We start from the raw sequence: 45,857 nt of genomic DNA, 5'->3' as shown, positions 1-45,857 counted from the left end.
AGGAGCCCGTCGACGGCCTCCTTGTCACCGTGCAACACGTTGAACACGCCATCCGGCAGACCCGCCTCCTTGAACAGGGCGGCGAGCCAGTTCGCTGCCGACGGGTCTTTCTCGCTCGGCTTCAGCACCACCGTGTTCCCCGCTGCGATCGCGATCGGGAAGAACCACATCGGCACCATGGCCGGGAAGTTGAACGGGCTGATGATGCCCACCACACCCAACGGCTGCTTCGTCGAGTACACGTCCACCCCGGTCGACACGTTCTCCGAATACTCACCCTTCAACAGGTGCGGGAACCCCGTCGCCAACTCCACCACTTCCAGGCCACGCGTGATCTCGCCCGCCGCATCCGACAGCACCTTGCCGTGCTCGCTCGTCAGAATCTCCGCGAGCTCGCCCTTGCGCGCGTTCAACAACTCCCGGAACGCGAAGATGATCTGCTGCCGCCGGGCGATGGAGGTGTCACGCCAGGCCGGGAACGCGGCCTTGGCCGCCGCGACCGCCGCATCGATCTCGGCGCCGTTGGCGAGCGCGACGTTCTTCGTCTGGACTCCGCGGGCGGGGTCGTAGACCGGCGCCGTGCGGCCGCTCGTGCTCACGAACGCCTGGCCGCCGATCCAGTGGTTCACCACGGGCAGGGCGTCGGACTCAGTCGGGACGTCGATGACAGGAAGTGCTTCAGACATGGTTCCTACTTCTCTCCTACGAGCTGTTGCAGGCAAGCCTAGATGGTGGCTCTGACGGTTACCACCGTGGCGTGGACGCCGGTGTCGGTGGCCGGTGTCAGACTGTCCGCATGGACGCACTCGCCCCCCTTGTCATCGGTCTCCTGGTCGGAATCGCCCTCGGCGCCGCCACCGTGTGGCTGGTGCTGCGCGCCCGATCCGCCGTGCCCGCGGTCGATGCGGAGATCCAGGCCCGTCTCGAGGCCCAGGTGCTGCAGGCAGACGAGCGGATGCGCGAACTCGCCGAAGAACGCGCCTCGCTGCAGAGCCGGCTGGCCGCATCCGATGCCACCACCACCGCCTTGCGCGAGCAGGGAGTGCTGGCGCGCGAGCAGTTCGACGCGCAGCTCGTCTTCTTCCGTGAGCAGGCGCAGGAGCGTCTGGCCCAGCAGGAGACGCAGTACAAAGACCAGATCGCCACGCAGGAGCATCGGCTCGCCGACTTTCAGGAGCGGCTGCGGGCCATCCAGGCGGCTGAAGCTGCTCGGGTCGAAGAAGACGGCAAGGTGCTCGTGGCCCTCAGCCCCGTGCAGGAGAGCCTGAAGGCGGTGCAGGCGAAGGTCGTCGAGCTCGAGACGCAGCGCCAGCAGCAGTACGGCGAGCTCTCGCAGCAGCTGAAGTCGGCGACCGAGTCAGAAGAGCGTCTGCGGTCGACGGCGGAGTCGTTGGCCTCGGCCCTGCGCTCCAACAGCACCCGCGGCGTCTGGGGCGAGACCCAGCTGCGCAGCGTGGTCGAGGCCGCGGGGCTCATCGAGCGCGTCGACTTCGACGTGCAGACGAGCATCCTGAGCGACTCGGGGGCGGGCCGACCTGACATGGTGGTGCACCTCCCCGGCGGCAAGAACATCGCGGTCGACGCGAAGGTGCCGTTCGACGCCTACCTCGAGGCGAGTGCCATCTCGTCATCGGCGACAGGCCTCGAGGGTGAGCACCGCACGCAGCTGATGAAGAAGCACGTGAAGGCCCTGCGCGACCACATCTCGGCGCTCGGCACGAAGGGCTACTGGAACGGGCTGGAAGCCTCCCCCGACCTCGTCATCGCCTTCATCCCGAGCGAGTCGCTGGTGTCCAGCGCTCTCGAGGCCGACCCCTCGATCATGGAGTTCGCCTTCGGCAAGAAGGTCGCGCTGGCGTCGCCGGTGACCCTGTGGTCGGTGCTCAAGACGGTGGCGTTCAGCTGGCAGCAGGAGGTGCTCACCGAAGACGCCCGCAAGCTCTTCGACCTGAGCAAGGAGCTCTACACGCGCCTCGGCAAGACGGCGCAGCACATCGAGAAGCTTGGCAACACGATCGAGCGTTCCGTGAAGGACTACAACGCCTTCATCGGCTCGCTCGAGCGCCAGGTGTACCCCACCGCCCGCAAGCTGGCGGCTCTCAACAGCGAGAACCTCTTTCCCGAGCGCCCCGCGATCGAGGAGGCGCCGCGCGAGATCACGGGCCGCGAACTCCTGGCCGAACTCGAGTCCCCCACCCCCGCGATCGTGCTCTCGTCCGACGCAGCCGTCGCCGATGCTCCCGACATGAGCGCGCAGCCCGCCGCCGATCGCGAGGCCGACCAGGGTGGCACGGATGCCCGCACCGCCGCCCCCGCGTCCGCCCACGACGCCGAGGCGGCCGATGGCACTGCCGGGACACCCGGTGACACTGCCGAGGCCCCCGATGGCGAAGCCGAGGAGTCCGACGAGGAGCGAGTCGCCGAGGTCGAACGCACCGTGGCCGAACTCGACGCCCTGGGCAGCGGTGCGGCCCTCCGCGACGCCCTCTTCCTCGAGGGCGAACACGACCGAGTCATCGAAGTCGAGTTCGACCTCGACGACAAGTCCGGCACCACCGACCGCTAGCCCCCGGTCGCCGACGACCCCACGCCCACCGACTGCCGCCACCACCCGGCTGGACGGCCACCGTCGGGCCCCCGACAGCAATCCACGATTCCCGTCACCGTCAACACCGGCCCACCGACCGCGATCCACCACCCGCGTCATCAACGACTTAGGCCCACAGACCGCAATCCACCACCCCAAGCACCGACGACCCGGGCCCGCAGACCGCAAACACCCACCCCAAGCACCGACGATCCAGGTCCGCAGACCCCTATCACCCACCCCAGTTATCAACGTCTCGGGACACAGACCGCAATCACCCACCGACGTCGGCAACAAAGGTCAGACCGCCAGCCTGACACAGAGGCGAGGCGACCTCGATGATGCCTGCCCCATCCCCGCGCGGCGACGCGACGTAGAACACGAGCCGGCGGGGCGGCGGGTTTTGCCTCCCGCCGCCTTTGAGCTCCGCTCAACCCCTAGGCGGGAGGTGAAACCCGCCGCCCCGCCGGCGCCAGCGAGAAACTACGCCCGCGCCACCGAGAAGACGCGAACTACAACCACTTGGACACGAGGTGGTCGGCCTCGATGCGCCGAATCGTTCCCGAGTGCGACCGCAACACGATCGACTCCGTGCGGATGATCGGGCCGAGGCGCTTGACCCCGGCCACCAGGCCGCCGTCGGTCACGCCCGTCGCCACGAAGAAGGTGTTGTCGCCCGCAACCAGGTCGTCGGCCTCGAAGAGCTTGTCGATGTCGAGCCCGGCGTCGATGCCCTTCTGTCGCTCGTCGTCGTCCTTCGGCGCGAGCCTGGTCTGGATGAAGCCGCCGAGCGCCTTGATGGCGCACGCGGTCGCAACGCCCTCCGGGCTGCCGCCGATCCCGACGCACATGTCGATGCGGGTTCCGTAGCGAGCCGCGTTGATGCCGCCGGCGACGTCACCGTCGAGCATGAGTCGGGTGCCGGCGCCGGCGGCCCGGATGTCCTCGATCAACTGCTGGTGCCGCGGACGGTCGAGCACGGCGACGCGGATGTCACCGACATCCTTCCCCTTCGCCTTCGCCAGCGCGCGGATGTTGTCGCCGATGGGCCGGTCGATGTCGATGACGCCGATGCCGTCGGCATCCGTCACGATCTTGTTCATGTAGAACACCGAGGAGGCGTCGAGCATGGTGCCGCGGTCGGAGGCGGCCAGCATCGAGATGGCGTTCTGGCGGCCGGCGGCGGTGAGCGAGGTGCCGTCGATCGGGTCGACCGCGATGTCGCAGGCGGGGCCGCGGCCGGTGCCGACGTGCTCGCCGTTGAAGAGCATCGGCGCCTTGTCCTTCTCACCCTCGCCGATGACGATCACGCCGTCGAAGTCGACCGTGCCGAGGAATTTGCGCATGGCGTCGACCGCTGCGCCGTCGGCTGCGTTCTTGTCGCCCTTGCCGATGAACGGCTGCGCTCGGATCGCCGCGGCTTCGGTGGCCCGCACCAGCTCCAGCGCGAGGTTGCGATCCGGGTGTTCGTAGAGGTGTCCGCTGTCCGTCATTGGCCCGTCCTTTCGAGGGATTCCAGCCTATCGGCCCCGTTCCGCCCTCGCGGGCCTCGCTAGACTCGGAGGGACACGGCACCGGCCGGCGCGCAGCTGAACGCGCCCACCAAAGGAGATGACATGCCCATTGCAACCCCCGACCAGTATGCAGAGATGCTCGACAAGGCGAAGTCCAAAGGCTTCGCCTACCCCGCGGTCAACGTCTCCTCGTCGCAGACGCTGAACGCGGTTCTGCAGGGACTGGCCGAGGCGGAGTCGGACGGCATCATCCAGGTCACCACCGGCGGCGCCGACTACTTCGCCGGCCAGACCGTCAAGGCCCGCGCCACCGGCGCCCTCGCTTTCGCCGCGTTCGCCCACCAGGTGGCGAAGAACTATCCGATCACGGTCGCACTGCACACCGACCACTGCCCGCAGCCGGCACTCGCCGACTTCGTGCTGCCGCTCATCGCCGCCTCCGAAGAAGAGGTGAAGGCCGGTCGCAACCCCATCTTCCAGTCGCACATGTGGGATGGCTCGGCCATTCCGCTCGACGAGAACCTGAAGATCGCCGAAGACATGCTGAAGCGCACCAAGGCGATCAACGCCATCCTCGAGGTCGAGATCGGCGTCGTCGGCGGCGAAGAAGACGGCGTCAGCCACGACATCAACGAGCACCTCTACACGACGCTCGACGACGCGATCAAGACCGTCGACGCCCTCGGCCTCGGCGAGCAGGGGCGCTACATGGCAGCCCTCACCTTCGGCAACGTGCACGGCGTCTACAAGCCCGGCAATGTCAAGCTCAAGCCGGAGCTGCTCAAGGAGATCCAGGACGGCCTGCAGGCCAAGTTCGGCACCGGCCCGAAGCCGCTCGACCTCGTGTTCCACGGCGGTTCCGGCTCGTCCGACGCCGAGATCGCCGAGGCCGTGGCCAACGGCGTCATCAAGATGAACATCGACACCGACACCCAGTACGCCTTCACCCGCTCAATCGCCGGCACGATGTTCACCAACTACGACGGTGTTCTGAAGGTCGACGGCGAGGTCGGCAACAAGAAGGTCTACGACCCGCGCGCCTGGGGCAAGATCGCGGAGACGGCCATGGCCGCCCGCGTCGTCGAAGCCACCCAGCAGCTCGGCTCCGCCGGGCACTCGGGGAAGTAAGCGTCCAGGAGCAGATCGCGTGACCGACGAGCGACCGAAGCCGAAGTACGGAGAGCTGGCCCCCGAGGGCTGGGTCTGGAAGCCGCCGCAGGAGGCGGTTCCGGATGCGGACGAGTCCGCATCCCCCACTTCGGCGACGGCGCCGTCGGCACCCGCGACGGCAGCGCGTGCTGCGGGAGGCCCGGCAGCACCGGGAACTCCCGCAGCACCGCGCCCCATCGCGACCGGCGACCTGATCGTCACCTCGGTGCTGCTCGTGATCGGTCTCATCACGACGATCAACAGCATCTCGAGTCTTCTCGAGCTGCCGACGATCATCCAGCAGGTGCTCGACATCCAGAAACTCGACGTCACCTACACCGCCACCACGGCGGCGAGTCTGCTCGGAACGATCGGCGCGGTCGTGCTCGCGCTCATCTACGCGGCTGCCGTCTGGCTCTCGGTGAAGGCACTGCGGGCACGGCGGCGCGCCTACTTCATCCCGATCGCGTGCGCCATCCTCAGTTTCATGGCGCTCTTCTTCGTGCTGATGCTGGCGTTCTTCGCCGACGGCGCGCTGATCAACGCGATCGTCGAGACCCAAGGCGGCTAAGCGCCTCAGGCCCCTGTGGGATCAGCCGCGGTGGCGGCCGCCCAAGGCGCGGGTGTCCTTCTTGCCGGCGGTGTCGCGGCGCAGTTCCTTGGGGAGCGAGAACACCAGGTCTTCTTCGGCCGTCTGCACGGTCTCGATGTCGCCGTAACCGGCGCCGGCGAGGTCGTCGAGCAGTTCCTGCACGAGCACCTCGGGAACGGATGCACCGGAGGTCACACCCACGGTCTGCACCCCGTCGAGCCACTCCTGCTTCACCTCGTGCGCGTAGTCGACGCGGTAGGCCGCCTTCGCGCCGTACTCCAGCGCCACCTCGACCAGGCGCACCGAGTTGGAGGAGTTGGCAGAACCCACCACGATCACGAGATCGGCATCCTGAGCCACCTTCTTGATGGCGACCTGCCGGTTCTGGGTGGCGTAGCAGATGTCGTCGCTCGGCGGGTCTTGCAGGTTCGGGAACTTCTCGCGCAACCGGCGCACCGTCTCCATCGTCTCGTCGACCGAGAGCGTGGTCTGCGAGAGCCAGACCACCTTGTCGGGGTCTTTCACCTCGATGTCGGCGACCGCATCCGGGCTGCCGACCAGGGTGATGTGTTCGGGAGCCTCACCGGCCGTGCCCTCGACCTCTTCGTGGCCCTCATGGCCGATCAGCAGGATCTCGAAGTCGTCGCGCGCGAAGCGCACGGCCTCGCGGTGCACCTTCGTGACGAGCGGGCAGGTGGCGTCGATGGCCTGCAGGCCCCGATCGGATGCGCCCTGCACGACGGCGGGAGACACTCCGTGCGCCGAGAACACGACGTGCGCGCCTTCCGGCACCTCGTCGATCTCGTCGACGAAGATCGCGCCGCGCTTCTCGAGCGTCGTGACGACGTGCACGTTGTGCACGATCTGCTTGCGCACGTAGACGGGAGCGCCGTAGTGCTCGAGCGCTTTCTCGACCGCGACCACGGCCCGATCCACTCCTGCACAATAGCCGCGAGGGGCTGCGAGCAGCACACGCTTGGCACCGGGCACGGGGTTATCCTTTAGCCTGTTCCGTGTGCCGGGAATCCTCGGCATCGGGAGGCTGATGGTCGCATTGCTCACTCCCCGAGTCTACTTCGATCGATCTGTGCAACGGCCTGAAGGAGAGAACGCCCTGTGACCGACGCCCCCACCTTCGTCTCCGGGCCGCCCACGGCGGACAACCCGTGGCCGGTCGGCGAGTTGGCACAGAAGATCCGCGGCTACATCGAGCGACTCGGCACCGCGTGGATCGAGGGCGAGATCACCCAATGGGGTGTCTCGGGCGGCAACGTCTACGGCAAGCTCAAAGACCTCGAGGGCGACGCGACGATCGGGTTCACCATCTGGTCGTCGGTGAAGGCCCGCATCCCCGCCGACCTCAAGCAGGGCGATCGCGTGATCGCTCTGATCAAGCCGAACTACTGGGTGCGCGGCGGCACTCTCACCATGCAGGTGTTCGAGATGCGGCACGTCGGGCTCGGCGACCTGCTCGAGCGGCTGGAACGCCTGCGCGCCCAGCTCGCCTCCGAGGGTCTGTTCGATGCATCGCGAAAGAAGCCGCTGCCGTTCTTGCCTGGCGGTGTCGGTCTCATCACGGGCAAAGACAGCGACGCCGAGAAAGACGTGTTGCGGAACGCCCAGCTGCGCTGGCCGTCGGTGCGATTCCGGGTGGTTCACGCCACCGTGCAGGGCGACCGCACCGCGCGCGAAGTGGTGTCCGCCATCGAACTGCTCGACGCCGACCCCGAGATCGACGTGATCATCGTGGCGCGCGGCGGCGGCGACTTCCAGAATCTGCTGGGGTTCAGCGACGAATCGGTGGTACGCGCCGCGGCCGCCGCGACGACCCCCATCGTGAGCGCGATCGGGCACGAGGCCGATCGGCCCCTGCTCGACTCGGTCGCGGATCTGCGCGCCTCGACGCCGACGGATGCGGCGAAGCGCGTCGTGCCCGACGTCTCGGAGGAGCTCGCGCGCGTCGACCAGGCGCGCACGCGCATCCGGAGCCGGATCTCGGCCTTCGTGTCGCGCGAGGTCGAGCGGGTGGAGCAGATCCGCAGTCGTCCGGCGCTCTCGACACCCACCTGGATCATCGACTCCCGGTCGGAAGAGCTCACGCGATTCGTGGCCCGTGGCGACGAACTCGTCACCCGGGTCATCGAGCGAGAGAGCAACACCGTGCGCGAACTGGCCGGGCACCTGCGGGCGTTGTCGCCGCAGCGCACCCTCGACCGTGGATATTCCATCGTGCAGGGCGCCGACGGGCACATCGTGCGCGCCGCCACGGATGCCCCGACGGGCGCCCTTCTCACCATCACCGTCGCCGACGGCTCACTCGACGCCGTCTCCAGCGGCCCCCGCAGCGATCGATAGGATTGAACCATGGCATCCTCGCCCGCATCCGACGTCCAGGCGTTGAGCTATGAAGAGGCCCGCGATGAGCTCATCCGGGTGGTTTCCGAGCTCGAGCAGGGCTCCGCCACGCTCGAGCAGTCGCTCTCGCTGTGGGAACGCGGCGAAGCTCTGGCCTCCCGGTGCGAGGAATGGCTGATCGGGGCCAAGGAACGGCTCGACGCCGCCCGCGGCTCGGCGAGCGAGTAGGGCTCCGGATGGCGAAGAGCGCGAGCGGAACGAGCGGCGGGCGACCGATCGTCGCGGAGCTCGGCCGGCCCGAGACACCCGAGGAGACGGCTGCCCGCAAGGCCGAGCAGTCACGGCTCTACCGCGACCGCAAGACGTTGCAGAACCTGCTCTACGCGCTGCTGGTGTGCGTGGGTCTGGTGGCCGTGATCGTCTTCCTCGTGCCACGCAGCGAAGGCTCGTTGCTGCAAGCCGTCGACTACCAGAAGGTCGCCGCCGACGCACAGCCCTCGATGCCGATCGCCTTGGCCGTGCCGGAGTTGCCCGAGGGCTGGACGTCGAACGCCGCTGAGATCCGCACCTCGACGGGCGACGACATCGTGTCGTGGTACATCGGCCTGCTCACACCCGGCAACGACTACATCGGCATCACGCAGGCGCTCGATGCGAATCCGAGCTGGCTGAACGACCAGGTGGCGAAGGGGCGCGCCTCCGACGTCGTCTCGATCGGCGGCGTCGACTGGGATGTCTACGACAACCGCAGCACGGGTGCTGACGTCGGCAACGCGGCGTACGCGCTCACCACGGAGTCGGGCCGCGCCACCTATGTGGTGTTCGGCACGGCCGATCCTGCCGACATCGAGACGGTGGCGGCGGCTCTCGCCCACAACGTGCGCGAACAGGCGAACGGGGCCAGCGGCACGGGCCTCACCGGCGGCACAGACGGCACGGCTCCGGCCGGCGACGGAGAGAAGTGATGGCGAACATTCCTGCCTCCGGGTCCGATCCGGAATCCGCGACAGAGCCCACGACACCGTCGCGCGTCTGGGCCACCATGGTGCGCGGCAACGAGCGGTTCATCGCCGGCACTCCGAAGCATCCGCGTCAAGACGTCGAGACCCGCGCCGAGCTCGCACACCTCCAGACTCCGCGAGCCGCACTGCTCGGCTGCTCGGATTCGCGACTCGCCGCCGAGATCATCTTCGACCTGGGGCTCGGCGACCTGTTCGTCGTGCGCAATGCCGGGCAGATCGTCTCCGAATCGGCGGTCGGAAGCCTGGAGTATGCGGTGGAGGTGCTCGGCGTCGCCCTCGTGGTCGTGCTCGCGCACGACTCCTGCGGTGCGGTGCGCGCCGCGATCGACTCGCAGCTGCCCGACGCCGCCCCGCTGCCGGGCCACATCAAGACGCTGGTCGACCGCATCGTGCCGGCCATCGATCATGTCTCCACCGAGCGCTCGCCTGACGGCACCTTGCTCACTGTGCCGGATGCGGCCGAGGTGGGTCGAGCCCACCTGCGCGACACCGTTCGCCAGCTCTTGGAGTCCTCCGAGATCATCACGGCGGCAGTGGCAGACGGTAGATTGGCAGTGGTCGGTGCGAACTACCGACTGGCTGAGGGCCGCGCCGTCGCCGACATCGCCATCGGCGAGATCTGACCCCCGGCCGCAACCGGGCTGAACCCCGAACTCCGAACAACGCCGCTGCTCCGCGCCGCCGGCAGAAACGAAAGGACGACCACACAGTGGTGGACAACGCCCAGGACATCGAGTACCGCATCGAGCACGACACCATGGGTGAGGTCAGGGTGCCGGCGTCGGCGCTGTACGGCGCGCAGACCCAGCGTGCGGTGGAGAACTTCCCCGTCTCGGGAGACGTGCTCGAGCCCGCGCAGATCGCCGCTCTCGCCCGCATCAAGAAGGCTGCGGCCATCGCCAATGCGCAACTCGGCGTGCTCGACACCGGGATCGCCGACGCGATCGCCGCCGCCGCCGACCGCGTGGTCTCGGGCGAGTTCGACAAGGACTTCCCGATCGACGTCTACCAGACCGGCAGCGGCACCTCCTCGAACATGAACATGAACGAGGTGCTCTCCTCCCTCGCGTCGACCGCCCTCGGCTCGCTCGTGCACCCGAACGACCACGTCAACGCCTCGCAGTCGTCGAACGACGTCTTCCCCACCTCGGTGCACGTCGCGGTGACGAGCGCTCTGATCCACGACCTGATCCCCTCGCTCGAGCACCTCGCCGAGGCTCTCGAGTCGAAGGCGGTGCTCTGGGCCAACGCGGTGAAGTCAGGCCGCACCCACTTGATGGATGCGACGCCCGTCACCCTCGGCCAGGAGTTCGGGGGCTACGCCATGCAGATCCGCCTCGGCATCGAGCGGGTGCAGTCGGCGCTCCCCCGCGTCGCCGAGGTTCCGCTCGGCGGAACTGCCGTGGGCACCGGCATCAACACCCCGGCCGGGTTCCCGCAGCTCGTGATCAAGCTGCTCGCCGAAGAGACGGGGCTGCCGATCACCGAGGCTCGCGACCACTTCGAGGCGCAGGGCGCGCGCGATTCCCTGGTCGAGGCATCCGGAGCACTCCGTGTGCTCGCGGTCTCGCTCACGAAGATCTGCAACGACCTCCGCTGGATGGGTTCCGGCCCGAACACCGGCATCGGCGAGCTGCACATCCCCGACCTCCAGCCGGGCTCCTCGATCATGCCGGGCAAGGTCAACCCCGTCATCCCCGAAGCCGTGCTGCAGGTCTGCTCGCGGGTGATCGGCAACGACGCCTCGATCGCCTGGTCGGGGGCATCCGGAGCCTTCGAACTGAACGTGGCCATCCCCGTGATGGGGACGGCGCTGCTCGAGTCGATCCGCCTGCTCTCGAACTCGGCGGTGCTGCTGGCCGACAAGACCGTCGCCGGACTCGAGGCCAACCTCGAGCGCGCCCGCGCGCTGGCCGAGTCGTCGCCGTCGATCGTGACGCCGCTGAACCGCATCATCGGCTACGAGGCGGCGGCCAAAATCGCCAAGCACTCCGTGGCGAAGGGCATCACCGTGCGCGAGGCCGTCATCGACCTCGGCTTCGTAGAGCGCGGCGAGGTCACCCTGGAGCAGCTCGACTCCGCGCTCGACGTCCTCTCCATGACCCGCCCCCCGGCCGCCAAGTAGCCCTCCCTCTCCCGCCGGCTCCCCCGCCCGCCCGCGGGTTCCGGTTCGCTTCGGGAGGGCGAGGTCGCTTCGGGAGGACCCTCCGTCCTCCCGAACGGCGATCCCGGTCCGGAGCCCTCCCGAACAACGGCCCCCTCCCGGGGCGTCCGCCGACCCGCATCCTGGGCCGCCCTCCGGCGACCTGCCGAGGCATCCGTCGGACGGCCGCCTGACGCAGGCGCCCAGCTCACGAGGCGACGAACGCCGCCAGCGCACCGAACCAGAACCCGCCTAGAAGCGGCGGTCCGAGCGGGATGCGAAGGCCGGCGAGCTGCTCTCCCGCCAGGGCTCGGGCGCCCACGGCCGCGCCGGCCAGCACGGCAGTGGCGGCCGCCGCCGCGGGCAGGATTCGCGCATCCGTCACCGCCGCGACCCCGGTGAGCAACAAGCCGAGTTTCACGTCGCCCATCCCCACCCCACCCCAAGCCCAGCCCACGCCGAACACGACGACGGCCGCCCCGGCGGCCGCGAGCGGCCCGAGCACCGCAGGCGGATCACGCATCCCCACACCCGCCAGCGCCCAGGACAGCAGCACCAGCCCCGGCACCACGACCGTATTCGGCAGACGATGCGTTCGCGCATCCGTCACAGCCAAGGGCGCACTGACGGCGGCGAGGTAGAGCAGCGGCACGAGCGCGAAGGTCGACATGGCGCCGACACTAACCGAGCCGCTAATCGCGTCTCGGGTATCCGACACGTCTGTGCACAAGTGCGCGACCCGCGGGTGCTGTGCACACACGTCGATCCGTCAGTTCGTGCCGCAATTCCGGTCGGAAAGCGGCACGAACTGACGGATCGACGAGGTGGAGCGGATGCGTCAGAACCAGTGTGGCTCGAACCGAGCGCTAGGCCAGTTCGTTCGACTCCAGCATCTCGGTGACGAGGGCCGCGATCGCCGAGCGCTCCGAGCGGGTGAGCGTGATGTGCCCGAAGAGCGCGTGCCCCTTCAGGGTCTCAATGACGCTCGCGACACCGTCGTGCCGACCCACCCGCAGGTTGTCGCGCTGCGCCACGTCGTGCGTGAGCACCACCCGTGAGTTCTGACCGATGCGCGAGAGCACCGTGAGCAGCACGTTGCGCTCGAGCGATTGCGCCTCGTCGACGATCACGAAGGCGTCGTGCAGCGAGCGCCCGCGGATGTGGGTCAGCGGCAGCACCTCGAGGATGCCCCGGTCGATCACCTCGTCGAGCACGTTCTGCGACACCAGAGAGCCGAGCGTGTCGAACACCGCCTGCGCCCAGGGGTTCATCTTCTCCGCCGCGTCTCCGGGCAGGAAGCCGAGCTCCTGGCCACCCACCGCGTAGAGCGGCCGGAACACCATGATCTTCTTGTGCTGCTGCTTCTCGAGCACGGCCTCGAGACCGGCACAGAGGGCCAGAGCGGACTTCCCCGTACCGGCTCGACCCCCCAGCGACACGATTCCGACCTCCGGATCGAGCAGCATGTCGATCGCGACGCGCTGCTCCGCCGAACGGCCGTGCAGGCCGAAGACGTCGCGGTCGCCGCGCACCAGCTGGAACGAGTCCTTGCCCGTCACGCGCCCGAGAGCCGATCCGCGATCGGAGTGGATGACGAGACCCGTGTTCACCGGCAGGTCGCGCACCAGCGGCGTGGAGAGCGTCTCCTCGTCGTAGAGCCGCGACATCGCATCCGAACCGAGCGTGATGTCGGCCAGCCCCGTCCATCCGGAGTCCACCGCCAACTCGGCCCGGTACTCCTCGGCCGCGAGACCGATCGACGCCGCCTTGACGCGCAGCGGGAGGTCTTTCGACACCACCGTGACGGCGTAGCCCTCATTGGCGAGGTTCATCGCCACAGCCAGGATGCGCGTGTCGTTGTCGCCGAGCTGGAGACCGGAGGGCAGCACCGACATGTTCGAGTGATTGAGCTCGACCCGGAGCGAGCCACCCTCGGTGCCGACCGCGATCGGGAAGTCGAGACGCTCGTGCTGAACGCGCAGCTCGTCGAGGTTGCGGAGGGCCTGCCGGGCGAAATACCCGATCTCGGGGTCGTTGCGTTTGGACTCGAGCTCCGTGATGACGATCACCGGAAGAACGACGGCGTGCTCGGCGAACCGGAAGATGGCCTTCGGGTCGGACAGAAGAACCGAGGTGTCCAAGACATAGGTCACCTCGGTCGTCGATGTCGTACTCGCGGTCTGGGTGGTGCTTCGTGCGTCCTTTCCGGTGCTGGTCCCGCTGGTGTCTTGAGTCATGGGCTCGGCCACATCCACTCCAACCCCGAGCGCGCGGCGCTCGGTTCAGTAGGCGATCAGGCCACAGTCAGAGAGTCGAAACGTACTTATGTGGCCGTCTCGATCAGGCGCCATGCCTGATGTGTCCGACGCTACGACTGTCGGAGCCCGAGCGGGTTACGACACGCAGCCGAAGAGATTAACTTCGTGTTACACGGCTGTAATTCGTGACGCGCGTGATGAGCGTGGCCGAAGAGGTGGGCACGAAGGTGAAAGCCGCGGGCCGCGCTCAGACGACCCAGGGTGAGGCCGAGGCCGAGGCCGCGTCAGCGACCTCAGCCGAACATGTCGCCTCGCGCCGCAGAAGCGGCGGCGCGAGCAATAAGGGCCCGCCCAGCCGAAGGCCGGGCGAGCCCGAAAAGGTGGCGAGGCGGTACCCGGATATCACGCGCCCAAGACCCGTCGGCACCCGCGTCAGCTGCCGAAACGCCTCTGCCGACGCGAGTAGTCGCGCAGGGCGCGGAGGAAGTCAACCTCACGCACGTCCGGCCCCAGGGCCTCCATGAAGTAGAACTCGCTGTGCGCCGACTGCCAGAGCATGAAGTCGCTCAGCCGCTGCTCGCCCGAGGTGCGGATGACCAGGTCGGGATCGGGTTGCCCACCGGTGTAGAGGTGCTCCGCGATGAGTTCCTGGTCGATGGCCGCCTCGAGTTCGTCGAGTCCATGACCGAGCGCCCGATGCTTCTGGATGATGCTGCGCACGGCGTCTTCGATCTCCGAGCGGCCGCCATAGCCGATCGCGAGGTTCACGTGCATGCCCGGGTTCGTCGCAGTGCGGGCCTCCGCGCCGTCCAGGGCGGCGATCAGGGGTTCCGGCAGACCGACATCCGTTCCGACGTGCTTGACGCGCCAGTCTCGATAGCGCGAGATGTCGTCGGCGAGGTCGGCGATGATCTCGATCAGCTCGCCGAGCTCCTCCCCCGAGCGGTTCTTCAGGTTGTCGGTGGAGAGCAGGTAGAGCGTCACCACCTCGATGCCGAGGTCATCGCACCACACCAGGAATTCGAGGAACTTCGCGGCCCCCGCCCGGTGCCCGTGCGCCGCGGTCTCGAGCGACCGCTGCTTCGCCCAACGGCGGTTGCCGTCGAGGATCATCGCCACGTGCTTCGGCAGCACCGCCTCATCGAGATGCTTACGGATGCGCCGCTGGTAGAGACGGTAGAGCAACCCCTTCCCGACCCTCTGCTGGCGATTCGACACATCGATACGCTACTCGCTCGCGGCGCGGTCCACCTCCACGGAGGCCGAGTACGGGGCGTCCGGCCTCTCAGCGGCCGCCCTGCGGAGCTGGCGTAGTCTGGCCTCATGGCCGCGCCCGAATCCCCCGCCCCCGCCGACCCCGGGCGCCAGCCGGGCGCTCACCCCGGTCCTGAGACGCGCGCGAACCAGCTCGCCGGAACGACGGATGCCGCGGCTCGAGCCGCTGCGGCGAACGACTCCCCGGCCGACGGCGGCCCCGACCTGCCCAACATCCCGCTGCTCGACGACGTCATCGAGCATCCGGCCGCCGACCTCAAGCCCACCTGGCGCGGGTGGATCCACGCCGGCACGTTCCCCTTCACCATCGCCATGGGAATCGTGCTCATCTCGGTGGCCCAGGGCGCACCGGCGAAGTGGGCCGGCGCGGTCTTCATGCTCACCTCGATGCTGCTGTTCGGCAACTCGGCGCTCTACCATCGCTTCAACTGGAAGCCGAAGACCAAGCTGCTGCTGAAGCGCATCGACCACGCGAACATCTTCCTCCTGATCGCCGGCACCTACACGCCGATCGCCGTGCTCGCCCTGCCCCCGGAGAAGGGGGTGCTGCTGCTCAGCCTGGTCTGGGCGGGCGCGCTGCTCGGCATCGGGTTCCGGGTGTTCTGGATCCACGCGCCCCGCTGGCTCTACGTCATCCTCTACCTGGCGCTCGGCTGGGCCGCCGTGATGTACCTGGTCGACATCTTCCAAGCCAATCCCGCTTCGATGGTGCTGGTCATCGTCGGCGGTCTCGCCTACACGCTCGGTGCCGTCGCCTACGGCCTCAAGCGCCCGAACCCGTTCCCGGGGCGCTTCGGGTTCCACGAGATCTTCCACACCCTGACCGTCGTGGCGTTCCTCTGCCACTGGACCGCCATCCTGCTGCTCGCCGTCAACCCGCCGTTCAACGGCTAGCGACCGGCGGGGTCGGTTCCGCTCCCGGCACCCTCGGGGCCGGAATCGCCCTCGACGGCGTTCTTCGCGGCGAGCTCCGCCTCGAGTTCCTGCCGCACCTGATCGCGGTAGTTCACGCGGCGCACGCGGCGCACCATGTCGATGATGAGCAGCACGGTGACGATCGCCACGAGGAAGGTGACGATGAACCCGATGATGCCCGGCGTGACGGTGTCGGGATCGGGTGTGACGGCATCGTCCGCGAGAACGGAGCCGGCGAGCGACAGCACGGCGCCGATCATTCGGAGTCCTCGATCCCGTCGAAGAGGTCGGTCTCCGGGGACGGCACGGCGACCTTCGAGTCCGCCAGCTGGAAGTCCTCATAGGGCCAGGCGCGCTGCTGCACGTCATTCGGCCAGAAGAAGAAGGGGTGGTCGGGCGCGACCTGACTGGCGTGAGCACGCAGAGCGGTGTCGCGCACGTCGAAGAAACCGCCCGAGGGGATGCTGATGGTCGCGAGGTACGGGCGGTCCTGCATCCAGCCGCGCATCTCGGTGAGCGACGCGAGGAAGGGGTTCTCCGGGTCTTCGGACTCCAACAACTCGTAGACGGCCTGGAACCGTTTGGGGTTCATGATGCGGTCGTAGTAGAGCTTCGAGATCTGCCAGGCCGGCCCCGCGTCGGCGTAGGCGGATGCGTCGGCAGCCGCCTCGTAGGCCAGCGCCGAAATCTCGTGGCAGCGGATGTGGTCGGCGTGCGGGTAGCCGCCGGCCTCGTCGTAGGTGATGAGAACGTGCGGCCGGTACTCGCGGATCAGCTTCACCAGGGGTGCCGCCGAGGTGGCGACCGGGATGGCGCCGAAGGAGTTCACGGGCACCGGGTCGCCCGATCCGGGCTCCTGATATCCGGAGTCGGCATAGCCCAGCCAGCGGTGCTGGAAGCCCACGGCGGCCTGCGCGGCCGCCATCTCCACCCGGCGGAGGCCCGCCATGTCGCGCTCGGCCCAGACGCGGGGCTCGAGCCCTTCGTTGAGGATCGACCCGCGCTCACCGCCCGTGCAGCTGACCACCATCACGTCGACTCCGCGGTCGAGGTAATAAGCGTAGGTGGCGGCGCCTTTGCTCGACTCGTCGTCGGGGTGGGCGTGCACGGCCATGAGGCGCAACGTCAGCGGTCTCAACTCCTCAGGAATAGCAATTAGCCTGGTACCAAGCCACCACCAAGACTAATTGTTTTCCCCCAGGAGTATGCGCGTGAGCACCGACGACGAGATGCAGCCAGTCGCGCCGGCGGCACCTCCGGAGTCGGCAGCGATGCAGCAGCGCTACGGCCGCACCCCTGGCCGCAGATTGCGCGGCCGACTGATCGCGTGGCTCACCGGGGCCGGGGTCGCCGTGGTGGTGACGGTCTGGGTGGTCTGGGCAGGACTCGACGGCAGCTCGGCCACGATCGACACACAGGACACCGCACACACCGTGATCGACTCACGCAGTGTCGAGGTGGAGTTCGACGTCACCATCCCGCGCGGGTCCACCGCCAGCTGCGCGGTGCAGGCGCTCAGTGAGAAGTTCGCGGTGGTGGGCTGGAAGATCATCGACGTGCCCGCATCCGATCAGGCCACCCGCTCGTTCTCGGAGACCGTCAGAACCAGTGAACTCGCGTCGACGGGTTTGATTTACGACTGCTGGCTCACATAGTCTTTCTTGATCGTCCGGGCCGGATCGGCTCGGGCGAACGCATGCTCAAGGGAGTATTTCGATGGCTGAAGACACTCAGATCACCTGGCTCACCCAGGAGGCCTACGACCGCCTGTCGAACGAGCTCGAACAGCTGAGCGGCCCCGCCCGCATCGAGATCGCCAAGCGCATCGAGATGGCGCGCGAAGAGGGCGACCTCAAGGAGAACGGCGGCTACCACGCCGCCAAAGACGAGCAGGGCAAGATCGAGGCGCGCATCCGTCAGCTCACGCAGCTGCTGCGCACGGCCGAGGTCGGCGAGACGCCGGAGAGCCACGGCGTGGTCGAGCCCGGCGTGGTCGTGACGGCGCTGGTCGCGGGCGGCGAGGAGCGCTTCCTGCTCGGCAGCCGCGAGATCGCGGGCAATGCGGATCTCGACGTCTACAGCGAGCAGAGCCCACTCGGTTCGGCGATCATCGGCCTGAAGATCGGCGAGACCACCACCTACACGGCCCCCAACGGCCGCGACATCACGGTCGAGGTCACGAACGTCGAGACCTTCGAGGGCTGACCCCCTTCCCTCTCCCCTCTCCCCTCTTCGCGACCCGCCAAAAAACGCCCTGAACCGGAAGGTTCAAGGGCGTTTTTTGGCGGGTCGCGAGGGGTTTACTGCTCGACGCGGAGTTCGAAGCCCGCGTCGCGGAGCTTCGCAATGACCTGGTCGCGGTGGTCGGGGCCGCGGGTCTCGATGTGCAGTTCCAGTTCCACCTGGCTGATCTGCAGTCCTTTGCCGTGCCGGGTGTGCTGCACCTCGACGACGTTCGCGTTCGCCTCGGCGACGAGTTCGGCCGTGCGCGCGAGCTGACCCGGGCGGTCGGGCAGCATGATCCGCAGTTTCAGATAGCGATCGGATGCCGCGAGACCGTGGCTGATCACGCGCTGCATGAGCAACGGGTCGATGTTGCCACCGGAGAGCACGACGACGGTCTTGCCGGTGTCGTGCACCTGACCCGACAGGATCGCGGCGACTCCCGCAGCGCCCGCGGGCTCGACGACCTGCTTCGCCCGTTCCAGCAGCACCAGCAGGGCTCGGGCGATGTCGGCCTCGGAGACGGTGACCACCTCGTCGACCAGCTCGCGGATGATCTCGAAGTTGAGGATGCCCGGCTTCGACACGTGGATTCCGTCGGCGATGGTGGGGCTCGTGGTGATCTGGGTCGGCTCCCCCGCTGCCAGAGACGGCGGGTAGGCGGCCGCGTTCGCCGCCTGCACGCCGATCACGCGCACGGTGCGCCCCTCGGCCGCCGCGCGCTGCTTGACCGCGCTGGCGATGCCGGCGATGAGACCGCCGCCGCCGATCGACACGACGAAGGTGTCCGCATCCGGGACCTGGTCGAGCATCTCGAGGCCGAGCGTGCCCTGACCGGTGACGACGTCGATGTGATCGAAGGGCGGGATGATGACGGCCCCGGTCGCCTGCGAGAACTCGGCCGCCGCGCGCATGGCCTCTTCCACCGAGTGGCCGCGCAGAATGACGTCGGCCCCGTAGCTCCGGGTTGCCTGCAGTTTCGGCAGCGGAACGCCGATCGGCATGAAGATGGTGGCCTTGATGCCGAGCTCCCGCGCCGCGAAGGCGACGCCCTGGGCGTGGTTGCCCGCGGAGGCGGCCACCACCCCGGCCGCCTTCTCGGTGTCGCTCAGCGACGAGATGCGGTTGTAGGCGCCGCGGATCTTGTACGACCCGGTGCGCTGCAGGTTCTCGCACTTCAGGAACACCGGCGAACCGACGATCTCGGCGAGGTAGCGGGAGCTCTCCATGGGCGTGACCTGCGCGGCCTTCGCCACGCGGGCGCGCGCGTTCTCGATGTCGGACAACGTGGGGCCCGCGAAAGTGGTGTCGGACTCAGACATTCAGGGGAGGTTCCTTACGGCTCAGTAGGGTCGGGTCACGCCAGGTTCCCCCGGCGATGTAGTTGATCATGACGTTGAGGGTGGCGACGACCGGCACCGCGAAGAAGGCGCCGGCGATTCCGGCGATCATCGAACCGCCCGCCACCGCCAGCACCACCGCGAGCGGATGCACGCGCACCGCCGTGCCCATCACGAGCGGCTGCAGCACGTGGCCTTCGATCTGCTGCACCAGCAGCACGACGCCGAGCATGATGAGCGCGATGACGGGACCGTTGTAGACCAGGGCGATGAACACGGCCACGGCACCCGTGACGACGGCGCCGATGATCGGGATGAAGGAGCCGAGGAACACCAGCACGGCGATGGGGATCGCGAGCGGAACCTGGAGGATGAACGCGCCCAGCCCGATGCCGACCGCGTCGATCGAGGCCACGAGGATCTGCACCTTCACGAAGCTCTGCAGCGTGTTCCAGCCCGCCTTGCCCGCGCCGTCGGTAGCTGCCCGGGCCCGCCGCGGGAACAGCCGCACGATCCACGACCAGATGCGCGCGCCGTCGATGAGGATGAACAGGGTCGAGAAGAGGGTGAGCAGAACGCCGGTGAGGATGTGACCCACACTCGAGCCGACGGCCGCCGCGCCCGAGAGCAGGGCCGCGCTGTCCTGCTGGATCGCGGCCCAGGCCTGAGCCACGTAGGCGTTGAAGTCGGCCTCCGACACCTGCAGCGGCGAGTTCGCGAGGAACGTCTTGAGGTCGTTGTAGGAGTTCATCGACTGGGTGCGCAGATCGTCGAACCCGGAGGTCACCTGTGTGACCACCAGAAAGACGAGCCCCGTCACCACGACGATGGTGCCGAGCTCCGCGGCGGCGATCGCCGCCCAGCGCGGCCACCTGTGCCGCACCAGGAAGTTCTTGAACGGCACCAGCAGTGCCGCGAGCACCACGGCGATCAGGAGCGGGATGATGAGCAGTCGCAGCTGGATGATGAGGAAGACCAGAACGCCCAGCACCGCCAGCACGACGAGGATGCGCCACGACCAGGCGCCGGCGATGCGCATGCCGAGCGGCACCGAGTCGTCGCCCGAGCGACCGCGCGACGAGGAGCCGGATGCGGACCCCGGCCCGGCGAGGACCGTCTTGCGCCGCGTCAGCCTTTTCCTGGGCGTCGGCTCCGTGTCTGACATGAGCCAAGTCTAGGAGCGGATGTATGCACCCGCCCGCATGCGCTCGAGACTCCCAGCCCGCGCGCTCAGGACTCCCAGGGCTTTGCAGTCACCGGGGCCGGGTCGAACTCGAGATGGAGCCGCGAGTCGATCTCCGGCACGAAGCCGGCGGGGTGCTGCACCGAGATCACGGTGCCGTCTTCGAGCGCCACCGCGGTGCGCCGGAACGAGCCGAGGAAGCTGGTCGAGACGACGTCCACTGGAACCCCGGAGGAGGCGAAGCGGATGTCCTCCGGCCGCACGAACACGATGACGTCGCCGTCGGTGATGGTCGTGTCCAGCAGCGGCAGCCGCACGCCGCAGAGCTCCGCCCAGCCCGCCTTCGCGGTGGCCCGCAGTCGGTTGCTCAGCCCCACGAACTCGGCCACGAAGGGCGACGCCGCCCGGGCGTAGAGGTCTTCGGGCGGGCCGATCTGCTCGATCGTGCCGGCGCGCATCACGGCCACCCGGTCGGCGACGGCGAGTGCCTCCTCCTGGTCGTGGGTGACGAAGAGCGTCGTGATGCCGAAGTCCTGCTGGATGCGCCGGATCTCGTCGCGCAGCTGCACCCGCACCCGCGCATCCAGGGCCGAGAGCGGTTCGTCGAGGAGCAGCACCCGGGGCTCGGTCACCAGGGCACGCGCGAGCGCCACGCGCTGCTGCTGGCCGCCGGACAGTTCGTGGGCGTAGCGGGCGCCGAAGGAGCCGAGGCCCACCATCTCGAGCGCGTTCCCCGCGCGGAGGCGACGCTCGTCGCCGTCGACCTTGCGCATCCGGAGCCCGAACTCGACGTTGGCGAGCGCGGTCATGTGCGGGAAGAGCGAGTACGACTGGAACACCATGCCGATGTCGCGCTTGCGGGCGGGCAGGTGCGAGACATCCGTGTCGTCGATGAGCACGGTGCCGCTGGTGGCCACCTCGAGGCCCGCCAACACGCGGAGGGCGGTGGTCTTGCCGCAGCCGCTCGGGCCGAGCAGGGCCACGAACTCGCCGGGTTCGATCACCAGATCGATGCCGTCGAGGCCGCGGTGACCGCCGGTGAACTCCTTGACGATGCCCCGGAGTTCCACCTGGGACCCGGGTGAGCGTTCCGCGACCGGCAGGGGTTGCGGGCGGGAGATCGAGAGCGTCATGCGACTGCTTTCTCTGAAGGGGTGGGCAGGGGGCGGCGGCCGCGGCGACCTCGTCGCCCGCCGCCGGACGGGGTGCCGCCGATGCGGCCGATGGCGATCAGCAGCACGAAGGCGAACACCAGGGCGAGCAGAGCGAAGATCACGGCCACGAAGGGGTCGGCCTTGTTCACGACCACGAGGGCCGTCTGCAGGTTCACCCGGTTCAGCAGCGCCGCGATCGTGAACTCGCCGAGCACCACGGCCACCGAGATGAAGGAGGCCGCGAGCAGTCCGCGCCGGATGTTCGGCACCACCACCCGGAACAGGATGGTGAGCCAGCCGGCGCCGAGCGACCGCGCCGCCTCGCTCAGGGTGACCACGTCGACCGCCACCAGGTTGGTCTGGATCGACCGGAAAGCGTACGGCAGCACGATGACGCCGTAGGCGAAGGCGAGCGTCCACACCCCGCTGCCGAACATCCGGGCGATCACGGAATAGACCGGCGCCAGGCCCACCACGAGAACGATGGCCGGGATGGTGATCGGGATCAGGCAGACGAATTCCAGCACCCGCTGCAGCTTCGGGAACCGGATGCGCACGAGCACCATGGTGGGCACGAGCAGCACCAGCATCACCACGACGGTCACCACGGCGAGCAGCAGCGAGTTGCCGAGTCCGGTGAAGATCGGCTTGTACTCGTTGCCGAGTCCGCCGCCGAAGACGGCCGCCCAGCGGCTGAAGTCGTAGCCGCCACCGAGTCCCTTGCGGAGGGTGAACTCGATCATCGCCGCGATCGGCACGAGGAAGAGCAGACCGATGACGCCCACGATGATCCAGCGGGCGCGCCGCGACGGGCCGGGATGCACGTCTTCCATCAGCCGGCTCATCGCTGCCACCGCGCAGCCCGCCGCATCAGCACCGAGTAGATCGACATCACCACGATCATCACCACGATCATCCCGAGGGCCAACGACCCGGCGAGGTTCTCCTGGCCGAGCACGGTCTCGCTGGTGAGCGCACCGCGGATCTGCAGCGGCACGATCTGCGAGCCCTGGCTGGTGAGGGCGGCGGCGGTGGCGAAGGAGGAGAACGCGTTCGCGAACAGCAGCAGCAGGCATCCGAAGAACGACGGCAGCAAGACCGGAACGCCGACGTGGCGCCAGTAGCTGAGCGTGCTGCCGCCGAGCATCGCGTTCGCCTCGGCCCATTGCGGCTTGAGGCTCTCGAGCGCCGGCGAGAAGGTGATGATCATGAGCGGCACCTGGAAGTAGATGTAGGGCAGGATGAGGCCCGGCGTGTCGTAGAGCCAGACGCCGTTCGCGAAGATGTCGATGCCCAGGCTGTCGCGGAGGAACACCGTGATCATGCCCTGGATGCCGATGGTCGCCACGAAGGCGAAGGCGAGCATGACGCCGCCGAACTGCGCGAGCACGCCGCTGGCCGCATCGACGACGGAGCGGAGTACGCCCGTGGGCTTCGCGCCGATCAGGGCGTAACAGAACAGCGCACCGAGCAGGGCGCCGATCACGGCGGTGAGCGCGGAGAGCCAGAGCGAGTTGCCGAAGGCGTTCAGCACCACCGGATTGCCGAGGGCGATGAGGTTGGAGAGGGTGAAGCCGCCGTCGCCGTCGAGGAACCCCGTCACCAGGGCGATGACGGTCGGCAGGCCCAGGAAGAGCAGCACGTAGGCGGCGAACGGCACGAGGCCGAGCGCGCTCGTGGGGAAGCGCACCCGGCGCGCTGCCCGTGGGGAGGCAGGGACGACCGGTGAGGTGATCGTGGCTGTCATCGGTCGTCCCTGTCTGCTGCGTCCTACTGGACGGCAGCGGCCCACTTCTCGCCGAGGAGGGCGGATGCGGCCTCGGCCTGGTCGGCATCGGGCACGACGGTGTCGCCGTCGACCGCGGGCAGAGCCGAGAAGAGCTCCTTGTCGATGGTTCCGGCCTCGGCCATGGCGTCGGCGCGCACCGGGCGGGCACCGCCGGCGAGCCACAGGTTCTGGGCGTCGTCGCTGTAGAGGAACTCCTGCCAGAGGCGCGCGGCCGCCGGGTGCGGCGCATCCTTGTTCACGGCCTGGTTGTAGTAGCCCGCGTAGCCGTCACCGGGGAGGATGGTGACCTTCCAGTTGCGCTGGCCGTCGAGGTCCTTGCCGTAGCCGACGTTGAGGTAGTCCCAGTCGAAGACGACGGGGGTCTCGCCGCTCGCGATGGTCGCGGGGGTCGGGTCGATCTTCACGAAGTTGCCGGCCTTGTTCAGCTCGGAGAAGAAGTCGATGCCGGGCTGGAAGTCGTCGACCGATCCGCCGTTCTGCACGGCGGCCATGCCGACGGCGGCGAAGGCCGCACCGGCCTGGGTCGGGTCGCCGTTGATGGCCACCTTGCCCTTGTAGTCGGCGCCGAGCAGGTCGTCGAGGCTGGTGGGCTCCGGAACCGCGTCGGGGTCGTAGCCGATCGCCATGTATCCGCCGTAGTCGCCGACCCAGAGGCCCGACTGCTCCTTCAGGGCGTCGGGGATGTCGGCCCAGGTCGCCACCTGGTAAGGCGCGAACTGGTCGGTGTTGGCGAGTGCGACGGCAGCGCCCACGTCGAAGACGTCGGGCGCGGTGTCCTGGCCGGCGAGGTTCTGCGCGGCCTGGATCTCCTCAGCGCTCGAAGCATCCGGAGTCGCCTCGTTGATCGTGATCTCGGGGTACTTCTCGGCGAAGGCGTCGAGCACGGCGCCGTAGTTGGCCCAATCGCGAGGCAGGGCGATGACGTTCAAGGCGCCTTCGGCCTTGGCCGCCTCTTCGAGGCCCGAGAGGCCGCCGAAAGCGTCGAGGTTCGTGGCGGTGGCGGCGTCGGTTCCGTTTCCGTCACCGGTCGCGGTGGCGCTGGCCGAGCATCCGGTGAGTCCGAGGGCGAGGGCTGCGGCGACGGCGACGCCGGCGAGCGCGATGCGCTTCGTGAACAAGTGGTCCTCCATGGTGACGGCCCCAGGCCGCCCGCGCTGTGTACGGGCTGTTCTCTGCCGGGAAGGGCCGACGTCTTGGAGGCTAGGGTCACGAGTGGTCGGGGGGTCGTCTGGGCGCCGTCGTCGTTCTGAACCGGTGATGAACGGCAGATGACGCTGTCGCCGGGGGCGTCGGGACCGGATGTCCGACGCTGTCGGTAGGGTCGTATCCGATGGTCGAGACGATTTCACCCGCACTGGCGCGCCGCGTCGCCCTGGCCGCGCAGGGGTTCGGTGCGCCCCGCGTCGCACAGCCGGGCACCCGGCAGTTCGGCCTCCTGCTGCGGCGGCTGGGATTGCTGCAGATCGATTCGGTGAACGTGTACGAACGAAGCCACTACCAGCCGGTCTTCGCGCGCTTGGGCGGCTACGACAAGGCCCTGCTCGACAAGCTCACCTACGGGCGCGGGGTCACGGAGTACTGGGCGCACGAGGCATCCTTCCTCCCGATCGAGACGCTGCCCCTGATGGAGTGGCGCAAAGCCGACTACCGCGACTACTACGCGTCGCATCCGGAGTCGTGGGGAGCCTCCAATCCCGAGACGATGGCGTGGCTGCTGGCCGAGCTGGAGGCGAAGGGGCCGTTGCGGGCGAGCGACATCGAGCACGAGTCGAACAAGCGGCAGGGGCCGTGGTGGGGCTGGTCGGACGTGAAGCGCGGGCTCGAGACGATGTTCCGGCAGGGCGACGTCGTGTCGGCGGGGCGCATCCGCTTCGAGCGTGCCTACGCACTGCCCGAGCAGGTGCTGCCTCCTGCGGTGCTGAACACCACGGTGCCGCGAACCGAGGCCGTGAGGGAGCTGGTGTCGATCTCGGCACGCGCGCACGGTATCGGCACGGCGAAAGACCTGGCCGACTACTTCCGGCTGAAGCAGGTGGATGCTCAGCCCGCCATCGACTCGCTCGTGGAGAGCGGTGAGCTGCTGCCGGTGACGGTCGACGGCTGGAACCGTAAGGCCTGGCTGCACCGCGACGCCCGGCTGCCGCGACGTCTTTCGGCCGCTGCCCTCCTGTCACCCTTCGACCCGGTGGTCTGGGAGCGGGATCGGGCGCTGCGCCTGTTCGACTTCCACTACCGCATCGAGATCTACACCCCGCAGCCGAAGCGGGTCTTCGGCTACTACGTGCTCCCGGTGCTGATCGACGACCGCATCCCGGCCCGCGTCGACCTGAAGAGCGACCGGCAAGCCGGTGTGCTCCGCGTGCAGGCCGCCTGGGCGGAGCCGGGTCTCCTGCCCGACGACGTGCCCCGTATCGCACAGCTCCTCCGCGACGCGGCCCGATGGCAGGGGCTTCCCGGCGACGTGGAGGTCATGGCCCGCGGAACCCTGGCAGACGCACTCCGCGCCGAGTTGGCTGCGATCTGACGCACCGATCGCAGACCGCGAGCGCGCGCACGTCTCCACTCCGGTGGTGCGAGCATCCAGTCTTGTCACCCTAGTTCGGCACCGGTGCCGAACCCAGCCCCCAGGTGCCGTGCCGACCAGCGATGCTCACCCCGGGCGACGATGGCCCGGATCACGGTCACGACCCGATCCCACTCCCCCATCACCTGGTCGTAGCTGAGCCGCACCACCAGATATCCGAGTTCTGCCAGGGCCAGGTCGCGGCGACGATCCTCCGCGTACGCCTCCGGCTTCGTGTGCCACTCGCGACCGTCGGTCTCGATGACGAGCCGGTCGCCGACCAGCAGGTCGACGTAGCCGACCCCGCGGATCTTCACCTGGCTGCGCGAGGCGATGTTGTAGCGGCGGAGGCCGAGCCGCGCCTTCGTCTCCAGCCCCGACGCGGCATTCGGGTCGGTGAGCGCAAGGTACGCACGGTACTTCGCCGGCAAGTCTGCGCAGAGGAACTCCAGTTCGGTGCGGGAGATGCGCCCGGAGTGCAGCGCCGAATCAAGGGTCACGATCGCGTCCATCTTGCTCTGACACGTGATGGAGTGCAGCAGCGCCCAGTCGACGGAGTCGACCGGGCCATCGGGCTCGTCGAGGCCGTCGGCGCGGTACGAGCGGTGGACGACGATGCCGAAACGCTCGGGGCGACCGAGCGGAACGCGGCGGTCATGCGGCGAGGAGAGACGCGTCGAGTCGGCCGGCACCCGGACGTGCAGTCGGTGATCCGTCGCGCACCAGAGACCCGAATGTCGCAGCACGGAGAGACAGGAGACGCGACCGCCCACGCGCACGGCACGCACCACGGATTCGGGAGCACCCGGGAGGGCGACCCACCCGCGTCGCACACGCTCTACGTCTCCGCGCGCGACGGCGTTCTTCACGTCGCTGGTCCGGATCCCGACCGCCGAAAGCTGCGCTAGTGAGCCCACGCCCCCGAGTCGCGCGAGCATCTGACGAACCTGATTCATGCTCACTATTATGATGGACGCCGTAATGCACAAAATGAAGAGGACCGGGGGCCCATGTGGCACCGGTCCTCTTCATTTCCTGCGTTATGGCGGCTAGAAGGCGCCGCCCATCTCGTGGAGGCGCTTCACACGGTCGGGAATCGGGGGGTGCGTCGAGAAGAGCTTGTCGATGATGCCGGGCTTGTTCGGGTCGGCGATCCACATGTGCGACATCGACGACGACTGGCGCTGCAACGGGCGTCCGTAGGCGGCCAGCTTCTCGAGGGCGCTGGCCAGAGCGTCCGGATGCCGCGTGGTGATGGCGCCGGTGGCGTCGGCCAGGTATTCGCGCTGCCGGGACACAGCGAGCTGCACGACCGTCGCCACGAGCGGCGCGACGATGATCGCGGCCAGGCCGAAGACCAGCACGATCGGGTTGTTGTTGTTATTGTTGCGCCCGAAGAACGCCATGCGCAGGAACATGTCGGCGATGAAGCCGACAGCCACCACCAACCCGAACACGATCATCGAGACACGGATGTCGTAGTTGCGCACGTGGCCGATCTCGTGGGCCATCACGCCCTCGAGCTCCGCGTCGTCCATGATGTCGAGCAGTCCGGTGGTGGCGGCCACGATGGCGTGCTGCGGGTCGCGGCCGGTGGCGAAGGCGTTCGGTGCCGGGTCGTTGATGATGTAGACCTTCGGCATCGGCGTGCCCGTGGTGATCGACAGGTTCTCCACCACCCGCCAGAGCCGCGGGTTGTCACGCTTCTGGATCTCCCGCGCCCCGCTCATCGCGAGCGCCTGCCCGCTGGCCGCGAAGTACTGGATGAGGGCGTACCCCAGCGACACGACCACCGTGATGATGACGATCGACAGGTTGCCGTAGATCACGCTGGCGAGGTATCCCAGCCCGGCGATGATCAGCAGGAAGAGGGCGATGATGATGACGGTGTTGCGTTTGTTCTTGGCTATCGCGCTGTACATGGAGCCGTTCTGGGTCTAAACGGTCGGGGTCTCGATGATCGCGCGGCTAGAACTGCACGCGCGGCGGCTCGGCGATGGCCGCGACGTCGGAGACCTCGAAGAACTCGCGCTCGGTGAAGCCGAGGTTGCGAGCGAAGAGGGTGTTGGGGAAGACCTTGATCTTGGTGTTCAGCTCGCGCACGCCGCCGTTGTAGAACCGGCGCGAGGCCTGCACCTTGTCTTCGGTGTCGACGATCTCGGCCTGCAACTGGAGGAAGTTCTGGCTCGCCTGCAACTGCGGATAGGCCTCGGCCACCGCGAAGATGCTCTTCAAGGCCGTCTGCATGTGGTTCTCGGCGACGGATGCCTCAGCCGGCCCCTGGGCGGACAGCGTCTCCGCCCGCGCCTTCGTGACGTTCTCGAACACCGCCTTCTCGTGCGCCGCGTAGCCCTTCACCGACTCGATGAGGTTGGGCAGCAGATCGGCGCGCCGCTTCAGCTGAACGGTGATGTCGCTCCAGGCCTCGTCGACCCGCACATTGAGCGTGACAAGCGAGTTGTAGGTCGCCCAGAGGTAGATGCCGATGATCGCAATGATCACGACGACGATGATTACCGGGATGAGCCATTCCATGCGACCACTATAACGAGCGCAGCCCTCGTATTCAGCGGGATCGAGGCGGGCTCACAGCTTTCGGGGGCAAACTCCGCCTCCGCGCTCAGCGCGACTCGGCGACCAGCCGGAGCCAGTGGTAGGAATCCTTGGGCGTGCGGGTGAAGTCCTCGAAGTCGACATGCACGAGTCCGAAGCGCTGGGTGTAGCCCGCGGCCCACTCGAAGTTGTCGAGCAGCGACCACACGTAGTAGCCGCGCAGATCGATTCCGGATGCCGCTCCCCCGCCTGTGACGGCCTGCAGCGCCGCGTCGAGGTGCGCCGCCAGGTAGTCGATGCGGGCGCCGTCGTGCACGTGGGGCGTGCCGTTCTCGGGGTCGAGGTCGATCGCATCCGGGAAGCTCGCCCCGTTCTCGGTGATGTAGACCGGCGGCAGCGCCGATCCGTACCGCGTGGCGAGTTCGTCGAGGGCGGTGCCGAGGAACTCGGGTGCGATCGGCCAGCCGAAGCCCGTCGTCGGGAACTCCGGCCACGGAGCGAGATGGAACGGCAGAGAGGCCATCGCCGAGGAGACGCCGTCGGGTGTCGATGATCCACCCGACCCGGCGGCGATCTTCGAGGGCATGTAGTAGTTCAGCCCGTAGAAGTCGAGTTTCTCGGAGATGACGAGCAAGTCGGCCGGGTCGACTTCGGTGATCGCCGAGAAGAGCGCCTCGAAGCCCTCGGGCGCGTCGGGGTAGTGCCCGAGCAGCACCGGGTCGGCGAAGATGCGGTTGTGCAGCACGTCGAACAACGACGCGAAGGCCGCGTCGGCGTCGGAGCCGGAAGCCGGCACCACCGGCGAGTGCACGTTGACGATGCCGATTGGGCCGCTGACGGCGGCGCCCCGGAGCGCCTGCACGGCGAGTCCGTGGCCGAGGAGCTGGTGGTGCGCGGCCGGCAGTGCGTTGAACAGCCGGGCCGCACCGGGTGCGTGCACCCCGAGCGCGTAGCCGTCGAGGGTGACCGTGGCCGGCTCGTTGACGGTGACCCAGGAGCCGATCCGGTCACCGAAGCGCTCCCCCATCTGAAAAGCGAAGTCGCCGAAGCGCTGCGCGGTGTCACGGTTGAACCAGCCGCCGCGCAGTTCGTTCGGGGTGTCCCAGTGGAAGAGCGTGGCCAGGGTGGACACCCCGGCGGCGTCGAGCCGGTCGAGCAGCCGCTCGTAGAAGTCGACGCCGGCCTGACGCAGCGAACCCTTGCCTTCGGGTTGCAGTCGCGGCCAGGCGAAGGAGAAGCGGTAGGAGTCGACGCCGAGGTCGTGGAGCAGCGCGGCGTCCTCGTCGACGCGGTGGAAATGATCGGTGGCCCGGTCGGCGGTCGAGCCGTCGAGGATGCGGCCGGGCTGCGTGGTGAAGGCATCCCACACCGACTCGCCGCGGCCGCCCTCGTGCGTCGCACCCTCGATCTGGAAGGCGCTCGTCGCCGCGCCCAGCACGAACCCCGCCGGGAGCCGCGCACCCAGGTCACGGGCGAACTCGCGGCGCTCTTCGGGGCTTGCGGCAGCCATCCTCAGGCCCCCAGCACGCGGTCGAGATAGGCGTTGGAGAACATCCGCTCCGGATCGAGGCGGTCGCGCAGGGCCACGAAGTCGCCGTGCCGCGGATAGAGGGCGGCCAGCGACGCCGCGTCCTGGGTGTGCAGCTTGCCCCAGTGCGGCCTACCCTGATGCTCGTTCATGATCTCCTCGACGGCTTCGAAATACTCGGTGTGGTTCTCGCGGAAGTAGCGGTGCACCGCGATGTAGCCGCTCTCGCGCCCCGACGCCGTGGAGAGCCAGAGCTCGTCGGCCTTCGCGAAGCGTACCTCCACGGGGAACGAGATCCGCCATCCGCGATCCTGGATGAGGTCGTCGATCGCCCGCAACACCGTCGGCACCTCGGCAGCCGCCAGCGCGTACTCCATCTCCCGGAATCGCACCGTTCGCTTGGTGGTGAACACCTTGTGCGAGTGGTCGGAGAACTCCCGGTTCGACCAGAGCCGGTCGGCGAGCGCGTTGACACCCGGCACGATCGCGGGCACCACGGCTCCCGCCGCACAGGTGACCCGGAAGATCCCGTTCGCCATCAGGGTGTCGTCCATGAAGGCCCGTCCGCGCGGCAGCGGACGCCGGGCGACGGATGCGTCGGCGCGGTTGTTCGTCTTGGTGACCGCCGTGCGCGTGCCCGGGAACCAATAGAACTCGAAGTGGTCGGCGCCGTCGACGTGCGCGTCGAGCTCGGTGAGCACGTCGTCGAGCGGCAGCGGCCGCTCCACGGCTTCGAGCACGAAGGCTGGGACGCACTGCAGCGTGACCTCGACGACGATGCCGAGCGCGCCGAGCCCGAGGGCGGCGGCGGGCAGCAGCTCGCTGTTCTCGCTCTCGTCGATCCGCAGCAACTCGCCATCGGCTGTCACCAGGGTGAGCCCGGTGACCTGCGTGGAGATGCCGCCGAACTGCGCACCCGTGCCGTGCGTGCCGGTGGAGATCGCACCGCTGATCGACTGCCGGTCGATGTCGCCCATGTTCGCCATGGCCAGGCCGTGCGGTCGCAGCAGGCGGGGCAGGTCGAACAGGCGCGTGCCGCCCAGCAGCGTGACCCGGCCGCGTTCGCGGTCGACCGAGACGATCCCGCTGAGCTCGTCGAGCTCGAGCAGCACCCCGGTGGCCACGGCGATGCCCGTGAAGCTGTGCCCCGCACCCACGGCTTTCAGGCGCAGCCCGGAGCGCGCGGCACCCCGTACGGCCCGCTGCACGGCCGGGATGCTCACCGGCCGTTCGATGCGCACCGGCTTCACCGATTCGGTGCGCGCCCAGTTGCGCCACACCCCGTTCAGCGCCGTCACAGAAACGCCTTCCCCTCGCCGCGGTAGCTCGGCACCACGTTGACCACCCGGGTTCCCTCCACCACACAGAATTCGTTGACGTGCTCGGAGAGCTCGCCCGACTTGGTGTGCCGCAGCCACACCCGGTCGCCGACCGCGAGCCCCGCGGCTCCCCGGCCCGACAAGGGGGTCTGCACCTCCCCCGCCATCTCACGGGCCTGCATCCGCGTCGCCCGAGGCCACACCACCTGGGGCAGCCGATCGGGCGCCGGGGGTCCGGATGCGATCCAGCCGCCCCCGAGGAGCGTCGCCATGTCGCGCCGCGGCTTCCGCACCACCGGCAACGCGAACGCGGCAGCGGGCGCCGGCGTGAAGCGGGAGTACGTGTCGAAGAGGTGACCGCCGAAGAGCCCGCTGCCCGCGGCGATCTCGGTGACCGAGGGGTCGGCGCTGGTCGACTCCAGCGATCCCGTGCCTCCGCCGTTCACGAATTCGAGCTCGGCGATCCGCCGCACCGCGGCGACCACCGCACCGCGCCGCTCGGCGAGCTCGGCTGCCGAGCGCGACTGCATCCAGTCGATCACGCGCCCCCGGCCGGCGCCCTGCACGAGGTTGCCCGTCGGCCGGTTGCCCACGCCGGCGATCTGCGATTCGTAGGCCATCATGCCCACCAGGGCGAAGCCGCGGCGGGCGACCACTTCACGGGCGAGCGCCGTGGCGTCGTCGACCGTGACGATCGGCGAGCGCCAGACGCCCAGGCGGCCGAGCCCGGGAGCGGTGTACGAGGCATCCAGCTCGATGGCCACCCGGATGCGCGGGCGAGCCCCGGGCCCGACCGCAGCGTCGATGAGGTCGAGGTGCGCGACCGAGTCGATCATCAACGTCACCCGGCTCGCAAGCCGTTCGTCGGCGGCCAGGGCACGGATCGCCGCGCGGTCCACCGTCGGATAGCCCACCACCACGTCGTCGACCGTCTCGGCCAGCCAGAGCGCCTCGGGGAGCGTGTAGGCGAGCACGCCCGCATATCCCGGCAGCGCGAGCACCGCATCCTGAACCGCGCGCACCCGGATCGACTTGCTCGCCACCCGGATCGGCGTTCCACCGGCGCGCTGCAGCATCGATCGCGCGTTGTGCCGCAGCGCTTCGAGGCCGATGACGGCGACGGGCGGCTCGCGGTCGGCCGTCGCCTCGGTGAGGCCGCGCCAGTAGCGCTGCTCGTCGCGCCAGGGCCGGACAGATGCGTCGGCGACGGCGGCCGGCGACAGGTCGAGGCGGGAGGGCAGGGTCATCGAACGCTCCTGACGCGAGAGACGGCGAACGCACCCGCGAACCCGAACAGGGCCGAGAGCAGGAAGAGGCCGGGGAATCCGCCGAGCCACGAGACGATCGCGGCGCCGAGCAGCGGGGCCATGGCCTGGGGCACCGCGGTGGCGATGTTCATGATGCCGAGGTCTTTGCCCCGGGATGCCGGGTCGGGCAGCACCTGGGTGGCGAGCGCCTGATCGACCGAGAGGAAGCATCCGTACCCCAGGCCGAGCAGTGCGGCTGCCACCATCGTGACGGTCAACTCGGGCACGAAGGCGAGCAACAGCGCGGCCAGCGCCTGCAGCACCGACGCCACGAGCACGAACACCCGGCGGCGGGCGAGCCGGTCGGAGAGCGCGCCCGCCACGATCGAGGCGACCACCACGAAGATCGTGTAGATCACGATCAGCACGAGCAGGTCGTCTTCGGCGTTCGCGTCGTTCAGGCCGAACATCAGGAAGTAGAGCAGCAGCGTGGTGCCGAGAGCGTTGCCGATGTTGACGAGGATGCGGCTGAGCAGTGTCCAGCCGAAGTCCGGATGCGCGGTGGGGCTCACCCACATGCCCTCGATCAGCGCCTTCATGGTGAACGGGGGCCGCTCGGCGCGGCGCAGGCGGGCGTCCGGCATCCACAGGCAGAACGGCGCCACCAGCACCACCAGCAGGACGGCCACGGCGCTGTAACCGAGGAACTGACCGGTGAAGAGGGTGGTGGCCAGCAGCACGCCGAGGATGAGGCCGATGGCCTGCGGGGCCGAGATCCAGCTCGACACGAAGCCGCGCTGGCCGACCGGGACCTGATCGGAGATGGCCGCGGTGAGTGCTGCCGAGAGCACGCAGAAGCCGACGATCGCAAGGGTCCACCAGACCCCGATGCCCACCATCTCGCTCTGGAAGCCGAGCGCGAAGAGGGCGACGGCGAACAGCAGAGCGCCGCCGGCGATCCACGGCCGGCGGCGGCCGAAACGTGAGGTGGTGCGGTCGGAGAGCGCTCCCGTGATCGGGAAGGCGATCAGCGCGAAGACGCCCGCGATGGCCGAGATGACGCCGAAGGCCACGACGTTCTCGGTCCAGCTCGCGGCACCCAGCTGCTCTTCCACCTGCAACGGCAGGAGCAACTGCACCGGGGTGAGCTGCGCCATCCAGATACCGAGCCAGGCGGCGCCGAACAGGCCGATCCACAGGCCGCCGACCCGGCGCACCGGTTCGGCGAGGGCGCTCGGCGCGGTGTCTTCGCGTTCTGCGGTCATGACGTCTCCATCGTCTCGGCGTGCTCGTTCGCCGAGACGTCACTGTCCGCGCCAGGCAGAGGCTTGTTGCGCGGAAAGTGAGGTCTCGGCGAGGGGTCGGGGGTGGCCTCGGCGGCGAGCGCCCGGGCGGCGAAGGCGATGGTGCGGTGGGCCCGCTCGTCGTCGCCGTCGGCGAGCCAGGCCAGGGTGATGCCGTCGGTGAGCGCGACCAGGTCGGCCGCCAACTCGGGCACGGGCGTCTGCCACGCGCATCCGGTGCGCGCCGCCGCTTCGCGCAGCGACGCCTCGGCGAGCGCCCGGTAGCGCCCGTATTGCCGCTCGGCGACGCCCGCCATGCTCGGGGTGCGCAGCGCGTACTGGGTGAGCTCGAACATCGCCCGCTCGTGCAGGGGATTCGCGCGCACCTGATCGAAGTAGCTGAGCAGGCCCCGCTCGAGCAGTTCGCGCAGCCCTCCGGCGGTGTCGGCGGGGATGCCGAGCACCACCTCCTGCGTGTCGACCACCACGTCGACCAGTTGCGCCAGCAGGTCCTCGCGCGACTCGAAGGCGTAGTGGAAGCTGGCGAGCTTCATGTCGGCCTCGTCGACGATGGCGCGGGTGGTGGCGCCGCTCACGCCGGAGCGGGCGATCACCTCGAAGGCGGCGGAGAGCAGGCGGGTGCGACGCTCGGTGACCGGCATGTGCGCCATGAGCCTCCTGCTTCACCGCGTCGTAACCAGCGACTGGGTCAATCGTCCCAGTTGCGTCAGTATGCCGTAAACACGCCGTTCTGTACACGGCCGGCTCCGAATTTCATCCGAAACCCCGATCGTGTTCTTGGGATCCGCGGCGGCGTCGGACTTAATAGGGAGACGTGTCGTCACGAAAAGAATGGGGTGGAACGGCGTCGCAACTGCGCGACGCCGGCGAATCGCGATCCCGCAATCGGGTACCGCACCTGGTCGTGGCCACTCTCGCCGCCGCCTTCCTGGTGGCGGGAGGGCTCGGTTTCGGCGCGGGAGTACCTGCGGCGAGCGCGGCCCCCGAAACCACTCCGAGCCCCGCTCCGACGGCCTCGGCGGTGCCGTCGGAGCCGGCACCGCCGCCGTCGGCTCCGCTGCCGAGCAACGACCCCACCGATCCCCCGGATGCGACCACCCCGCCTCCGACGCCGGTCGCGCCCGACATCCTCTCCCCCGCCGAGGACGCGCTCGTCTCCTCGCCGGTCGAGATCACCGGCACGGGCACGCCGGGCGGTTCCCTGCAGATCCTCGTCGCCGGTTCGTCCGAACCGCTCTGCGTCGTGACCCCGGACGCCGACGGCGCCTGGTCGTGCACCGCGACCGGTCTGCCCAGTTCCTCCTCCACCACTCTGCGCGCGGTCGAACCGGCGGCCGGCGGCAGTGCACCCGACGACACCGTGTCGCTCCGGGTGCTCAACGCTCCCACGGTGACCGGTGGCCCGCGCGGCACGCTCACCAACGCCGTCGTGCAGGGTTCCGCGGTTCCCGGCGCGACCGTGACCGCGACGGCCGGCGCTTTCGCCTGCAGCGGCACGGCCGACGCCTCGGGCGCCTGGTCGTGCGCCCTCGCCGACGGCATCACCGACGGCGACTACGTGGTCACCGCCCGTCAGACCACGCCGTGGTCGAACGGCGCCTCCTCGCCGGCGAGCGAGCCGCTGGGCATCCAGGTCGACGTCACGGTTCCCCCCGCACCCCAGCTGCTCTCGCCCAGCTCCGGTCAGGCGCTGCCCACCTCGGGCGCGCTCTTCAGCGGATCGGGCGAAGACGGCGCCACCGTGTCGATCTTCGCCGGTGCGTACTCGCTCTGCCAGGTGCTCGTGTCGGGCACCACGTGGTCGTGCTCGGCCGCCCCTGTCCCGGCCGGCCGCTATCCGGTCGCCGTGCTCCAACAAGACCCCGCGGGCAACGTCAGCGTGCAGAGCGGACCCCTGACGCTCGTGTTCCAGGATGCGACCGCCACCGCCCCGGGCACACCCGGCGGCACCGGCTCGTCCGCCACCCCGCCGGCCACGTCGGGCGGCCAGCCCGGGTCTCCGGATGCGTCCGCCCCCTCGGGCGGCGGATCGGGCAGCTCGGGAAGCCCAGGTTTCCCGCCGGGAAACGGCTCAGGCGATCCGACGGCGCCCGGGCAAGACGGCACGCCAGCCCCCGGTGTGGTGCCTCCCTCCGGCTCGTGGAGCGACGCCACCCGCTTCACCGCCTCACTCCAGCCCGCCGTCGGGGTGGGCGCCGGCCCGGTCTGGTGGATCGCGCTGGCCGTCGGCGGCCTCGCCCTGCTCCTCGTCGCCCTTCCGGCGCGGCTTCTCGCGGGCACGATGGAGACCGTCGCGGCCCGTGACGGCGCCGAAAGGGGGCGCACCCCGCTGGGCGGCCGGATGCTTGCCGCGCTGCTCGGCCGCAACCGCTCGCGGCACGAATACGACCGGGCACCGGAATTGCGGATCAGCCCGATCGCCACCGCCGGAGCCGCCGTCCTCGCCGCCGCGGCGATCGTGACGCTCTCGGCCCCGGTCGAGAACCAACCCGCCTACCTGCGACTCTTCGTGGCGGTGGTCGCCGCCCTCGGCTTGGTGAACCTCATCGCCACGGTCGTGCCGGCGCGGGTCGCCTCGCTCGCGTTCGGCATCTCGAGCAGCGTGCGACTGCGCCCGGGGCTCCTCCTCGTGGCCGCCGGGCTCGCGCTCGTCTCCCGGCTCGCCGACCTCGAGCCGAGCCTCGTGTTCGGGCTCGTGGCCGGATTGGTGATCGCCGACTCCGGCTCGCCCGACTCCGCTCCGTCACGGTCCACCGACCCCACCCCCGCTGCGGTCCGGTCAGGGGCCGCGTCGAAGGCGATCGGGCCCGCCGCTCCGGACGCGTGGGGACGGCTCGCCACGGTTCAGGTGCTCGCGCTCGGCGTGCTCGGCGCGGTGGCCTGGCTGGCCGCCGGGGCGCTCGGCGATCAGACCGGGTCGACCGACATCCTGATGGCCGGCTACGCAGAATTCCTGCACGTGGTCGTGCTCGCGTCGTTCGGCGCGACCTCCCTGCTGCTCCTGCCGATCGGCCGCTCGGCAGGGCGACGGCTCCTGGCCTGGTCGCCCGCGACCTGGCTGCTGCTGGCGATCGCCTCGTTCAGCGCTCTGGCGATGCTGTTCGTACCCTCCCTCGCCGCCGCCGCAGAGGAGGGACGGCTCGTGGTGCTGCTGGTCGGTGCGCTCGCCTTCGCCGCGGTCAGCGTCTCGGCCTGGGCGTGGACCCGGTTCGTGGCCGACGACGCTCCGTGACGCCGCCGCCGCCTCTCACGCGCGGCCGCCGTCTGACCGCGGCGACCGTTGCGCCTTGTTACGCGCGGGAAACACCCCGCTCCCGAACGCGATTTAGGATCGAAGGGTGACGAACGCCCAGACCTCCCCCGCCGGTGACCAGTTCGCCCGCTCCCACGGGAGGCACGCGAACAACCTGGTCACGCATCCGAGCGCCGACAGTGTGACGCCCGACGAGTTCAAGGCCGCCTTCCGCAACCACCCCGCGGGGGTGGCGCTCATCACCGCCGACGCGGGCGACGGACCGGTGGCGCTGACGGCCACCTCGGTCTTCTCGGTGAGCGTCGAGCCACCGCTGCTGGTGTTCTCGATCTCCGACCTCTCCTCGAGCACGCCCACCATCCGCAAGGCCGACACGGTCGTGGTGCACCTGCTCGGCGCGGCACAGCTCGACATCGCGAAACTCGGCGCCACCAGCGGCATCGACCGGTTCGCCGACACCGCCATCTGGGACAGGCTGCCCACCGGCGAGCCCTACTTCCCCGCAGCGCACGCGTGGATCCGGGGCCGCGTGGTCAACAAGATGGAGGCCGGCGGCTCGACCGTGGTCGCCGTCCAGGCCCTGCAGACCAAGGCGCCTCCCGCCGGCGATCCGGCGGCCGACGCCGCCGAAGCGGAGCCGTTGGTCTATCACAACCGCACCTGGCACCGCCTCGGCGAGCACTCCAAGATCCAGTAGGGCTGCTGTCTACCCCCCGTACTGGGGCGATCAATTTAAGTCCATCCGGCCGAGACTGGGACGGAACATCCTCCGGTTCCTCTGGAGATGACCTCGAGCTCCGGTCTCCGGGCTACCCACCCGCCGCTGCGGGCTCGCGGAACCATCCTGATTCCGACGGACACCGCACCGCGCCCGCCGGGGAGAGTCCGATCCATGACGAATTCCACCGACATCCGCTACCAGCGCATCGGAGCCGACTACTGGCTCGTGGTCGACCAGAACGACTCGCGCCGTGAACCCATCGGCTGGGTGCGCGAACGCCTCGTCTTCGAAGCCGGCCGATATGGTCAGGTGCGCGCCGACCGGCTCTGGACCTCACTCGAGGCCAGCCGCCCGTGGTTCGCCGCACTCACCCGTGGCGCGCACGAAGACGCGGCAGGATCTCCTCTCCGTAGAGCCGGATGAATCGCTCCTGATCCGCTCCCGGCCCGTGGAAGACGAGGTGCCGGAAGCCGAGATCGATGTACGACTGGATGCGCTCGACATGCTCGTCGGGATCGGTCGACACGATCCAGCGGGCCGCCGTGCGCTCGATCGGCAACGCATCGGCGAGTCGCTGCATCTCGATCGGGTCTTCGACCGCCATCTTCTCCTCGGGAGTGAGAGCCAGCGGCGCCCAATACCGGGTGTCGTTCAGCGCCCTTTCGCGGTCGTGGTCGAACGACACCTTCATCTCCATCAGGGTGTCGACGTCGTCGGCCGAGCGATGGGCCTTCTCGATCCCCTCGGCGAGGGCCGGCAGCAGCGTCTCGGTGTAGAGCTCGCGCGCCTTGCCCGACGTCGTGATGAACCCCGAAGCCATCCGGCCGGCCAAGCGGGTCGCGGCCGGCCCGGAGGCGCCGATGTAGATCGGCACCGGCGTGACCGGCTTGTCGTAGATCGTCGCATTCTCCGTGCGGAAGAACTGACCCTCATACGTCACCCGGTCTTCGCTCCAGAGCGTCTCGATGATCGTGATCGCCTCCTTCAGGCGCGCGAACCGCTCCTTCACCTCCGGCCACGGGATGCCGAGCGCCACCTCGTTGAGCGCCTCCCCGCTGCCGACGCCGAGGATGACCCGGCCCGGGAACATCGCGCCGAGCGTGCCGAACGCCTGTGCCACGACACCCGGGTGGTAACGGAACGACGGCGTGAGCACCGATGTCCCCATCAGGATGCGTTCGGTGCGGGCGCCCAGCGCGCCGAGCCAGGGCATCGCCGCCGGCGCGTGACCTCCCTCATGATTCCAGGGCTGGAAATGGTCGGACACGAACACCGAGTCGAAGCCGGCCTGCTCGGCCAGCACGGCGTAGTTCAGCAACTCGGTCGGGCCGAACTGCTCGGCCGAGGCCTTGTAGCCGAAGCGAAGGGGAATCGTCATGATCCGAGTCTATGACCGGTGGCCGACACCGATCCGGAAGCGGTTCAGGAGGCGATCAGGGCCACCGCTTGAGCGAAGGATCTCACGGGAGTCATGAGTTGACCGACATCCGGCGCCAGCTCGTGCCCGTCGTCGGAGACGACGATGACCCGGGCATCGGCGAGGCGGCAGACGCGGATCTTGTAGTTCACCGAGACCCGCTCGCCCTCGCGCTGCTGGATGACCACGACATCAGGGGGGAATCCCGGATGGGTCAGCAATTGACCGAGCGAGACGGCTCCGATCCGCACGTCGATCCCGGGCGCACCCGCCAAGGCCGCGACTTTCGCAGCCAGCGCCTCCTCGTCCGCGTCGACGACGGCGACCGTCGTCATCCGGGATTCCGACATCCTCGTCTCCCCCTGAGCTGCGTCACCGTCGTGAGCACTCGCTCCCGTCGTCCATGCTGCCACAGTGCACCGGGGCGCAGCCGCCTTACGCGCCACGCTACGTCGTTCGGGAGCATTCGGCTCGCTTGCGCATCAGATCCGATTAAGTGATCATTCCTCAATGACAACTGTGATCAAGCATGCGTTGCGAGCGAGTGCTGGAATGTTCGGCAGCTTCCGGCCCGAAGGCTGGAATCCACGGCTCAGGGTGCACCTGCGCGGGCCCGCTCCCGCCGGCGGCGAACTGGTGTGGTCGGTCGCCCGGCCCGACGGCTCGCCCTGGTTCGAGCATCGCGTCGCGGTTCCCGAACTCGACGCCCAGCAGACCACGGTGCTCGATCTGCAACGGTGGGTCGACGGCGGCGACCTCGGCGAACCCGGCACGGTCGCCTTCGCCCTGCGGATCGTCTCGGCGCTCGACGGCGTCGATCTGCCGCTCCATACGGGCTCCCTCACGGCGGTCGCGCTCGACGGCGAGCAGCGCTACGCGATCGACAACGACTGGATGCTCGGACTCGGCCTGCTCTGCCTGAACGCGGTCGACGAATACGACGCCCCTCGGCTCACGGCCACGATCTTCCTCAAGGGTCAGGTCGACACCTCTCGACTCGAAGCACACTGCTTCCACGAGGGTCGGCGGATCGCCCGCGCGACGTTCGTCGACAACCGGCACGCGTTCACCGCCAACGACGGCACGGTGGTGGGCCAGGAGATCACGGTCTCGTTCGACGATGTGCGCGGCTGGAACAATCTCCGCGACTCCGGATGGGGCAGCGACTGGCACCTGCTCGACCAGCACGACGGTGCGTACCAGGTGACGCTGTCGCGGGATTCGACGGTGGCGCGGGTCATCCGGTTCGAGGTGTCGGACGGACGGATCACGACCGAGGGCGCCGTCGAAGACGACCCGGGCAGCGGGGCGGTCATCCTCGTCGACGCGGCCGTGGAGGGGTCGCTCGACGGCGCGTGGCGCACCGACGGCGCCCCCGCGTTCTACGGCGATGCGGTGACCGCGGCGAGCTGGGTGGGCGTCGACGCGGTGTATGCCCGGCGGATCGACCGCCCCGTTGCCCCCGATCCCGTGTTTGACGATCAGACGACCGCGGCATTGCAGGCCTTCGTCGACCGCGCAGAACGACTCCTCACCACCTGGGAGGCCGGACTTCTCGACTCGACTCCGCCGTTCGACACCGGTCAGATGCTGGCCGCAGACGCGGTGCTGCGGGAGCAGGCCGAGTACTCGGAGATGCGCGACAAGGTCGTCTCGGTGCCGGGCGAACATCCGGTCACGATCGCCTCCGGTCCGGCGAGCGTCGGTGACCTGCGCGAGCGGATGGAAGCGGTCTTCGCCGCCGCCCGGTCGCGTCTGTCCGGTGCGGCCCAGGCCGAAGAAGACGAGCTGGCGCCCTACCGGGCGCTCCTTGCGGGCGACAAGCTGGCCGTGTTCGAGGAGCATCCGGCCAACGCCTTCGTGTACACCACCACCGACCGCCGGGTGATCGAGACACCGGAGGAGCTCGCCGCGGCCGAGTACTGGTATTTCGAGGGCCCGCTGGATGTTCCGAGCACCGCGAGCGTCGACGGAGTGACGGTGAAGGTGAGCGTGCAGGGTTGGCGGGTGCTCGGCTGGCAGTTCGACGAGACCGGAGCCATCGTCGACGAGTTCGAGACGCAGGGCCCGGGTTCGAGCGCGCCGAAGTCGGCTTTCCAGCGCGATCGCTAGTCAGTCGTCGTGCGCCCAGCCCGGCACGGTCACGGTCGGGATCGACAGGGAGCGCCAGAGGGCGATGACCACGGGGTTGTCGTCGATCGCGAGCACCGGGTCGTAGCCGAGGGCGCGCATCCGGTCGAGCAGGTCGCGTTTCACGGCGTCGTCACGCCGGGTGTCGGTCTCGGCCCGCATACCGAGCGCGTCGACCGGGATCTCCCATTTCACGAGCCACGCGCGCGTGCGGTAACGCCAGCGCTCGGTGCGCGAGGTCAGCACGACGATGCCGAGGCCGGCCCCATGCAGAGCCCGGGTGATCCGCACGACGTCGGCGATCGGCGGCACCCAGCTCGCGGCCGCGTGGAACTTGTCGAAGTTGCGACGGTGCAGATCGTCGAGCACGTAATGGCGGATGCCGGCGACGTCGGCGAGTGTTCCGTCCATGTCGACGATCACCGAAGGCCGCGCATCCGCCGCCGTCCTGTCCGGCACCGCCGGCTGAGCCGTCATACGTGCACCTGCCAAGCGTCGAGATGGATGCCGTGCAAGGTCGCGTTGATGCGCGCGCGATCGGCGTTCTCGGGCAACGCCGACGCTCCGATCGCGCTCGCCAGCTGGGCGTCGAGGTCGTTCGACAGGCCGATCACGTCATCCTTGTCGAGGGCGCCGCGGCGGATGGAACGCAGAAGCGCGACCTCCTCGGGGCCCATCGGCAGCCGGAGCGCTCCGGTGTTCATCAGTTCGATCCCCTGCAGGGCGGTGCGGATCATGTGGTAGGCGAACTTCGTGTCGTAGCCGTGCCGATGCACCAGTTCCGGGCGGTTCGTGCGCTTGTTCCGGAGACCCAGCAACGCCTCCCGCTGGCCCCAGGAATAGCCGGCGAACCGGCGGCCGGCATCACGCGAGAGGAAGGCGTCTCGGACGTCGAGGATGCGCCCCCACTCGGAGGTCATCACCTCATGGCACGGAACGAACAGCAGGAAGAGCACTGTCGGGTTGCCGATGGCCGCGAGACGCGCCCATTTGCGCAGCGGGTAGCTCACCGTGTCGGTATCATTCCGGGTCGAGCGCTCGCCCACCGCAGCGGTGCCGCCCGTGACCGTGTCGATCGCGTCGATGCCTGTCACGAAGCGGGGCGGTTCGAGGAAGACGCTCATCAGGTCGCGGTCGGAGTCGCCGGTCGCGACTCCCACCGCGCGCGAACCGTACTCGGCACTCACGATCACCCGCTCGTCGTCGATCACGACGCCCCTTCCTCGACCTCCACGAACTGCAAAGTCCGCCAGACTAACACGCCGAAGAGGGCGGGGCGAGGCCTCAGCGAGCGGCGATCTGGGTGGATTCGTAGCGCATCCGGGGCGTCGGACGGAACCGCCCGAGGAGCGCCCCGGCGCCGGCGGCGAGGGCGGGGAGCACGACGAAGCAGACGATCGCGGTGAGCTGGAGCTCACCCGCCGAGAAGACGTTGAGCAGCACACCGACGCCGCTCAGCACGGCCGCGTCGAGCGCGAGCATGATCGCGATCTGATTCTCGCTGCGCAACGCGATCGCCGTCGCGGCGACCCCGCCGGCCAGCACCACGATCGACAGAACGAGCGTCCAGATCCCCACCATGCGCCCATCGTATCGCCCGGGCACCCCTCGAGCGACCTCGAAGGCCGTCCGACGGCAGGAAGGCGGTCGCACCCACCGGCATCGGGTGAAGATCGGGGTGAACCCCGGGCGATACGGCGCATCCGGAAGCGGAGGTGCACGTAGCGTACGGACAATGCAACGACGAATCGACCACCGCAAGGGCCGCTTCTACCGTCCGGAGCTCGAGACCGGGTGGCAACGGCTTGCCGGCAGCTGGACGTTCCGTATCCTCGCCGGGTTGGTTCTGCTGGCGGCGGTGACCGGTCTGGTCGTCGTCGCGGCTCTGCGCTTCGCCTGATCGGGTCGACCGAGCGGGCGAGGCCGTACCCCCAGAGGGACTCGAACCCTCACTGTGACGATTTTAAGTCGTCTGCCTCTGCCAATTGGGCTATGGGGGCCAGGCACCGGCGTGCCGCGGGCACCCCATCGTACCGGGAGCCCCCGGCCGCAGCCGGGAGGCCCCACGGCGAGGTCACTCGGCGGCCGGAGCCGCCTTCGGGGTGCGAGCCTTGGTGGCGCGAGGGGCCTTGGCCGCCGGAGCGGAGGACTCGCCGTCGACGGCTGCTTCGGGAGCGGGCGCCGATGCCGGAGCGCCCACCAGGGCGGGCGACGGCTCAGGGGCGGATGCGGGTGCAGCAGGGACCTCGACGGCCGGAGCCGCCGGACGCGGGCGCGCCGCGAACTTCTCGAACTCGGCGCGCGGGTGCACACGGGCCTCGAGCGAGACGTTGTCGCGGCCGAGGAAGAAGTTGTTCACCCAGCCCCAGATCACGCGGAACTTGCGCTCCCACGACGGCATCGCGAGACCGTGGTAGCCACGGTGCGCGAACCAGGCCGGCAGACCCTTGATGGCCAGCTTGCCCGACTGGAACACTCCGATGCCGAGACCGAGACCGGCGACCGCACCCATGTTCTTGTGGAAGTAGTCTTTGACCCCTTCGCCACGCAGGTCGGCCACGATGTTCTTCGCCAGCAGCTTGCCCTGGCGCACGGCGTGCTGGGCGTTCGGCACGCAGTATCCGCCGACGCCGCCACCCGTGAGATCGGGCACGGCGCTCACGTCGCCAGCACCCCAGGCGCCTTCGACGATGCCGTCGTCGCCCTCGACCCGCAGGTCGGCGCGCACGCGCAGTCGCCCGCGCTCCTCCAGCGGAAGGCCGTAGTGCTTGATGTCGGGCGTGGCCATGACACCGGCGGTCCAGATGATGAGGTCGGACTCGAAGCTCTCACCGGTCGACAGCTCGATCACGCCGCCCACCGCCGACTTGAGCTGGGTGTCGAGGTGGATCTGAGCCCCGCGCTCGGCCAGGTTCTTGATGACCCAGAGCGACGTGGGCAGGCTCACCTCGGGCATGATGCGGCCCATCGCCTCGATCAGGTGGAAATGGGTGTCCTCGAACTCGATCTCGGGGTAGGTCTCGACGAGGGCGCTGACGAAGGAGCGCAGCTCGGCGAACACCTCGATGCCCGCGAAGCCTCCGCCGACCACCACGACGGTGAGCAGGCGGTCGCGTTCGGGGCCGGGCGGCAGGAGTGCCGCCTTGTCGAAGTTGGTGAGCACGCGGTCGCGGATCGCGGTCGCCTCTTCGATCGTCTTGAGCCCGATGGCCTCGTCGGCCACGCCCGGAATCGGGAAGGTGCGCGAGACGGCACCGGCCGTGATCACGATCTGGTCGTAGCTCTCCTCCCACGCCTCACCGGCGGCGGGAGTGATGGTGGCCGTCTTCGCGTCGTGGTTCACACCGGTCACCTTGCCCGCGATCACGCGGGTCTTCTTCAGGTGACGACGGATGCCGACCACCGCGTGACGCGGCTCGATCGATCCGGCCGCCACCTCAGGCAGGAAGGGCTGGTACGTCATGTACGGCAGCGGGTCGACGACCGTGACCTCGGCCTCGCCGGACCTCAGCCACTTCTCGAGCTTCCACGCAGTGTAGAACCCGGCGTATCCGCCGCCGACGATGAGGATCTTGGGCACAGTGAAACGATCTCCTAGGTAGGGGGGGCCTTCGTTACAATCTACTACTTGCGAAGCAGCCCTCTGAAATGCGAGACCGCCCCGAGGGCGAACGTCGCCATCAGGATGAGGAACCCGAGCAGGAGCCCCAGCGGCACCGCCCAATGGATGAGAGTGTACACCTCCGGTCGATCGCTGCCCCGAGACGGGGAATCCGACCCGGACATCGCTCCCGTCGGGGCCGGTGAGGGCGGTGGGATCAGCAGCGAGTCGAGCGACCCACCGCCGGAAGCGGGCCGGTAGGTGGCGATCCAGGCCGCCAGGTCGCCGATCGGATTCGCCGCGACAGGGTCGACGGATGCCGTCACCGCGGCCTCCGCGTCGACCAGCCCGTAGCCGTAGATCGGCCCCGGCACCGGATCGCCCTTGGGTTCTGCCGTGGCGATGATGCGGTTGATCACGTTGTTCGCGTCGAGATCCGGGTAGGCCGACTTCACCAGGGCCGCCAGCCCGCTGACCAAGGGCGCCGCGCCGCTCGTGCCGTCCCACAGCACGTAGCCGCCGCCCGGCACCACGCCGACCAGCTGCTCGCTGGGAGCGGCGACGGCGATCGTGATGCCCTGCGAGGACGCGTCGAAGCTCGCGTCGCCCGCCTTGTCGACACCCGCGACGGCGACGACCCCCGGAATGGTGGCGGGCGCGCCGACCTCGGTGGTGCCGCTCCCCCGGTTGCCGGCCGCGGCCACGACCACGACGTCGTGATC

General features: G+C 69.0%; 46 protein-coding genes and 1 tRNA gene (1 of these 47 running past the window's edge). 17 read left to right on the top strand and 30 right to left on the bottom strand.

Features of this window, described 5'->3' with window-relative positions:
• Positions 1-686: aldehyde dehydrogenase family protein (locus BLW00_RS16465; RefSeq protein ID WP_139256748.1), on the bottom strand; the 686-nt coding region annotated here is incomplete at its 3' end.
• Between the two features lie 110 nt (positions 687-796).
• Here BLW00_RS16465 and rmuC point away from each other — a divergent pair.
• Positions 797-2,566 carry a DNA recombination protein RmuC gene (rmuC, locus tag BLW00_RS16460; RefSeq protein WP_217634397.1) on the top strand — a complete coding sequence of 590 codons (1,770 nt, stop codon included), beginning with the start codon at positions 797-799 and terminating at the stop codon, positions 2,564-2,566.
• Between the two features lie 533 nt (positions 2,567-3,099).
• Here the strand turns inward: rmuC and glpX are convergent.
• Complete coding sequence (glpX, locus tag BLW00_RS16455) at positions 3,100-4,080, bottom strand: class II fructose-bisphosphatase (RefSeq protein WP_092556049.1); 981 nt, start codon at positions 4,078-4,080, stop codon at positions 3,100-3,102.
• 123 nt (positions 4,081-4,203) lie between these two features.
• Between glpX and fbaA the strand changes: the two genes are divergently transcribed.
• Positions 4,204-5,229, top strand: coding sequence for a class II fructose-bisphosphate aldolase (gene fbaA / locus BLW00_RS16450; RefSeq protein WP_092556047.1), 1,026 nt, complete (start codon positions 4,204-4,206; stop codon positions 5,227-5,229).
• 19 nt (positions 5,230-5,248) lie between these two features.
• On the top strand, positions 5,249-5,821 hold the full coding sequence (locus BLW00_RS16445) for a DUF6264 family protein (RefSeq protein ID WP_092556045.1): 573 nt from the start codon (positions 5,249-5,251) through the stop codon (positions 5,819-5,821).
• A 21-nt stretch (positions 5,822-5,842) separates the two neighbouring features.
• On the opposite strand, the gene BLW00_RS16440 is transcribed toward BLW00_RS16445, so the two are convergent.
• Positions 5,843-6,877 (bottom strand): 4-hydroxy-3-methylbut-2-enyl diphosphate reductase, encoded by a 1,035-nt coding sequence (locus BLW00_RS16440; RefSeq protein WP_092556220.1) that lies wholly within the window; start codon positions 6,875-6,877, stop codon positions 5,843-5,845.
• A gap of 81 nt (positions 6,878-6,958) precedes the next feature.
• Between BLW00_RS16440 and xseA the strand changes: the two genes are divergently transcribed.
• The 5 genes from xseA (at position 6,959) to BLW00_RS16415 (ending at position 11,344) form a co-directional block, all read left to right on the top strand.
• Positions 6,959-8,197: an exodeoxyribonuclease VII large subunit gene (gene xseA, locus BLW00_RS16435; RefSeq protein WP_092556043.1), complete on the top strand. Its 1,239-nt coding sequence runs from the start codon at positions 6,959-6,961 to the stop codon at positions 8,195-8,197.
• Between the two features lie 9 nt (positions 8,198-8,206).
• Positions 8,207-8,425, top strand: coding sequence for an exodeoxyribonuclease VII small subunit (locus BLW00_RS16430; protein ID WP_092556041.1), 219 nt, complete (start codon positions 8,207-8,209; stop codon positions 8,423-8,425).
• 8 nt (positions 8,426-8,433) lie between these two features.
• Positions 8,434-9,162: a DUF4245 domain-containing protein gene (locus tag BLW00_RS16425; RefSeq protein WP_092556039.1), complete on the top strand. Its 729-nt coding sequence runs from the start codon at positions 8,434-8,436 to the stop codon at positions 9,160-9,162.
• Positions 9,162-9,842 carry a carbonic anhydrase gene (locus BLW00_RS16420; RefSeq protein ID WP_217634396.1) on the top strand — a complete coding sequence of 227 codons (681 nt, stop codon included), beginning with the start codon at positions 9,162-9,164 and terminating at the stop codon, positions 9,840-9,842. The genes BLW00_RS16425 and BLW00_RS16420 overlap by 1 nt, the downstream gene beginning before the upstream one ends.
• A gap of 86 nt (positions 9,843-9,928) precedes the next feature.
• Positions 9,929-11,344, top strand: a complete 1,416-nt coding sequence (locus BLW00_RS16415; RefSeq protein ID WP_092556037.1) for a class II fumarate hydratase — start codon at positions 9,929-9,931, stop codon at positions 11,342-11,344.
• A 226-nt stretch (positions 11,345-11,570) separates the two neighbouring features.
• Here the strand turns inward: BLW00_RS16415 and BLW00_RS16410 are convergent, their stop codons facing one another.
• From BLW00_RS16410 to BLW00_RS16400, 3 genes are all read right to left on the bottom strand, one after another.
• Positions 11,571-12,032 carry a prepilin peptidase gene (locus BLW00_RS16410; protein ID WP_092556035.1) on the bottom strand — a complete coding sequence of 154 codons (462 nt, stop codon included), beginning with the start codon at positions 12,030-12,032 and terminating at the stop codon, positions 11,571-11,573.
• Between the two features lie 196 nt (positions 12,033-12,228).
• Positions 12,229-13,599 carry a PhoH family protein gene (locus tag BLW00_RS16405; RefSeq protein WP_092556033.1) on the bottom strand — a complete coding sequence of 457 codons (1,371 nt, stop codon included), beginning with the start codon at positions 13,597-13,599 and terminating at the stop codon, positions 12,229-12,231.
• A gap of 453 nt (positions 13,600-14,052) precedes the next feature.
• On the bottom strand, positions 14,053-14,838 hold the full coding sequence (locus BLW00_RS16400) for an isoprenyl transferase (protein WP_092556031.1): 786 nt from the start codon (positions 14,836-14,838) through the stop codon (positions 14,053-14,055).
• A gap of 105 nt (positions 14,839-14,943) precedes the next feature.
• Here BLW00_RS16400 and trhA point away from each other — a divergent pair, with 105 nt between their 5' ends.
• Entirely contained in the window at positions 14,944-15,789 is an 846-nt protein-coding gene (gene trhA, locus BLW00_RS16395) for a PAQR family membrane homeostasis protein TrhA (RefSeq protein ID WP_092556029.1), read from the top strand.
• Here trhA and BLW00_RS16390 read toward each other — a convergent pair.
• Together BLW00_RS16390 and mca are read right to left on the bottom strand one after the other, a co-directional pair.
• A complete protein-coding gene (locus BLW00_RS16390) occupies positions 15,786-16,070 on the bottom strand; it encodes a hypothetical protein (RefSeq protein WP_092556027.1) in 285 nt (94 codons plus the stop codon). The two genes, trhA and BLW00_RS16390, sit on opposite strands and share 4 nt — an antisense overlap.
• Complete coding sequence (mca, locus tag BLW00_RS16385) at positions 16,067-16,924, bottom strand: mycothiol conjugate amidase Mca (protein ID WP_092556025.1); 858 nt, start codon at positions 16,922-16,924, stop codon at positions 16,067-16,069. Before mca ends, BLW00_RS16390 begins: the two co-directional genes overlap by 4 nt.
• A 97-nt stretch (positions 16,925-17,021) precedes the next feature.
• On the opposite strand from mca, the gene BLW00_RS16380 reads away from it, so the two are divergent.
• Positions 17,022-17,465 (top strand): DUF4307 domain-containing protein, encoded by a 444-nt coding sequence (locus BLW00_RS16380; protein ID WP_175494321.1) that lies wholly within the window; start codon positions 17,022-17,024, stop codon positions 17,463-17,465.
• A 61-nt stretch (positions 17,466-17,526) separates the two neighbouring features.
• Entirely contained in the window at positions 17,527-18,015 is a 489-nt protein-coding gene (greA, locus tag BLW00_RS16375; RefSeq protein ID WP_092556021.1) for a transcription elongation factor GreA, read from the top strand.
• A 95-nt stretch (positions 18,016-18,110) separates the two neighbouring features.
• Here greA and ilvA read toward each other — a convergent pair whose 3' ends face one another.
• The 6 genes from ilvA to BLW00_RS16345 all read right to left on the bottom strand — a co-directional run bounded on the left by ilvA (position 18,111) and on the right by BLW00_RS16345 (position 24,617).
• On the bottom strand, positions 18,111-19,355 hold the full coding sequence (ilvA, locus tag BLW00_RS16370; RefSeq protein WP_092556019.1) for a threonine ammonia-lyase: 1,245 nt from the start codon (positions 19,353-19,355) through the stop codon (positions 18,111-18,113).
• Positions 19,348-20,538 (bottom strand): AI-2E family transporter, encoded by a 1,191-nt coding sequence (locus BLW00_RS16365; protein WP_092556017.1) that lies wholly within the window; start codon positions 20,536-20,538, stop codon positions 19,348-19,350. Before BLW00_RS16365 ends, ilvA begins: the two co-directional genes overlap by 8 nt.
• Before the next feature lie 65 nt (positions 20,539-20,603).
• Positions 20,604-21,689, bottom strand: coding sequence for an ABC transporter ATP-binding protein (locus BLW00_RS16360; RefSeq protein ID WP_092556015.1), 1,086 nt, complete (start codon positions 21,687-21,689; stop codon positions 20,604-20,606).
• Positions 21,686-22,555: an ABC transporter permease gene (locus tag BLW00_RS16355; RefSeq protein ID WP_245741631.1), complete on the bottom strand. Its 870-nt coding sequence runs from the start codon at positions 22,553-22,555 to the stop codon at positions 21,686-21,688. The genes BLW00_RS16360 and BLW00_RS16355 overlap by 4 nt, the downstream gene beginning before the upstream one ends.
• Positions 22,552-23,457, bottom strand: coding sequence for an ABC transporter permease (locus tag BLW00_RS16350; protein ID WP_092556011.1), 906 nt, complete (start codon positions 23,455-23,457; stop codon positions 22,552-22,554). The genes BLW00_RS16355 and BLW00_RS16350 overlap by 4 nt, the downstream gene beginning before the upstream one ends.
• Positions 23,458-23,480: 23 nt before the next feature.
• A complete protein-coding gene (locus BLW00_RS16345) occupies positions 23,481-24,617 on the bottom strand; it encodes an ABC transporter substrate-binding protein (RefSeq protein WP_245741630.1) in 1,137 nt (378 codons plus the stop codon).
• Positions 24,618-24,829: 212 nt separating this feature from the next.
• Between BLW00_RS16345 and BLW00_RS16340 the strand changes: the two genes are divergently transcribed.
• The gene (locus BLW00_RS16340; protein WP_092556007.1) at positions 24,830-26,023 is read left to right on the top strand and encodes a winged helix-turn-helix domain-containing protein; all 1,194 of its coding nucleotides are present in this window, start codon (positions 24,830-24,832) and stop codon (positions 26,021-26,023) included.
• A 65-nt stretch (positions 26,024-26,088) separates the two neighbouring features.
• Here the strand turns inward: BLW00_RS16340 and BLW00_RS16335 are convergent, their stop codons facing one another.
• From BLW00_RS16335 to BLW00_RS16300, 8 genes are all read right to left on the bottom strand, one after another.
• Positions 26,089-27,018: a type IV toxin-antitoxin system AbiEi family antitoxin domain-containing protein gene (locus BLW00_RS16335; RefSeq protein WP_092556005.1), complete on the bottom strand. Its 930-nt coding sequence runs from the start codon at positions 27,016-27,018 to the stop codon at positions 26,089-26,091.
• A gap of 93 nt (positions 27,019-27,111) precedes the next feature.
• The gene (locus BLW00_RS16330; RefSeq protein WP_092556003.1) at positions 27,112-27,984 is read right to left on the bottom strand and encodes a M48 family metalloprotease; all 873 of its coding nucleotides are present in this window, start codon (positions 27,982-27,984) and stop codon (positions 27,112-27,114) included.
• A gap of 46 nt (positions 27,985-28,030) precedes the next feature.
• Positions 28,031-28,597: a LemA family protein gene (locus BLW00_RS16325; protein ID WP_092556001.1), complete on the bottom strand. Its 567-nt coding sequence runs from the start codon at positions 28,595-28,597 to the stop codon at positions 28,031-28,033.
• A gap of 85 nt (positions 28,598-28,682) precedes the next feature.
• Positions 28,683-30,125, bottom strand: coding sequence for a GH1 family beta-glucosidase (locus BLW00_RS16320; protein WP_092555999.1), 1,443 nt, complete (start codon positions 30,123-30,125; stop codon positions 28,683-28,685).
• Positions 30,126-30,127: 2 nt separating this feature from the next.
• Positions 30,128-31,441 (bottom strand): D-arabinono-1,4-lactone oxidase, encoded by a 1,314-nt coding sequence (locus BLW00_RS16315; protein ID WP_092555997.1) that lies wholly within the window; start codon positions 31,439-31,441, stop codon positions 30,128-30,130.
• Positions 31,438-32,709: an alanine racemase gene (locus BLW00_RS16310; RefSeq protein ID WP_092555995.1), complete on the bottom strand. Its 1,272-nt coding sequence runs from the start codon at positions 32,707-32,709 to the stop codon at positions 31,438-31,440. The genes BLW00_RS16315 and BLW00_RS16310 overlap by 4 nt, the downstream gene beginning before the upstream one ends.
• A complete protein-coding gene (locus BLW00_RS16305; RefSeq protein WP_092555993.1) occupies positions 32,706-33,974 on the bottom strand; it encodes an MFS transporter in 1,269 nt (422 codons plus the stop codon). The genes BLW00_RS16310 and BLW00_RS16305 overlap by 4 nt, the downstream gene beginning before the upstream one ends.
• A complete protein-coding gene (locus tag BLW00_RS16300; RefSeq protein ID WP_092555991.1) occupies positions 33,971-34,663 on the bottom strand; it encodes a TetR/AcrR family transcriptional regulator in 693 nt (230 codons plus the stop codon). Before BLW00_RS16300 ends, BLW00_RS16305 begins: the two co-directional genes overlap by 4 nt.
• 164 nt (positions 34,664-34,827) lie before the next feature.
• On the opposite strand from BLW00_RS16300, the gene BLW00_RS16295 reads away from it, so the two are divergent.
• The 3 genes from BLW00_RS16295 to BLW00_RS16285 all read left to right on the top strand — a co-directional run bounded on the left by BLW00_RS16295 (position 34,828) and on the right by BLW00_RS16285 (position 38,410).
• Positions 34,828-37,245, top strand: a complete 2,418-nt coding sequence (locus BLW00_RS16295; RefSeq protein WP_139256747.1) for a hypothetical protein — start codon at positions 34,828-34,830, stop codon at positions 37,243-37,245.
• A gap of 106 nt (positions 37,246-37,351) precedes the next feature.
• Positions 37,352-37,963 (top strand): flavin reductase family protein, encoded by a 612-nt coding sequence (locus BLW00_RS16290; protein ID WP_092555987.1) that lies wholly within the window; start codon positions 37,352-37,354, stop codon positions 37,961-37,963.
• Between the two features lie 195 nt (positions 37,964-38,158).
• Entirely contained in the window at positions 38,159-38,410 is a 252-nt protein-coding gene (locus tag BLW00_RS16285; RefSeq protein ID WP_092555985.1) for a hypothetical protein, read from the top strand.
• Here the strand turns inward: BLW00_RS16285 and fgd are convergent.
• The gene (gene fgd / locus BLW00_RS16280; RefSeq protein WP_092555983.1) at positions 38,355-39,365 is read right to left on the bottom strand and encodes a glucose-6-phosphate dehydrogenase (coenzyme-F420); all 1,011 of its coding nucleotides are present in this window, start codon (positions 39,363-39,365) and stop codon (positions 38,355-38,357) included. The two genes, BLW00_RS16285 and fgd, sit on opposite strands and share 56 nt — an antisense overlap.
• 44 nt (positions 39,366-39,409) lie before the next feature.
• Positions 39,410-39,754, bottom strand: coding sequence for a hypothetical protein (locus BLW00_RS16275; protein WP_139256746.1), 345 nt, complete (start codon positions 39,752-39,754; stop codon positions 39,410-39,412).
• Between the two features lie 160 nt (positions 39,755-39,914).
• Here BLW00_RS16275 and BLW00_RS16270 point away from each other — a divergent pair, with 160 nt between their 5' ends.
• On the top strand, positions 39,915-41,516 hold the full coding sequence (locus BLW00_RS16270; protein ID WP_139256745.1) for a hypothetical protein: 1,602 nt from the start codon (positions 39,915-39,917) through the stop codon (positions 41,514-41,516).
• Here the strand turns inward: BLW00_RS16270 and BLW00_RS16265 are convergent, their stop codons facing one another.
• The 3 genes from BLW00_RS16265 to BLW00_RS23530 form a co-directional block, all read right to left on the bottom strand.
• Positions 41,517-42,011 carry a phosphatase domain-containing protein gene (locus tag BLW00_RS16265; RefSeq protein ID WP_092555977.1) on the bottom strand — a complete coding sequence of 165 codons (495 nt, stop codon included), beginning with the start codon at positions 42,009-42,011 and terminating at the stop codon, positions 41,517-41,519. It lies immediately after the preceding gene.
• Positions 42,008-42,745, bottom strand: a complete 738-nt coding sequence (locus BLW00_RS16260; protein ID WP_175494320.1) for a nucleotidyltransferase domain-containing protein — start codon at positions 42,743-42,745, stop codon at positions 42,008-42,010. The genes BLW00_RS16265 and BLW00_RS16260 overlap by 4 nt, the downstream gene beginning before the upstream one ends.
• Positions 42,746-42,818: 73 nt before the next feature.
• Positions 42,819-43,115, bottom strand: a complete 297-nt coding sequence (locus BLW00_RS23530; RefSeq protein ID WP_175494319.1) for a hypothetical protein — start codon at positions 43,113-43,115, stop codon at positions 42,819-42,821.
• A 154-nt stretch (positions 43,116-43,269) separates the two neighbouring features.
• On the opposite strand from BLW00_RS23530, the gene BLW00_RS23525 reads away from it, so the two are divergent.
• Positions 43,270-43,434 (top strand): hypothetical protein, encoded by a 165-nt coding sequence (locus BLW00_RS23525; protein ID WP_175494318.1) that lies wholly within the window; start codon positions 43,270-43,272, stop codon positions 43,432-43,434.
• A gap of 26 nt (positions 43,435-43,460) precedes the next feature.
• On the opposite strand, the gene BLW00_RS16255 is transcribed toward BLW00_RS23525, so the two are convergent.
• The 3 genes from BLW00_RS16255 to BLW00_RS16245 all read right to left on the bottom strand — a co-directional run.
• Positions 43,461-43,534 (bottom strand) — tRNA-Leu (locus tag BLW00_RS16255).
• 74 nt (positions 43,535-43,608) lie between these two features.
• On the bottom strand, positions 43,609-45,114 hold the full coding sequence (locus BLW00_RS16250; protein WP_092555973.1) for an NAD(P)/FAD-dependent oxidoreductase: 1,506 nt from the start codon (positions 45,112-45,114) through the stop codon (positions 43,609-43,611).
• 44 nt (positions 45,115-45,158) lie between these two features.
• A protein-coding gene (locus BLW00_RS16245) for a S8 family peptidase (protein ID WP_092555971.1) crosses the window boundary here: on the bottom strand, positions 45,159-45,857 show its 3' portion. It continues 576 nt past the right edge of the window; 699 of the gene's 1,275 nt are visible here — the last part of the coding sequence; its start codon lies off the right edge, out of view — the gene reads right to left on this strand; its stop codon occupies positions 45,159-45,161.

Source organism: Herbiconiux ginsengi (genome assembly GCF_900107435.1).
In the GTDB taxonomy this organism is placed as follows: Bacteria; Actinomycetota; Actinomycetes; order Actinomycetales; family Microbacteriaceae; genus Herbiconiux; species Herbiconiux ginsengi.
This window is presented reverse-complemented; position numbering and strand designations above follow the sequence as displayed.

Coding starts and splice junctions, on each gene's coding strand:
- BLW00_RS16365 (WP_092556017.1), bottom strand. CDS start 20,538: ATGTCAGACACGGAGCCGACGCCCAGGAAAAGGCTGACGCGGCGCAAG.
- glpX (WP_092556049.1), bottom strand. CDS start 4,080: ATGACGGACAGCGGACACCTCTACGAACACCCGGATCGCAACCTCGCG.
- BLW00_RS16440 (WP_092556220.1), bottom strand. CDS start 6,877: ATGCCGAGGATTCCCGGCACACGGAACAGGCTAAAGGATAACCCCGTG.
- BLW00_RS16355 (WP_245741631.1), bottom strand. CDS start 22,555: ATGAGCCGGCTGATGGAAGACGTGCATCCCGGCCCGTCGCGGCGCGCC.
- rmuC (WP_217634397.1), top strand. CDS start 797: ATGGACGCACTCGCCCCCCTTGTCATCGGTCTCCTGGTCGGAATCGCC.
- BLW00_RS16410 (WP_092556035.1), bottom strand. CDS start 12,032: ATGTCGACCTTCGCGCTCGTGCCGCTGCTCTACCTCGCCGCCGTCAGT.
- BLW00_RS16310 (WP_092555995.1), bottom strand. CDS start 32,709: ATGACCCTGCCCTCCCGCCTCGACCTGTCGCCGGCCGCCGTCGCCGAC.
- fgd (WP_092555983.1), bottom strand. CDS start 39,365: ATGACGATTCCCCTTCGCTTCGGCTACAAGGCCTCGGCCGAGCAGTTC.
- greA (WP_092556021.1), top strand. CDS start 17,527: ATGGCTGAAGACACTCAGATCACCTGGCTCACCCAGGAGGCCTACGAC.
- BLW00_RS16325 (WP_092556001.1), bottom strand. CDS start 28,597: ATGGAATGGCTCATCCCGGTAATCATCGTCGTCGTGATCATTGCGATC.
- BLW00_RS16275 (WP_139256746.1), bottom strand. CDS start 39,754: ATGTCGGAATCCCGGATGACGACGGTCGCCGTCGTCGACGCGGACGAG.
- fbaA (WP_092556047.1), top strand. CDS start 4,204: ATGCCCATTGCAACCCCCGACCAGTATGCAGAGATGCTCGACAAGGCG.
- ilvA (WP_092556019.1), bottom strand. CDS start 19,355: ATGTCTGAGTCCGACACCACTTTCGCGGGCCCCACGTTGTCCGACATC.
- BLW00_RS16335 (WP_092556005.1), bottom strand. CDS start 27,018: ATGAATCAGGTTCGTCAGATGCTCGCGCGACTCGGGGGCGTGGGCTCA.
- BLW00_RS16430 (WP_092556041.1), top strand. CDS start 8,207: ATGGCATCCTCGCCCGCATCCGACGTCCAGGCGTTGAGCTATGAAGAG.
- BLW00_RS16340 (WP_092556007.1), top strand. CDS start 24,830: ATGGTCGAGACGATTTCACCCGCACTGGCGCGCCGCGTCGCCCTGGCC.
- BLW00_RS16270 (WP_139256745.1), top strand. CDS start 39,915: ATGACAACTGTGATCAAGCATGCGTTGCGAGCGAGTGCTGGAATGTTC.
- BLW00_RS16350 (WP_092556011.1), bottom strand. CDS start 23,457: ATGACAGCCACGATCACCTCACCGGTCGTCCCTGCCTCCCCACGGGCA.
- BLW00_RS16300 (WP_092555991.1), bottom strand. CDS start 34,663: ATGGCGCACATGCCGGTCACCGAGCGTCGCACCCGCCTGCTCTCCGCC.
- BLW00_RS16390 (WP_092556027.1), bottom strand. CDS start 16,070: ATGATCGGCGCCGTGCTGTCGCTCGCCGGCTCCGTTCTCGCGGACGAT.
- BLW00_RS23530 (WP_175494319.1), bottom strand. CDS start 43,115: ATGGTGGGGATCTGGACGCTCGTTCTGTCGATCGTGGTGCTGGCCGGC.
- BLW00_RS16405 (WP_092556033.1), bottom strand. CDS start 13,599: ATGACTCAAGACACCAGCGGGACCAGCACCGGAAAGGACGCACGAAGC.
- BLW00_RS16330 (WP_092556003.1), bottom strand. CDS start 27,984: ATGTACAGCGCGATAGCCAAGAACAAACGCAACACCGTCATCATCATC.
- BLW00_RS16420 (WP_217634396.1), top strand. CDS start 9,162: ATGGCGAACATTCCTGCCTCCGGGTCCGATCCGGAATCCGCGACAGAG.
- BLW00_RS16285 (WP_092555985.1), top strand. CDS start 38,159: ATGACGAATTCCACCGACATCCGCTACCAGCGCATCGGAGCCGACTAC.
- BLW00_RS23525 (WP_175494318.1), top strand. CDS start 43,270: ATGCAACGACGAATCGACCACCGCAAGGGCCGCTTCTACCGTCCGGAG.
- trhA (WP_092556029.1), top strand. CDS start 14,944: ATGGCCGCGCCCGAATCCCCCGCCCCCGCCGACCCCGGGCGCCAGCCG.
- BLW00_RS16425 (WP_092556039.1), top strand. CDS start 8,434: ATGGCGAAGAGCGCGAGCGGAACGAGCGGCGGGCGACCGATCGTCGCG.
- mca (WP_092556025.1), bottom strand. CDS start 16,924: ATGGCCGTGCACGCCCACCCCGACGACGAGTCGAGCAAAGGCGCCGCC.
- BLW00_RS16320 (WP_092555999.1), bottom strand. CDS start 30,125: ATGGCTGCCGCAAGCCCCGAAGAGCGCCGCGAGTTCGCCCGTGACCTG.
- BLW00_RS16305 (WP_092555993.1), bottom strand. CDS start 33,974: ATGACCGCAGAACGCGAAGACACCGCGCCGAGCGCCCTCGCCGAACCG.
- BLW00_RS16265 (WP_092555977.1), bottom strand. CDS start 42,011: ATGACGGCTCAGCCGGCGGTGCCGGACAGGACGGCGGCGGATGCGCGG.
- BLW00_RS16360 (WP_092556015.1), bottom strand. CDS start 21,689: ATGACGCTCTCGATCTCCCGCCCGCAACCCCTGCCGGTCGCGGAACGC.